This is a genomic window from Flavobacterium arsenatis (assembly GCF_031456785.1).
In the GTDB taxonomy this organism is placed as follows: domain Bacteria; phylum Bacteroidota; class Bacteroidia; order Flavobacteriales; family Flavobacteriaceae; genus Flavobacterium; species Flavobacterium arsenatis.
Genome location: NZ_JAVDVI010000004.1, coordinates 57,672 through 115,342, shown reverse-complemented (window position 1 = coordinate 115,342; position 57,671 = coordinate 57,672). Strand labels below are relative to the sequence as shown.

Here is a 57,671-nt window from a genome sequence, read left to right as displayed (position 1 = left end):
AACGTTGGAGAATTGTCCAATAAAGGTATCGAGTTGACTTTGAATGCAAACATCGTTCGTGGTGATAAATTTACTTGGGATGCCAACGTAGTTTTTGCTAAAAACAAGCAGAAAATCGAAAAGCTTTCGAACCAGATTTATGAAACGGATGAAATTTTCAGCGGATCATTACATGGTCTTTCAGGAATGTCCAACCAATTTTCTCAAATCATTGCCGAAGGATATCCTGTTGGAACATTCTGGGGTTATGAGAGTCTTGGCGTTGATGAAAGCGGAGAAATCATCCTAGGAACTGAGGAAAAAGCAATCGGAGACGTTCAGCCTGACTTTACAATCGGTTTGGGAATGAATTTCAACTACGGAAATTTTGATGCTGGATTTACAGGATACGGAAGTTTCGGTCAGGAAGTTTTGAATGCAACCGATATGATGTTGTATGATTCAAACAGGCTTCCGGCTTATAACGTTGCTGATGATTACTTGACAAGTGGCATCACTTCTGCTCCAAAATTCTCAAGCTATTGGATTGAAGATGCTTCTTTCTTCCGTTTGCAAACCGTAACTTTAGGCTATACAATGCCGTTTAAGAAAGCAGGTACTAAATTGAGATTGTACGTTTTAGGAGAAAACTTGGCCGTATTCACAAAATACAGCGGAGTTGACCCAGAGATTGACCTAACAGGATTATCAAATCCTGGAATCGACAGGTTCAACAACTATCCAAGACCAACAACAATTTCGTTTGGTTTGAATTTTACCTTGGCAAATTAAGAATTGAAAAATATAAAATTTAGAAAAATGAAAATCAAAATAATAGCTGCAATTGTAATAGCAAGTACACTGTTTACCTATTCTTGTACCGATTTGGATGAAGAATTATACGACAGGGTAGAAGACGGCGACTTTGGGCAAACTCCGGGGGAAATCCAAGCCCTTGTTGGTGGTGCTTATTCTTCGTTGAGAGGTTTTGGCGATGCCATTTCAAATTCCTATCCAACTTGTGAATATGTTTTCTTTTTGAATGAAGTCGCTTCGGATGAGGCTACAATTCCAACAAGAGGAACCGACTGGTTTGATGGAGGTCAATACCAAGACGCTCAACGTCATTTATGGAATTCAGACAACCGTATGATTTTGTCTTCTTGGCGTTATTGCTACACGGGAATTGCAAAAATCAACTCGATCATCTATCAAATTGACAAATCAGGATTATCCGATGAGGCAAAAGCTCCCATTTATGCGGAGTTGAAATCCATCCGTGCCTATTACTATTATACCCTTTTGGATATGTTTGGTAATGTGCCAATTGTAACCGATTTCGAAGATCAAGGCTTGCCATCGAATTCTTCCCGTCAGCAAGTTTATGATTTTGTAGAGTCCGAATTGTTGGAAGCAGTGCCACTTTTGCCAGCGAATAAAGTATATTCTAAATTCACGCAAAGTGTTGCCTATTCGTTATTGGCACGATTGTATCTGAATTCTGAAGCTTATGTTGGAGTGCCTCGTTGGACAGAATGTATCGAAATGTGCCAGAAAGTAACAGGATATACTTTGGCACCCGATTATTTTGCAAGTTTCTTGACGGAAAATCAAACTTCTCCAGAAATTATTTTGGCGATACCTTATGATTCAGCTGCAGGAACTGTCGGAAACTATTTGTCTTCTATGAGTTGCCATTATTTACACCGATTGACGATGTCGCCAACAGGAGATTATCAATGGAGTGGAAACGGAATTTGTGCTCAACCTGGAGTTTATTCTTCTTTTGAAGATACAGACAAGAGAAAAAAATCGATGTTAGCTGGCGACCAGATCAATATGGCGACAGGAAATGTAATCATTATGGACAGTGGAGAACCATTGACTTATACCGAAGAAATTGTAAACTTTACGGATGCAAAGCAAAACGAAGGAGTGAGATTGCACAAATATGAAATGAAAGCGGGAGAAAGATGGGAACGCGACCATGACTGGGTAGTGATCCGATATGCGGAAATCCTGATGATGCAGGCCGAATGTTATGTTCGTCTTGGTTCGCCAGGTCTTGCTACTCCTTTTGTAGAGCAAATTACGCTTCGTGCAGGAACTGAAATGCCAGCTACTATAGATTTGGAATTCATTGACAAAGAATTGCTTCGCGAATTCATCTTTGAAGGAAGAAGAAGAACCGATAACATCCGTTTCGGAACATTCTTCCAACCATGGTGGGAAAAAGGAACAACTCCTGCAACAAGAGCAATTTTCCCGATTCCGGCTTCGGTTTTGAGCACCAATAACAATTTGAACCAGAATCCTGGATATCCAAATTAGATGAAAGAGTCAGCCTTCAAACTTTTGGTTAGTTTTACGAAGGCTGGCTTTTTAAACCTCTTAAATTATTAAAATGAAAAAAAATAGCACAATGATACTCGCACTTCTAATGGGAATTTTCACCCTGATGAGTTGTGAAAACGACAATAAGGATTCCAAGTTGTCTGCACAAACCTTTGAGCCGGTAGCGGTTACAAAAACCAATGAAACGAAGATATATATGCATTATATGGCTTGGTTTGAAAGCAAGGAAAGCAGCGGAAACAACACTTGGGGCTATCATTGGACAATGGCCAACAAGAACCCGGACAATGTGAATGCAAACGGAAAAAGAGAAATTGCGGCACATTATTATCCGATGATTGGACCTTACCATTCAGGTGATAAAAATGTTTTGGAAAACCATTTATTGATGATGAAATATGCCGGAGTCGATGGTCTTTTGATAGATTGGTACGGAACCTATGACGTTAACGATTACAGAATGGTAAAGGAAAATACCGATGCCCTTGTGCAAATGCTCGACAAAGTTGGTTTGGAATATGCAATTGTATATGAAGATCGTTTCCTGACCAATATCGTAAATGCAGGATTGGCAACCACAACAGTGAGTGCTGCAAAGACCGACATGGCTTTCCTGCAATCCAATTATTTTGGCGACAGCAATTACATCAAAATCAATGATAAACCTTTGTTGCTGAATTTCGGACCTATCACCTTGCAAACTCCAGACGAATGGACAAATGTTTTCAGTTCCGTAAATCCAAAGCCAACTTTCTTGACTTTATGGTATGAATCTGCAGATGCAGGAGCCAACGCTTCGGGAGAATATTCGTGGGTATATCAGGATAATTCGCACCTTTCTAATTTCTATGCCAACTCACTCCCAAATCTAGGTGTAGGAATGGGAAGTGCCTATCCGGGTTTCCGTGATTTCTATGCAGAAGGTGGAGGCGGAGAAGCCATCGGGTGGACAATCGAACACAACAACGGGGCAACTTTAGATGAAACGCTTACTTTGGCAAAAAATGCAGGTGTTGGCCATTTGCAATTGATTACTTGGAACGATTTCGGAGAAGGAACAATGATCGAACCAACTTTGGAATTTGGTTATTCGTATGTTGAAAAGGTAAAAGCTTTTGCAGGAGTTCAATCAACTGTAAATGTTTTTCCCGAAATTAGCAAATTATACGATTTGAGAATTGAATACAAAGGAAATGGCGAAATTCAGGCAAAATTAGACCGTATTTTTGGCTATTTTGTTTCAATGCAACCACAAAAAGCAGTAGAGTTACTAAACGATTTCGAATAATTAAGAACAACAATAATGATTAAATTAAATAAAAGCCTTTTACTGGTTGTTTCGCTAATGATGGCGGTTTCAACCTATGCACAGAAAACTTACAAAGTAAAATCTCCCGGAAAAATGAACGAAGTAGTGTTCGGACTCACAAAAGCAGGCGAACCTCAATACAGCTTTTCATCCAACGGAAAATCGGTTATCAAACCGTCATTATTGGGTTTTGAATTTCAGGAAAACAAAAAGATGACCGATGGTTTCAAGGTTGTAAATACCGAAAACAAATCGGCTGATGAGGTTTGGGAACAGCCTTGGGGCGAATTCAAAAAAGTGAGGGACAACCACAACGAGCTTATCGTTCATTTGCAGGAAACTGCCGGAGAAAAGCGTCTGGTTGACATCATTTTTAGGGTTTTTGATGATGGATTGGGGTTTAGATATTCTTTTCCAAAACAACCGAATTTGGATAAGGTGAAGATTTCAAACGAAATCACACAGTTTATTTTTCCGTTTGATAACGAGGTGTGGTCGATTCCGGTTCACCGCGAAAACAGCTACTACGAAAGTTTCTACAGAAAAACGCCAATGAGCAAAACTGATACCATCAACACGCCTGCCACTTTCGAAACAAAGGACAAGCTGTTTGTGGCCATCCACGAGGCAAACTTGACGGATTTTGCTTCGATGACGTTGCTGAAAACAAAAGGAAATCAATATAAAAGTGATTTGGTGCCTTGGGCAGATGGTGTAAAAGTATATGCCCAAACTCCTTTTCAAACACCTTGGAGAACGATTATCGTTGGAACAAAACCGGGCGATTTGATGGCTTCAACCTTGATGTTGAATCTGAACGAACCAAACAAGATTAAAGATGTTTCTTGGATTGAACCTTCAAAATACATCGGAATCTGGTGGGGAATGCATTTGGAAAAGTACACTTGGGGACAAGGTCCAAAACACGGAGCTACAACCGAAAACACCAAGAAATACATCGATTTTGCTTCAGAAAACGGTTTGGATGGTGTTTTGGTAGAAGGTTGGAACATAGGTTGGGATGGCGACTGGACGGCCGATGGAACTTCTTTCAGCTTCCTAAAAGCCTATCCAGATTTTGATTTGGATGAAATTACAGCCTATGCAAAAAAGAAAAACGTTCGCCTCATCGGACATCATGAAACGGCTGGAGCTTCCAAGCATTACGAAAGTCAAATGGATGAAGCCTTTAAATTATACAATTCAAAAGGTGTCAATGCCGTAAAAACAGGTTATGTAAACAAATATTTGGACAAAAAGGAATGGCATGACAGCCAATATGGGGTTCGTCATTATAGAAAAGTCATCGAAACAGCTGCGAAATATCAAATCATGATTGACAACCACGAACCTGTAAAAGGAACGGGTTTGCAAAGAACCTATCCGAACTTGATGACGCAGGAAGGTGCGAGAGGTCAGGAATACAACGCTTGGTCAGCAGATGGAGGAAATACGCCAGAACATTTGAACGTTTTGCCGTTTACACGTATGCTTTCCGGACCGTTGGATTACACGCCTGGAAATTTCAACTTTGATTACAAATTGCCTCAAGGTGCAAAAGTGCAATCTACTTTGGCCGCTCAATTGGCTTTGTATGTAGTGCTTTTTAGTCCGTTGCAGATGGCTTCGGATTTGCCAGAAAATTATGTTGGCAAGCCAGAATTCAAGTTTATAAAAGAAGTGCCTTGCATCTGGTCCGATACAAAACCGCTTGAGGCAAAAATTGGCGAATTTACTGCAATAGCTCGCAAAGATTGGAACAGCGAAAATTGGTATTTAGGAGCCATCACCAACGATAAAGCCCGCGAAATGAAAGTAGCCTTGTCTTTCTTGAATAAAGGAATTTCTTATACCGCAGAAATTTATGCAGACGGTTCAGGAGCCGATTATAAAACAAATCCCTATCCTGTAGCAATGTCAACACAAACGGTTGACAGCTCTACGGTAATGGATCTCAAATTAGCTAGTGGAGGTGGGATAGCTGTGAAGTTCACACCAGTTAGAAAATAAGCTTTGAGTTAGTTAAAGAGGGCATGTCTCGTAATGATTTCATAAGGTCGTTGCGGGACATTGCTTTTTTATAAACAGATATACTATTTTAATTCTAATTTATTAGAAATCGATTTCGTAGATTTCATTTCTTTATTATCTTTGAAAAATGGAAGCTATCAAAATTATAGAATGTCCCCGTGACGCAATGCAAGGCATCAAGTCGTTTATTCCAACCGAAAGAAAGGTGGCTTATATTCAGTCTTTGTTGCGTGTTGGTTTTGATACGCTGGATTTTGGTAGTTTTGTTTCGCCAAAGGCTATTCCGCAAATGCAGGATACAGCCGAAGTTTTGGCACGATTGGATTTGTCTCAAACTAAAAGTAAATTATTAGCGATAATCGCAAATACACAAGGTGCCGAACTCGCTTCCAAACATAAGGAAATACAATATTTAGGATATCCTTTTTCTATTTCAGAGAATTTCCAGATGCGAAATACCCATAAAACAATTGCCGAATCATTAGTCACTTTACAGGAAATTCTCGATATTGCCGATAATAGCAATAAGGAGGTCGTAGCCTATCTTTCAATGGGTTTCGGGAATCCCTATGGCGATCCGTGGAATGTGGAAATAGTAGGCGAGTGGACTGAAAAATTATTCAATATGGGAGTGAAAATTCTCTCGCTTTCCGATACGGTTGGAAGTTCTACACCAGATGTTATTGATTATTTATTTTCAAATTTAATTCCGAAATATCCCGAAATCGAATTTGGAGCACATTTGCACACCACTCCCGAAAAATGGTTTGAAAAAGTGGAGGCGGCCTACAAAGCCGGTTGCCGAAGATTCGACGGTGCCATTCAAGGTTTTGGAGGTTGTCCGATGGCAAAAGATGATTTGACAGGAAACATGCCAACCGAAAAATTGTTGTCCTATTTTACAACCCAAAAAGAAAATACCAACACCAGTCCGATGAGTTTTGAAAGTGCTTACAACGAGGCCACTAAGTTATTCGGGGAATTTCATTAATCAACGTTTTTCCACCATTCTATAACTGTATAATCTTCTTTAAGATTTACTTTCTCTCCAATCATAGGAGTAATCAGAGGTACATTTTCAAGTGCAGCATATTCAGAAATCTTGATAATGGGTTCATCCCAATCGTGATTGGCCAAAGCGAATTTTCCCCAATGAACCGGCATCACTTTCTTAGCTTGTAACTCTTTTGCAGCAGGAATTATGTGTTCTGGTAATAAGTGGATGTATTTCCAATTTTTATCATATTGACCACATTCCATCACAGCCAAATCAAACGGACCAAATTTATCCCCGATTTCCTTGAAATGAAAATCATAGCCACTGTCGCCTCCCAAGAAAATGTTTTTGCTTGGTGTTTTTAAAACAAAAGACATCCACAACGATTGGTTTCTTTTGAATCCTCGACCCGAGAAATGCCTAGCAGGAGTGGTGCTTACTACAAAACCATCGGCAAGGTTTATTGTTTCATACCAATCTTTTTCAATTATAATGGAGGGATTAAAACCCCAAAGTTCAAGATGCTCAGCAACACCTAATCCGCAGATGATGGTTTTGATTTTCGGCTTTAATTTCAAGACCGTTTCATAATCCAAATGGTCCCAATGGTCATGGGATATAAATAGGTAATCTATTTCAGGAATGTCATCTGTGGTGTAAACATCGGAGCCTTTGAAACTTCTTGTGGTTGCTTTTATGGGAGATGCCGCACCGCTAAAAACCGGGTCGACGAGGATTTTCTTTCCATCTATCTGGAGGAAATAAGAAGAATGTCCGAACCAGACAATTACATCTTCATTAGCACTTAAAGAAAGCAAATCGGTTTTAGCAGAAGGAAGAATGCCTGAAGGTTTGTTACGCTTTTTTTTCTTGAAAATGAATTCAATCAATACGGAAAACATAGAAACACCTTCAGCTAAACTTGGGGTGTGGCTTAGATTTTGAAACTGTTTTTCTTTAAAATTCGGAGAATTAAGAATCCGAGTTGTTCTATTTGCTGATGGCTTTCGACCAAATTTTTTCTGATGCAAAAAGATATAAAATATAAGGGATAAGGCAACGAGGATAATTAAGAAAATCATTTTGAAATATTTAATTATCCAAAAGTAGGAATAATGGTTTTTGGTTGTATAATTAATCCAACTATATTTCGTATATTTGCACGCAATTTAACTACAACTACAAATTGCAATGATTGCACACAACTCAAAGATTATCGGTGAAGGTTTAACCTACGATGATGTACTCCTGGTTCCAAATTATTCAAACGTACTTCCTCGCGAAGTAAGTATCCAATCAAAATTTTCAAGAAATATAACGCTAAACGTCCCGATTGTATCTGCAGCTATGGATACGGTTACCGAAAGTGCTATGGCAATTGCTATGGCCCAAGAAGGCGGGATTGGTGTTTTGCATAAAAACATGACCATCGAGCAACAAGCTGCGAAGGTTAGAAAAGTAAAAAGAGCAGAGTCGGGAATGATTATCGACCCTGTGACTTTGCCTTTGACATCGACGGTTGCAGATGCTAAAAATGCGATGAAAGAATATGGCATTGGAGGTATTCCAATTGTTGATGAAAATAAAAAATTGAAAGGTATCGTAACGAATCGTGACTTGCGTTTCGAGAAAAACAATGCAAGACCTATTAGCGAAGTTATGACTTCTGAAAACCTTGTTACTGTTGCCGAAGGCACTTCCTTGGAGCAAGCCGAAGTGGTTTTGCAAGGTCATAAAATTGAAAAACTTCCTGTTGTAAATTCCGAAAATACTTTAGTCGGATTGATTACTTTCAGAGATATTACAAAACTAACCCAAAAACCAATCGCCAACAAAGATGTTTACGGTCGTTTGAGAGTTGCAGCAGCAATTGGTGTTACTGGTGATGCAGTTCATAGAGCTGAAGCACTTGTAAACGCTGGTGTGGATGCGATTATCATTGACACTGCTCATGGTCATACGGAAGGTGTTGTGAACGTATTGAAAGAAGTAAAAAGCAAGTTTCCTCAAATAGACGTCATCGTTGGAAACATCGCCACTCCAGAAGCTGCCAAATATTTGGTAGAAAATGGTGCAGATGGTGTAAAAGTTGGAATCGGACCAGGTTCTATCTGTACAACACGTATTGTTGCTGGTGTTGGTTTTCCTCAATTTTCAGCGGTTTTGGAAGTTGCGGCCGCGATAAAAGGAACTGGAGTTCCCGTAATTGCAGATGGCGGAATCCGCTACACAGGAGATATTCCTAAAGCGATTGCAGCAGGAGCGGATTGTGTAATGATGGGATCGTTATTGGCTGGTACGAAAGAATCTCCGGGTGAAACGATTATTTTTGAAGGAAGAAAATTCAAGTCTTATAGAGGGATGGGCTCTGTTGAAGCCATGCAGGAAGGTTCGAAAGACCGTTATTTCCAAGATGTTGAAGATGACATCAAGAAATTGGTTCCAGAAGGAATTGTGGGACGTGTTCCTTACAAAGGCGAGTTGAACGAAAGCATGCAACAATTCATCGGTGGACTTCGTGCCGGTATGGGTTATTGTGGTTCTAAAGACATTCCGACACTACAAGAAACAGGTCGTTTTGTTAGGATTACTTCAAGCGGTATTACAGAAAGCCATCCGCATAATGTGACGATTACTAAAGAAGCTCCAAATTATTCAAGATAATTTTTAGTTTTTATTCCATAAAAAAAATCCCAAATTTCAATCGAGATTTGGGATTTTTGTTTTGAGAAATATTGTTAATCCTTAAAGAAATTTGCAAGCAGTTTTTTGCTTCCAACGACCCACAGGATATCGAATTGTTCTAAAATAAGATGCGATTCAGGATTTAAAATACGCTTCCTGTTTCGTTCGATGCCCACTACAAGACCATGGGTTTTTTCACGGATTTGCGATTCGCGGATGCTTTTTCCGATGAATTCTTCGTTCTTGAGTTCGATTTGCTTTAGGACAATATCGGTTTCGGCCACCTTTTCAGGGATTTCAATTTCGTGTTTGTCCAGGTATACTTTGAACTCTTGGACTTGATTATCTGTTCCGATGACACAGATTTCATCTCCTGGGAATAGGCGTTCGTTTCTTCCAGGAATGTTGATCATCACTTCACCTCGTCGGATGAAAGCGATGTTGACACCCAATTGTTCACGCAATTGCAATTCTGCCAGTGTCTTTCCTGCAATGTTGGATTCTTTTGCAATTTCAAACGTAGTCATGTGTCCATCCCACGGAGTCAAATCCTGGCGGCTTCGTCCTGCCTTTACAATTTCTCGGGCATTAAGGTTGGATATGAAATGATTTTCAATCTTATGGTATTGTCCGTTGAGTTTCTTTGGGAATATAAAATAAACAGCAACTGCAACAACAAGGGCAATCAGGGCTATTTCCGGAGAGAAAAAGGTGTTAAGCATAAATCCTAGATAGAATAAAGTCAAGAGCATCCTTAGCAATACAATCATGATGATTGGGCCTCGGTATTTTCTTTCTTTCATGAGGACTTGTACTTGCTTTGCGGCAACACGTCTGAGCGAGAGTGCCCAGAAAAAAGGTGATAAGATAAACAATGTAATCAATGCCGCAATTGCATTTCCGAATGGTGAACTTTCCACCAAAGGCAAAATGTATTCTGAAGACAATAAAATGACGGCTACAATTATGACCGAATGGATTACAATCTGTGTCATATTGGCCCTTAAAACCATCTGCCAATCGCTGACGGATTTGATGGCCTCGGTGTTGGTGCTGTATTTGTCGATTGCCTTTACCCATTTTACAGGAAGGGTTCTCTCTAATTTATCTGAAAAAGTTGTTGAATATTTTATAAGAAAAGGCGTGGTAAAGGTTGTAATGGCGGAAACAGCAACAACAATTGGATACAGAAAGTTGCTGATGACACCTAGGGTCATGCCCAGTGTGGCGATGATAAAAGAGAATTCCCCAATTTGTGCCAAACTCATACCGGTTTGAACGGATTGTTTCAGCGGTTGTCCCGAAAGCAATGCTCCGATGGTTGAACTGAATGCCTTACCGAAAATGGTTACCAATGTTATGATTACGACAGGAACAGCATATTCTACCAGGGTATCAATGTTGATAAGCATTCCGACTGATACAAAGAATACGGCTCCAAATAGATCTTTTACGGGTTTTATCAGATGCTCAATTTTTTCAGCCTGTGTAGTTTCGGCAATGATAGACCCCATTATAAATGCTCCCAAGGCAGGAGAGAAGCCAACGTTTGCCGCCAAAATTACCATCAATAGACACAAGGCGATTGAGATGATAAGCAACATTTCGTCGGTCAATAAATTTTTTGCCTTCTTTAATAAGGTTGGAACGAAGAAAATTCCGCCGACGAACCAAAGTGTTAGAAAGAATACAAGTTTAAAGACCGATTGTATCAATTCCATTCCCGAAAACTGCTGGCTTACGGCAATTGTCGATAATAATACCATCATGATGATGGCTACGATGTCTTCGACAATAAGGGCTCCGAATACAATTCCTGCGAATTTTTTTCCTTTTACGCCAAGCTCATCAAAGGCTCGGAGAATGATGGTTGTAGAGGAAATGGAGAGTGTAGCTCCAAGAAATATACTGTCCATAGTATTCCAGCCCATCCAATGGCCGACGGAAAATCCTATGAAGACCATGCAAATGATCTGGGTTATTGCGGTTATGGAGGCGGTTCCGCCGACCTTCATCAGTTTCTTGAAACTGAATTCCAGACCTAAACTGAACAAGAGAAAGATTACACCGATTTCGGCCCAGACTTCGACACTTTTATGATCGGTAATCGATGGGAAAAAGTCGAAATTACTTCCTGCCAGAAATCCAGCGATAAGGTAACCCAGAACTAAAGGTTGTTTTATTTTTTTAAAGAGTAAGACGGCAACTCCTGCAGTCATAAGGATAAGACCCAAATCGGTGATAAGGGGTTGGAGGTGATGTGTAGTTTCAGCTACTAGGCTCATAAATTGTTTTTGTTTTTAGGTTTTTTTGAATTGTTGTAAGATATAAAATAAACCCGATTTTTAAAAACAACCGTTTATGAAACTGTTAACTTTAAGAAAAATTTATAAAAAAATCCCACCAGGATGATTTTTCAATATTCTGGCGGGATTGTATTTGTAAGAGAAATGTATTTATATTCCTAGATAATTGCTAGGCGATATTTTGAGTAATTCTGCTTTTATCTTATCCGAAACTTCTAATGTCTGGATAAAATTATGAATGGCAGTTTTATCGATTGTAGTATTTGTTCTGGTCAATCCCTTCAACGCTTCATACGGATTTGGATAGGCTTCCCTTCTCAAAATCGTTTGGATGGCTTCGGCCACAACAGCCCAGTTTCGTTCCAAATCTTCGGCAAATTTATCAGCGTTCAAAAGCAATTTGTTCAAACCTTTCAAAGTAGCTTCAAATGCAATCAAAGTATGTCCCATCGGAACACCAATATTTCTCAAAACCGTACTGTCGGTCAAATCGCGTTGCAATCTCGACAAAGGTAATTTGGCCGATAAATGTTCGAAAATCGCATTGGCAATTCCTAGATTTCCTTCTGAATTTTCAAAATCAATCGGGTTCACTTTATGCGGCATAGCCGAAGAACCAATTTCTCCTGCCTTGATTTTTTGCTTAAAGTAATCCATTGAAACATACGTCCAAATATCTCTGTCTAAATCAATTATGATGGTGTTGATTCTTTTTAAAGCATCAAAAAACGAAGCAAAATGGTCGTAATGTTCAATCTGTGTTGTTGGAAAAGAATGGTGCAAACCAAGATTTTCCTCTACAAATTTATTTCCAAATTTTCTCCAGTCAATTTGAGGATACGCCACGTGATGGGCATTATAATTTCCAGTTGCACCACCAAATTTAGCAGCGAATGGAATATTGAAAAGAAAACGCATCTGCTCTTCCAAACGTTCTACAAAAACCCCAATTTCCTTACCCAAACGAGTAGGAGAGGCCGGTTGTCCGTGGGTTCTGGCCAACATCGGAACGTCTTTCCAGTCAACGCTCAATTCCTTTAATTTGGCTACCAATTCAATCAACAATTTCAAATAAACATCTTGAAAAGCTTCCTTTGTCGAAAGCGGAATCGCTGTATTGTTGATGTCTTGAGAAGTCAATCCAAAATGGATAAACTCTTTATATTCCGATAATCCCAAATTATCAAAAGCCGTTTTGATGAAATATTCAACCGCCTTAACATCATGATTGGTAGTTTTTTCAATGTCTTTTATCGCTTGGGCATCAGCCGTTGAAAAGTTCTTATAGATGTCACGTAAGCTCTCAAACAAGTTCGGATTAACATCTTTCAATTGAGGCAAAGGCACTTCGCACAAAGCAATAAAATACTCAATTTCCACCAAAACGCGGTACTTAATCAACGCTTCTTCCGAAAAATACTGCGAAAGCGAAACGGTCTTACTTCTGTACCTTCCATCAATTGGCGATACGGCATTCAATTCATTTAAAATAGTCATTGTAGTTGTGTTTTGAAGTTCGCAAATATAAGGCTTTGAAGTCGATTTTGAAAAGGAATATCTTCTAAAAAAAGCATTCTTTTTCAGGAGCCAATCCCGCTATCCGTTCCTCTCGTCCCAAAAGACGAGACCACTACTATCGGGGCTAGCTTCGCTGTCGGAATCAGTAGTTTTATAATAAAGCTATTTGTGATTTTTTATTCTTTTAGATTTTTTAGAATTGAACCATTAAGAAATTAAGGTTCATTAAGATTTCTTTGCTAATACTTAATGAACCTTAATTTCTTAATGGTTTAAAAACCCAAAAGCCTTTCTTTTAAAATCAGCATCCCCTTCGAAGCCACATTAGCAAAAACTTCCAACGGATTTCTCAAATTCGGAATCGAAATTGGTTTTGGATCAATATAAAAAACAGGAACATTTGAATCTACATAATCAATCAATCCTGCAGCGGGATAAACTTGCAACGAAGTTCCAATAACCACAAAATAGTCGGCTTCTAGTGTAATTTTTACCGCTTCTTCCAAAGCTGGAACATCTTCGCCAAACCAAACAATATGTGGTCTCAACTGGAAACCATTTTCATCGACATCTGTAGAAAGTAGGTCATCTTTCCATTCAAATAATAGATTGTAATTATTTGTGCTTCTTGCTTTTAATAGTTCACCATGAAGATGCAAAACCTTCAAACTTCCGGCACGTTCGTGCAAATCATCAACGTTTTGCGTAATCACATAAACATCAAAATCAGATTCAAGTTCAGCCAATATTTTGTGGGCCAAATTAGGTTCAACCGTTTGCAGCTGTTTCCTTCTTTGGTTGTAAAAATCCAAAACCAATTCAGGATTTTTCTTCCAGCCTTCGGGAGTTGCAACATCCATCACATTATGGCCTTCCCAAAGTCCGTCCGAATCACGAAAGGTTTTAATGCCACTTTCGGCACTAATTCCAGCACCGGACAAAACAACTAGTTTCTTTTTCATCAGAATAAATTAAACTCAAATTTACTCAAAATAGTTTTGATACATTGGATTAAAGATTTAAAAAAAGTAGCCACAGATTCACAGATTTATTCTTAAAAATTTAATTTTAAAAATCTGTGAATCTGTTCTAACAAGTCTTTTTTATATAAACTTTGTCAGTTTTAATTTTAGTATTTTTGCAAAAATTAGAATTAAATGATTGATATTGATTACCTGGATTACCTCGAAGGATTTCTAACCGACAACCGAAAAGCAAAGTTCTTGAAAGTATTGGAAAACAGAACCAATCATTTTACCGTTGCTATTGAAGATGTATTTCAGTTGCACAATACAAGTGCCGTGATGCGAAGCTGTGAAGTTTTTGGAGTGCAACAACTCAATGTTATTGAGGAAAAATTCGGTAAAAGTATCGATAAGGAAATTGCCATGGGAGCCCAAAAATGGGTCGATGTCAACCGTTATGAAAGTATTTCCAATTGTGTGGAAAGCTTGAAAAACAAAGGCTATCAAATTATCGCGACAACACCTCACGAAAATGATTGCCTTATGGATGATTTTGACATTTCAAAACCTTCAGCCTTATTTTTCGGAACAGAAAGAGACGGACTTTCCGAAGAAGTGATGAAAAACGCCGATGGTTTCTTGAAAATTCCAATGGTTGGTTTTACAGAAAGCTTGAATATTTCGGTTTCGGCCGCCATTATCCTTCAAAACTTGATGAATAGGTTGCGAAATTCCGATTTCAATTGGCATCTTTCAGAAGACGAAATGTTGGAAAAGAGAATGCAATGGGCTAAAAGCTCCATCAAAGATATTAAGCGAATAGAGGCGAGGTATTTTTCTGAAAATCCTAAAATTTAAAAGATGATTTCGCTTTGAAAAGTCACATTCGTGATGTCTTGCTGGTTCAAAGTATAGCGATACAGTCCGTTTTGTCCAATTGCATATAATTCATCCCCATCAATAATTACATCAAAACAAGCCTTTGGTATTGCTTTAACCAATACGGGTTCGGTTGGATTTTCGATGTCAAATATTTTTATTTCATCGTCACAAATAATTAGAAAATTATGGTATAATCCTAAACCTTTTGGTGCAACTAAATTTCTTCTATGAATTAAAAGGGGTTGATTGGGATTTGTAGTGTCATAAATTTCGAGAATATTGATCATATTCCCACAATTATTATTTGAATGTAAAGTTATAAAAGAGTGAGTTTCATTAGCAACTACAGGGTCACAAGCTGTGAAGTGCTGAACAGAAGATAGCCTTACGGGATTTTCTGGATTGGTAACACTGTAAATGTACATACCGCTTCTTGAACCTATGTATAGATTTTCTCCAAACGAAAATAAAGTTTCAATATCAAAGCCTACATTGATCGTATTTACTTTTGAAGGCTCAGAAGTATTTATAAGGGAAAAAACATTTAGATTAGCATTATCTACAGTATAAAGGTAATTTCCTTTTAATGCAAAAATCGCTAATGATCCTCCTTTTCCATCTCCATTACTTATTGACTCGCTTGAACCATCATTTGAGCAACTTATAATTATAAAAAAAAGTACAATAAACTTTAATAATTTCATTTTCTTTTAATTTAAGGGAGTCCAACCTATGACGATCATATTTTCATTAACATTTGCTTCAAAACCTTGAGGAGAAACTTTTGTGGGAAAAACATTTCTGTTTCTATTGGATACAGAAATAGAATTATTAGTTTGGTTGTAAGTTAGTGTAACTAAATCGACAGCTTGATTGATGTAGATAATATTATTTCGAATTGCCAAGTCAGTAGCACCAGGTATTTTGATAAATCCAATTTTTACAGGGTCTTGTGGATTTGAGTAATTGTATACATGAAAGCCTTTGTTTACTTCGTTTATAAACATAAAATTATCTTTAATGTATATTTTTCCGGATTGAATTACATTTTGTGGAGGAAGAGCTTCTACAGAATTTTCCAACTCGGTCCTAGAAATAATTACTGGAGTGTAATTATTTGGGATTGGTACAAAATCATCATCCTGTCTTGGAGTCCAACAGCTGTTCAATACAACTGTGAATATTAAAAGTGAAAATAAGGTAAATAACAATTTTTTCATTTCCAAAAGTTTATTGTAAATATAGTACTTTTTGTAATGGAATTTTATTTTCTTTTCAAAATTTTATATTCCTCATGGCAAGCATTTATTGCATCCAAAAGCTGTAAGTCGTTAGAAGATTTTCTAAAATATTCAGTGTTGTTTGGCTATTTCTACAGCCTTTTCCAAAACTTCATCCCGATCTTGCCTTAAACCCTCAATTGTCGGATGAAATTCGACATCAATTTTCACACCTTTTCGTTGGGTTTCGGAACCATCGGGATATAATATTCCATTGCCGGATATTGAGGTAGGATAACCACCGATAAATTCAAAATATGCCACATCGCCATCTGCACCAGCTGTTTGGCTTCCTATGGTAACTACATTGTCTGCGGTTTGCAAAGCCATAACTGTAAATTCAGACCTGCTTATTGTTTCTCCGTTTACCAAGAGGATTACTTTTCCTTTATAATTATCTTTGTTCTTGGTTCCTGTTTCAAGGTTTTTTTTGTAGGAGAATTTTCCAGGATAATTAATATTTGGAGAGTAAATTCTTACAAAATCCTTTCTTTTAGAATTAATTTGTCTCGCTACAAGGTTATAAATAAAGTCAGGATAGTTTCTTAAATCAATAATAATTGCTTTTTTATTGCTAAACGCTTTAAATGTTTCGTTTATTTCCTGTCTTTTGAAATTTGCCATGTCAATATAGCCGATGCTTTCATCCAAAATCACTGACTTGGCATGCTGATTTCCGTAATTGAAATCCTTGAAAGCATACCTGTTAGCTTGTAGTTCTTTTAAAACATTATTTCTTTCGATAATAAGATTAACTGTAGTTTCTTTGCCACTTAAAATTTTATAGTATGCTCTTACTTGTTTGCCATCCGCGTTAGAGGCTGATACATATTTTAAATTTTGTTCCGTTTCTTGGACTACATCTAGTCCGTTGATTTTTAAAATTACATCGCCAAGCTTGAACCCATTGATTCTTGCAAGCGAATCATTATAAAAGCCACATACAACAGCTTTATTCTCAATATTTGCTAGCTTGATTGGTAGGCTATTGTAATGCTCATTTTTTAAATTGATGTAAGCGTGACTATCATCTAATTTAGCCACGAGTTCTTTCATCACTAATTGATAATCGGTTTGGTTAGAAGTATTTCTGAAATTAGGAATCATTTCTGTTAATACTGAATCCCATTTTTGGTCTGTAAGATATTTATAAGGGAAAAAATATTCAATGATGTTCCAATATTTGAATAATCCTAATAGTCGATAGTGTTCATTAGGGTATTCAGAATTTTCATAAACAGGTTCGTTGATTACTTTAATGTTTCCAACAGGTTGTTTTTCTAAATAAAAATGATCACCTAGAAGTCGGTTTTCTTCAATGTATTTTAGTTTTTTCGTAAGTGTTTCCTCGAAATATCTTGAATCCTGTGTCCACGATAAATCGAAATTTTTATCAAAAGAATTTACTTCTGATTTGCAATTCTTGCACTTTTCGATAATGCCCAAACTGTCAATCCATTTATTGTAAACAGCAGATAATTCTGATTTAGTAGTGGCTTTTAAAACTAAAGGAATTTGATTGATACAAAGGTCATCCCAGTTAAATTTTCCACTTGCAACCTCAGGATGATAGTATTTAAGGTAACCATATAATTTGCCAAGTGTTGCTAATTTTTCGGTTTCTGTAAGTTGTTGAGCTGTTGAATAATTAAAATTTAAGAAAAGCAAAATGAGAAAAAAACATATTTTCTTCATAATTAACAGCTATTTTTATTTGTAATTATTTCCTTTTCAAAATTTTATATTCCTCATAGCAAGCACTAATTGCATCTAAAATCTGCAAGTCGTTAGAAGATTTTATAAAGGATTCGGAGTAGTTGCAACGGGTCAAGATTTCGGCAATTTCATCTTTTGTAACACCTAATAAGGCGGAAATTGTTTCACGATCGAACTTGGTTTCCAAAAGATTCTTTACGGTATCGTCTTTCTTCATCTCCTTCAATCGCTTTAATTCCTTTGGTTTTTTTCCGAAGAAATTATAAAGCATATCGGCCGGATTAAAGATAGAACCCAAAACTCTTCCGAAAGCATTTGGTGAATATTCCCCAGCTTCATAACCTTCTTGGAGTCCAGAAATACTGTAGCGGTAATTTTCTTTTGTAGGTATTAATTTTGCATCGATCTCTAAATAACCAGTTAGAATATAGGGTCTCACAACAACTTCTTCCAAGGCATAAGCCCTTTCGGTAAGCTGGATGGTTGTAGTTTTATTCTTAATCCAGTCGTTGGTCACCTTTACCTTGATGGATTTGTATCCAAGAAGCGAAATATGCAAGGTGTCATTGGCAGTGGCCAGGATTTCAAATTTCCCTTTATCATCGGTTACAACACCTTTAACGCTGTTTACGTTGATGATGTTAACATTTGCAAGATTTTTAGATGAAGTGTCATCTTTAATTATTCCCGAAATGACACTCATTCCTTCTTGAGCGAATACAGAAGTAGAAAGGAATATAAAAAAGAAAACTGCAAAATATCTCATGTCGTGTTTTAAGACCCTAAAAGTAATAAAACAGTCGAAGATATTTTGCAGTTTGTTTATAATTATAAGAAAATTAACTAAAAAAAGTTAGTCTTTTCTTGGTCTTCTTGGTCTTGGGCTGTCGCCAAAGCTTTCAGAACGTCTTGGAGCTCTATCAGAACCTTCTCTTCTTGGAGCTCTATCTGAAAAACCTTCCTTTCTTGGGGCCGAACTTCTTCCGCCAAAACCACCTTCTCTTGGAGCGGAGTTTCTGTCGCTTCTAAATCCGCCACCACCAGAACCTTCACGTCTTGGAGCAAAACTTCCTTCTCTTCTTGGTCCAGAACTTCTTCCGCCACCAAAACCTCCAGAACCTCTTCCGTTGTGGTCACGTCTTCCGCCACCATCATTTTTAGAAATTTCAACATTGATACGACGTCCTTCTAACTGAACATTGTTCAAGATTTCCATTACTTTATCCGTATGTTCTGGATCAGTGTTAAAGAAAGAGAATCCTTCTTTTACATCCACTTTATAAACGTCGTCACGACCTAAATCAAGTGTTTCTTTCAAGAAATCTTTCAATGACATCCAGTCGAAATTATCACGTGAACCAATGTTTACGAAATAACGAACAGCACTTCCATTGCTTTCTCTCGCTTCGCCTCTGTCCTCACGAACACCAGCTGATTGAGAAGACAAATCTCTAGTTTTCTTGTAATAGTTAATGAATCTGTTGAATTCAACCGAAACCATTTTCTTGATCACTTCTTCTTTCGTCAAGTCCTTCATGACTTCAAAAATAGCAGGAAGATAGGTGTCGATATCGTGATCAACCTCTACATCTTTGATTTTGTTTGCCAAGTGAAGCAATTGGATTTCGCAGATTTCAATTCCAGATGGGATTGTTTTTTCTTCGAATTTTTGCTTGATGATTCTTTCGATAGAAGAAATTTTACGCAATTCGCTTTTTGTTACGATTACGATAGAAGTTCCTAATTTTCCAGCACGACCAGTACGACCTGAACGGTGGTTATAGGTTTCAATTTCATCAGGAAGTTGATAATTTACAACGTGTGTAATGTTATCAACATCAATTCCACGAGCGGCAACATCAGTAGCAACTAGCATTTGGATTTGTCTTCCACGGAACGATTTCATTACTGAATCTCTCTGTGCTTGCGACAAATCTCCGTGCAAAGCTGCAGCACTGTATCCGTCTTCGATCAATTTTTCGGCAACCTGTTGTGTATCTCTTTTCGTACGACAGAAAACAACCGAGAAGATGTCTGGATTAGCATCGGCCAATCTTTTCAAAGCTTCATAACGGTCACGAGCGTTAACCAAATAAAATTCGTGGGAAACTGTTGCAGAACCTGAGTTTTTAGTTCCAACGGTAATTTCTAATGGGTCGTGCATGAATTGTTTTGCAATTCTAGCAACTTCTTGTGGCATGGTAGCCGAGAATAACCAAGTGCTTTTTTCGTCTGGAGACGTAGATAGGATGTTCACGATGTCTTCATAGAATCCCATGTTCAACATTTCATCCGCTTCATCAAGAATACAATAGTTGATTTGTGATATGTTCACCAAACCTCTGTTGATCATGTCCTGCATTCTACCCGGAGTTGCCACGATAATTTGTGCTCCTCTTTTAATGTCTCTTGCCTGTTCTGTGATACTTGCACCACCATAGACTGCTACTACGTTAATACCTTTTTCGTATTTAGAGTAGTTTTTAATCTCGTTAGTGATCTGCAAACAAAGTTCGCGTGTTGGAGATAAAATTAATGCTTGTGTATTCCTGTTGTTGGCATCAATTTTCTGAATTAGCGGAAAACCAAAAGCTGCCGTTTTCCCTGTCCCTGTTTGAGCCAACGCCACCATATCTGTGTCTTTTTCCAATAATAGGGGAATCGCTTTCTCCTGTACTTCGGTCGGATTCTCAAATCCTAGATCTAAAATCGCCTTCAGTAACGATTCACTCAATCCTAATTGTTCAAATTTATTCATATAGTATTTTAAAATATTTTGCAAAAGTACAGCTAATATTTGTGATTAACTAATGTGTATTTGAGATTTGATGTTTTATTAGTGTTTGATTATCAGAATTTTATATTTATGAATTGGGATTTTTAGATTTAGGAATTCAAAAAAGCGTCTCGATTTTATAGAATCATGACAAAAAAAGTATTTTTTTAAATTGTATTTAAAAACGAAATTAAATCCTTAACCGCTTTGGCTCTGTGGCTTATGGCGGATTTTTCTTCTAAAGAAAATTCAGCAAAAGTTTTATTATAACCTTCTGGTTGAAAGACAGGATCATAACCAAAACCGTTAGTTCCTTTTCTTTCCTCGATGATTTCGCCTTTGGCAATTCCGGTGAAAAGATGTTGTTGCTTGTTTATGTTTAAAGCTATAACGGTCTTGAAATGGGCTTTTCGGTCGGTTTTATTTGATAATTCGAGAAGAAGTTTATCAATATTATCGTCGTTGTTTTTGTGATTTCCTGCATAACGTGCAGAAAAAACGCCAGGTTCCCCATTGAGTGTGTCAACTTCCAGTCCGCTATCGTCTGCAAAGCAATCATAACCGTAATTTTCGGTAACGTAATTCGCTTTCAAGATTGCATTTCCTTCAATTGTTTCGGCGGTTTCGGGAATGTCTTCCATGCATCCAATATCTTCCAAACTCAATATCTGAATTGTATCTGGAAGAATACTTTGAATTTCAATGATTTTATTTTTATTGTTGGAGGCAAAGACGAGTTTCATAATTATATTTAAATAAGTTTCGACTGTAAATGTAAGAAGTTTACAAATTCAGTTCAAACCAAATATAAATTATTAAAAATTTTGATTTTATGCTTCGTCTTTCGTGGCTTTAATCAAACCTATTCCAGAAATAAAGAAAAGCAATCCTAAAACGCCATAGATTACCAAGCTTTTTACATCTCTTGTTGTACCGCTTGTATTGGCGAAAACAATTGCAGCATAAATTAAGCTGATAATTCCTAAAATAGTTAGTAGGGTTCCGAATATTCTTTTAACGTTCATAATGATTTTGTTTTAGGGTATAAAATTCAGATTAAATTTTTGATGATAAATTATAGAATTCAAGAATTACATTGTATAATTAGAGCATGTATTTTCTACGATTATTTCGTTAAGAAACTATTGTAATATGAAGGCATTCATTAAAGTAAGGTTTTATCCCGAAAAAACACTTCTTCATCACAAGTTAACATAATCATATCACAATAAAGCTTCAAATTATATTTTAGCCACTATTTTTGTTCTAGATAATTTAAGATACGATTACCTTAAAATCTAAACATTTAAATATTATTTTGATGGAGTCAATTATATTTGTCGGAAGTCTGCTGTTGATTTCTTTTTTAGTGTACCTATTCTTTTTTCGAAATAATAAAGAATTAGATAAGAAAAGTTATTATCTCAAGAGATTCCTTAGAAATAAAGAACAGTCCCTAAAACATATTAATCAAGTTGAGGCTTTGGTGGTTGAAAACAATGGTTCAAAACAAGCATTTCCCGATAAGGACATGACATTTTTTGAATATCTTGAAAGTTTAAAATCCAAATATGAAAATGATTATTCTGAAATAACACATCAAATATTAAGGAAAAACAGACTTTCTCATGCACAAAAACAAGAATACACTAAAAAACTGCTTCAACAAAGCGAGGATTTATACCTAATGGAAGTGGATTTGGGAATTTTGAAAAAGACTTGGAAAAATTCGGTTTCTTAAAATTCATCTTCTACTGAAAAGTATTTTTTCTATATAAGAAGCAAGTACTATTCCTAAAGTGTAAGCTAAAATGTCGCTCCATAAAAATCCTTGGCCTAAAACATAATGTCCGAAAAGTGTATTCCGTAATTCGTTGATCCATTCTGCATCATAAAGTTGAAGTAATTCAATGCAATAGCAAATTGATAAGGCTATGATTGCAGATTTTAACTTTTTTAAATGAATAAAAAGAAAACGAATTCCAAAATATACCATCACGGCATAAAATACATCTCCGACAAAAAAAGGTACAAAGGCGATTTTTCTAGAAATTATTCCAATTATAACGACTGTTAAGGTTATTATGAAATAGGAAATTCTACTTTCTTTCATTGTTTTAGCTAAAACGCAACCTTACATAAACGTGTTTGATGTTCCTTTTGTCAGATTCCCTTTCGTCGATTTCTAAAATATCGGTAAGCGATTTCAGCATCGGGGTTAGTTTTGCAAAACCGTAATTTCTAGGATCAAATTCAGGTTTTTTCTTTACGATTAGGTTTCCGACATCTCCTAAAAAGGCCCAACCGGCATCATCAGCAATGTCCTCAATGGTCGATTCTATCAATTCAATGATAGGTTCATCAATTTTGTTCAACGGTTTTTGAGCTACTTTTTCGGTGATTTTTGCGGTTACTTTCTCGGCTACTTTCTTGTTTTCGATACCTGCGGGAGCTTTTGGAGTTTTTTTCTTTACAGCTCCATCCAAAACTTCAATAAAAATAAATCGGTCACAGGCACTGATGAAGGGTTTTGGTGTTTTTTGTTCGCCAATTCCAATGACTTTCATGCCCGATTCCCGCAATCTGATGGCCAAACGTGTAAAATCGCTATCGCTTGAAACGATGCAGAAACCATCTAGTTTTCCAGAGTATAATAAATCCATCGCATCAATAATCAAAGCCGAATCCGAGGAGTTTTTTCCCATCGTGTAGCTGTACTGCTGGATAGGAGTGATGGCGTGTTCCAGCAAAACGCCTTTCCAACCGTTGGCATTCGGACGGGTCCAATCGGCATAAATCCTTTTGGTGGTTGGAGTTCCATATTTTGCAATTTCCTCCATCATTCCCTTTACATTGCTGTAGGGAACGTTGTCGGCATCAATCAATACGGCTAATTTGAGTTCTTTGGCGATTTGTGACATTTGCTAGATTTAAGTTGGATAAAAGTAGGCAAAAAAAGATACGCCTCAAAAATTATTTAAAGCCAGCCGTTCTCAAATGCTTTTGCAATTAGTTCCGAGACATTTCCAGAATAGGTCTTCTTGAAGATGTTTTTTCGATGCGTATCTACGGTGTGTTTGCTGATGTTTAGCAGATTTGCAATAGAATAACTGTTATGTCCTTGAATGATAAGTCGTAAAATTTCTTTTTCACGTTTGCTTAAAATTTCTTTGATTTCATTAAAATTGGAATTGGTCGGAACATTGTAGTATGAGGGTTCTCCATCTAATCCTAAAAAAGACAATCCAGAGGGTTGATTATTGGTTTTCAAATGAGTTATGTCTGTTTGAACACCAATCACTCTGATAACAGCACCTAGTTCATCAGTCTGAATGGTCACGGTTTGCATTAATATCCATTTATAAATACCTTCCGTTGTCTTCATTCTATAATCATAGCTAACTTTATATTTCAGCACTTGTTCGGGAGTTAGTTTCCTGAAAAATTCGGTAACTTTTTGTTCGTTTGCCAAAAAACGAATTTGGTCCTCGGGATGCATGTTTTCAAAAATATACTGTGGTGAAAAATCTTCCGGATTTTCTACTTTCATTACCTTTTTTACATTTTCACTGATGTACTCAAATCCAGCTTTGGCAGGGTTAAAAATGTAATAATAGTAATCTCCTACTTGAAAGATATTCAGCAATTTCTTGTGAATTTCTAATTCAAATTTTACATCCATTTCTTTTTCTTGGTAACGAGAAATCTCGTTCCAAGTTTTTTTCATGTCGTCAAATTGAAGTTTTTCCATAGGGGATAATGGAGTTTAATAATCCAAAAATACTAATTATTTGTATCGTAAAAATACCTATAAATAGTTATTTTTTTGTGTTTTTGAATTTTAGAAATTTGTATAAAAATAAAATACTGCAACATGATAAAATAAAGCATGTTCTGTATTAAGTAATCTTAAACAACTCAAAATGACAATAAAATGAAAACAAAACAACTTAAAGTAATCATGATGCTACTTGTTTTAGTAGTAACCAATGATATTTTTTCGCAAACAGAAAGCTCATTTGTACGTAAACAACCCTTAGGCAATCAGTTCGTCGGGAGAAGTAATGCAGGTTTAATAGAATTTAATAATCACCTATACATTTATGGAGGTTTTACTGGAGCAAATATCCAAGACTTTGCAAAATATAATCTCTCCAATAATGATTTAACAAAATTGGAGCAAATGCCCACTTCGGGCACAAATAAAAAAGGCAAGTCAACTTTTAAAGTAGATAATTATATGTATCATTTTGATGTTTATGGTACTGGAGTTTCTAGATATAATTTGCAATCAGATGTTTGGGAATACAATATTGTTAGTATGCCTCCTGTGGCTTTCACAGCCGAGTCAGGTTTTGTCATTGGAGCTACTGTATATCTAACAACAAGCTACACGGGAAGTAATGCCTTTTGGGCATTCGATACCGAAAGTTTAACATGGGCACAAAAAGCAGATTATCCTGATGCAAGCGGAAAACGTGGAACTTTTGCTTTTACAGTTAACGGTAAAGGATATTATGGAGGAGGTAGAAATTATCAAACAGATGGCTGTACTACTAATTCACAACAACCTGGATGTTATTTTAATTATTTCTATGAATATGATCCAGAAACTAATGTTTGGGAACAAAAAGCTAATATGCCTCTTTCACTCGTTGGAGGTGTTGCTGTTGGAGTAGAAGGTAAAGGTTATGTAGGCTTAGGAACTAGAAATGATCCAGCATCACCTTACAATCAAGGAATAAATACGAACATTTGGTATGAATATAATCCGACAACTGATATTTGGACAGCCAAACAAAATTTCATGAATAGTGATTCTACTTCAGATTTTTATACGAGTATAAGTGAAGCCTCTATAACGGCTGTAGGTTCAGATATTTATGTATTTGGAGGGCATGTTCGATATTTTAGCTCTACTTATCTCAGTAATGATAATTTATATAAATATAACACATTGACAGATGAATGGACTTCAGTAGATGAAGAATTAGGTGGAAATCGTAAAGAAGCGATGGGGGTTTTTGTCAATGGAAAATTGTATGCAGGTGGAGGTCAAGATGGTGAGGAAACATCAGATTTTCATGAATACGACCCACAAAATGATTCTTGGCAACAAAAAGCTAGTTTTCCTATAAAATTTAGCAATGTTGGTGCAACAAGTATTGGAAATAAAGGCTATTTCATAGGTGGATACCAACGTGTAGGCCCTACAGGTAGTTCACTTTATACAAGTAAGTTTTTCGAATATGACGCTTCAAGCGATGTTTGGACAGAAAAAGAAAATTATCCGGGAGGCTCAAGAAGGTCTTTAGTGGTTGAAAATTACAACGATGAAGTTTATGCAGGTTTTGGCTTTAATGGAAGCGGAGGTTTTGTGCAAGGATTTTATAAATATAATCCAACTTCAGATACTTGGACACCTTTAGCTCTTCCTTCTTTTAATATTTCATATTCAAGTGGTTTTCACGCAAACAGTTTTGTGGCTGGCGATTATTTATATTTAATTGTAAACGGTGGTTCAGAAGGCATAAAAAAATACTCTTTTCAGAATAATGTATGGACAGATATTGCTATTGATTTGTACCAACATTTAAACAATCAATATGTTAATATGGCGTTTTCTTATGAAGGCAAAGGATATTTAGTTTTTAATGAAACATCAGATTCAATGAAAAAACTAATGGCGTTTAATACTGAAGACAACACCCTCTCATTTGTTTCGAAAATCCCTTTTTATGCTTCAAATCAGGTAATTGTAAAAGGTGATGATGGAGTTTTCTTTGCTTTCGGTGAGACGACTCTAGGAGATATAACAGGATACCAACATTCTAATCAATTATGGAAATGGATACCAAATCCTGAAATTTCAACCGAAACAGGAATTTATTTCGTTCAAAATAACACTTCTTCTTGCGGAATTACATTTTTGCAAGACCAGCATACTGTTGTAACCGATAATTCAGGTGATTTGTTTTTAAAATTGCAAGGAGGAACTCAAGGAAATGCAGTTTGCATCGAAGTGAATTCTATCAATGGCAATTATCGTGAACTTATTGGCGATTTTGGAGAAGGGACAACAACGGCTTTGTATGCAAACAAAAGTTTTTTGCAAAAATCAAGTCAGATTAATTCAGGAAATACAGTAAGATTATATTTTACAGATGAAGAATTAGAAGATTTTGTGACTTCTTTTAACACCACATATAACGAAACTAAAACCATTAACGATATAAAAATTATTAGTCATTATGATTCGAACAATGCTTTAAATGCAGATCACAATCCTTTAAATAATCTATTTTTTGCTACTAGTAATCCTACTCAAAGCTTATACAAAATTTTTAGCCCAACCATTGGTGATTATTCAAACGGAAAATATTTAGAAGCTCTTGCTAATACTGAAAATTCTTATTTATTAAAAGAAGTCTATGTGGTTTTGTTCTCCAATAATAATCTATCAGTAAATAATTTAAAATCTGATAAAATAAAAATCTATCCAAACCCTGTTTCAGACATGTTGTTCATCAAAATGGAAAATTTTGAATCTCTAACCCTTTTGGATTTATCGGGTAAACAATTATTAAAGCAAAACGAAAAAGCTGTTGATTTATCAGGTCTATCTTCCGGTATTTATGTCATCAACTTGGTTGATACAAATGGAAATAAATATATTGAGAAAGTCATAAAACAATAATCTCTTTTCGATAAATTTACAATGCAAACCAGTAGTAGAAAAATTTAGTACTGATTTGCATTTTTTTTTATCATCAAACTAAAAGACCGCCACAACTTGAGAAGCTTTTACATTATAAAATAAATTTTCCATTCCCATCCCATAATTATTTTTAAATCCTTATTTTTGCCACGTTTTTTAACACACAAAACAATGGTAAAAGATTTATTCGAAAGAATTCAAAACAATAAAGGTCCTTTAGGAAAATGGGCCTCACAAGCCGAAGGTTACTTTGTTTTTCCAAAACTAGAAGGAGAACTTGGACCAAGAATGCAATTTCAAGGAAAAAATATTTTAAACTGGAGTTTGAACGACTACTTGGGATTGGCAAATCACCCAGAAGTTCGTAAAGCCGATACAGAAGCTGCTGCTCAATATGGCGCGGCTTACCCAATGGGAGCCAGAATGATGTCCGGTCATACTTCGGCCCATGAACAATTAGAAAACGAATTGGCTGCTTTCGTAATGAAAGAATCTGCTTATTTATTAAATTTTGGCTACCAAGGAATAATGTCTTGTATTGACGCTTTGGTGACTAAAAATGACATTATTGTTTATGATGTTGATGCACATGCTTGTATTATCGATGGTGTTCGTTTGCACATGGGTAAACGTTTTACATACCGTCACAACGATTTGGAAAGCATGGAGAAAAATCTTCAACGTGCTACTAAAATGGCAATGGAAACGGGTGGTGGAATCCTTTTTATCACCGAAGGAGTTTTTGGAATGCGTGGTCAACAAGGAAAATTGAAAGAGATTGTGGCCATGAAAGAGAAATACAATTTCCGCTTATTGGTTGATGATGCTCACGGATTTGGAACATTAGGAAAAACGGGAGCTGGAGCAGGTGAGGAGCAAGGTTGTCAAGATGGAATTGATGTTTACTTTTCAACATTTGCAAAATCTATGGCAAGTATTGGAGCATTTCTGGCTGCCGATAAAGATATAATTGATTATTTGAAATACAATCTTCGTTCTCAGATGTTTGCAAAATCACTTCCGATGATTCAAACAATTGGTGCTTTGAAACGTTTAGAATTATTAAGAAATCATCCAGAGTTAAAAGATAAGCTTTGGGAAAACGTAAACGCTTTACAGTCTGGATTAAGAGATAGAAATTTTAATATTGGTGATACAAATACTTGTGTAACACCTGTTTATTTAGAAGGAAGCGTTCCGGAAGCAATGGTTATGGTAAACGATTTAAGAGAAAATTACGGTATTTTCTTATCCATTGTAATTTATCCGGTTATTCCAAAAGGAATTATCTTGTTGCGAATGATTCCTACAACTTCACATACTTTGTCTGATATTGATGAGACATTAACTGCATTTGAAGCCATTCGTGAGAAACTAGAAAATGGTACTTATAAGAAGATTGCCAATGCGACTAAAGTTGACTTAGATGCATAATTTTCAAGTTAAAACAATAACACAAAAACCATTCATTAATTTGAGTGGTTTTTTTGTATATTTATAATTCAAAATTCTAATAGGATGAAAAAGTCAGTTTTAGCATTTGCTGTAGTGCTTGTTATGATGGTTTCTTGTAAAAAAGAAGCCAAGGAAGAAGTGGTTATGCCAACCGTTCAGGACGAAATGCCGGTTGAAGAATCAGCTGTTATGGAATGTTATTCAGCTATCATAAAAAAAGATACGATTTCGTTGAATTTGACTGTAAAGGATAGCAGTCTTGAGCAAGGCGAACTGCATTATAATTTCTTCGAAAAAGATAAGAATCAAGGAACACTTACTGGAACATTTAAGGGAGATACACTTTTTGCAGACTACACTTTTATGTCCGAAGGCAAATCTTCTGTTCGAGAAGTGGTTTTCCTTAAAAAAGGCAACATCTTTATAGAAGGTTATGGAGATGTTGAAGAAAAAGATGGAAAAACTGTTTTCAAGGATAAAAAGAAATTATTTTTTGACAGCAAGATTGTTTTATCCAAAACGGATTGTAAGTAAAAACGGATTATATTTAAACATAAATTGCACTAATTTCTACAAATCTATTCGTGGAAATTAGTGCAATTTGTGTTTATTATTTATGAATTAAGAAGTAATTATTTTTTTAATTACCCTCAATTTGTGGGTGTGTCGATTGGTTTCTGAATTAAAAATTCCAAGATGATCCAATCTGTCGATCCTTACTTTTCCACTTGCGTGAATGATATAATTGTCGTCCATAATTATTCCAACGTGGATGATTTTTCCTTCTTCATTATCAAAAAAAGCCAAATCGCCAGGCTCGCTTTCTTCAATAAAACTTAAAGCTTCACCTTGTGTTGCCTGTTGTGAGGCATCTCTTAAAAGCTTGTGTCCGTTGAGTTTGTAAACCATCTGTGTAAATCCAGAACAATCAATGCCAAAAGGTGTTTTACCGCCCCATAAATAAGGAGCATTCATATACATAAAAGCTGTATTTACCAGATTTGATTTTGGTTTGATGCCACTAATCTTCATTCCTTCAAAATCAAAATTTTCCTTATTGATTTCAGTATGATTCAGAAATGACAAAGAGGAACCAAGTGGAATTGGCATCAACAGATTATTTGGGGCAGAAACATATTCTACCAAATCTGAATTCAAGATGATGGCATCTGTAGAAAGCTGATTGTATTCAGCTTCGGAAATAGGTTGGTATTGTTTGGTGTCTATCCAACCTTCATATTCATCAAATTGAAGTTTGATTTTTGTCCATTGCTTCTCCTGTTCCAATACTTTAAAATGTTCGCCAAATAAAACTTGGGAAACGATTTCGCTTCTATCGCTAGCTTCAGCTCTTAATGGGATGTTGGCCAGATTACAAATTCCGAACATTCAGTTTTCTTTAAAGTATAAATGATGAATTCTAAATTTTAAAATGAAATTAATCATTTAAAATCTAAAATTCACCATTCAAAGATATAAAAATTTTATGCTCTTTCGATAACAATTGCAGAAGCACCACCACCTCCGTTGCAAATTGCTGCGGCACCAATCTTGGCATTGTTTTGTTCCAATACATTAATCAGTGTAACAATGATTCTAACTCCCGAACATCCAAGAGGATGCCCTAAAGAAACAGCTCCACCATTAACGTTTACTTTAGCATTGTCAAGGCCTAAAATTTTTGAATTTGCTAATCCAACAACTGCGAAAGCTTCATTAAATTCAAAAAAGTCAACATCGCTGATGCTAATTCCAGCCTTGTCTAAAGCTTTAGGTAACGCTTTTGCAGGAGAAGTTGTGAACCATTTTGGCTCTTGTGCTGCATCTGCATAGCTTTTAATATAAGCCAAAGGTTTTAAGCCTAAAGCCAAAGCTTTTTCTTCGCTCATTAAAACTACAGCGGCAGCTCCATCATTAATTGTTGATGCATTTGCGGCAGTAACCGTTCCATCTTTTGTGAAAACTGGATTTAGAGCCGGAATCTTGTCTAGTTTTACATTTGTATATTCTTCGTCTTTGGTAACCATAATCGGATCGCCTTTTCTTTGCGGAACAGCAACCGGAACGATTTCATTGTCAAATTTTCCAGCATCCCATGCTTTTGCAGAACGCTCGTAGGATTGAATTGCAAAATTATCCTGTTCTTCTCTTGATATTTTATATTCGGTTGCACATAAATCGGCAGAAACTCCCATTGCATTATTGTCATAAGCATCTGTCAGTCCGTCTTTTTGCATGCCGTCAATCATCGAAGCTGGACCGAATTTATATCCATTTCTAAGGTGAACATAATGCGGGATCAAACTCATGTTTTCCATACCACCAGCAACTATAATTTCGGCATCTCCAGCCATAATAGCTTGAGCACCTTGCATTACGGCTTTCATTCCAGAAGCACAAACTTTATTGATAGTTGTTGCGATAACCGTGTTAGGTAAACCGGCCAAAAGAGCTGCCTGTCTTGCTGGAGCCTGACCAACACCTGCTTGAACAACATTCCCCATCAAAACTTCATCAACAGAATTTGGGTCTAAATTTATTTTTTCTAAAGCACCTTTTATAGCTACAGCACCTAATTGTGGAGCTGTAACAGTAGATAAAGCACCCATAAAACTTCCAATTGGCGTTCTTACTGCCGAAACGATTACAACTTTTTTATTCATAACAGGTTGATTGTTTGTTTAAGTTGCGAATTTAATCAATTTTTTAGTATTTATAAACGTGTTATTAAATTTACTTCAAAAAAAAGTTGATTTTTGTAGTAAATATAGATTTTAAGAGAATGCTATTGTAAAAAGCAGAAACATCTCTAGAAAACGTAATCTTTACAATAATTTTCATTAAAATTATTCAAAGACAATTGAATTCGGAAAGCTGCATATCAATATGCAAATAGTATTCTATTGATTGTGAGGAGTTTTATAGAGAATGAGAAAAAGTTGTAAAAAAAAACGTTTTTTTAGTTGTAAAATATAGAATGATACCCTACATTTGCAACCGCTTAAAAGATATACGTTCATTGAGCATTGGAGAGTTGCCTGAGTGGCCGAAAGGACATGTTTGCTAAACATGCGTATGGGAAACTGTACCAAGGGTTCGAATCCCTTACTCTCCGCTTTTTTGCATCTCGGGGTGTAGCGTAGCCCGGTTATCGCGCCTGCTTTGGGAGCAGGAGGCCGCAGGTTCGAATCCTGCCACCCCGACAAAACAAACTTTTTCCATTTAAGTTTTAAAAGAAAAATGGAGGCATAGCTCAGCTGGATAGAGCACCTGCCTTCTAAGCAGGCGGTCGAAGGTTCGAATCCTTCTGCCTTCACAAAAACCTCACTAGAAATAGTGAGGTTTTTTGTTTTACAAAGCTTTTATTTAAAAAAAAACTACTGGACTGCAGTAGTTTTAATTTGGATTACTTTTTGTCAATATAAGTTTTATTACCGTTTGAATTGATGTAGTACCTTCCACCTTTTGGTCCGGTATAAACCTTTTTTCCATTATAGGTTCCGGTTACTTTGTCTTTGTTGGCTGCATTTGCTTTTTTCTCTACCGCAGTTTCTTTTGCCACTTTTACATCTTTCTTGACGATTTCCTTTTTAGTTTGAGCATCCTTCTTTGCCTCTTTTGCCGTTTTGTCAGCTTCCGACTTGATTTCCTTTTTTGCTTTTGAAGCATCTTTTTTAATTTCGGCACTTTCTTGTTTTGCTTTCGATTTTACTTTTTTTACTTCTTGGGCATTTGTAAATACAGTAATAAACAACGCTATACAAATTACTAATAACTTTTTCATGATTTTTTAAATTTAATTGTTTTGTAAGAACTAAATTAGTGAAATAATTAATAGCATCAATCAAAATTATGAAATGCTATAACAATGCCTATTTATGAAATACATCTGCCTACTAGCTCTTGCACTATTATCTAACACATGCAAGAAAACTGAAACGATTGATTTTTCTCGAAATGATTCCACAAAAAAAGAATCAATTACAGAAAATATTCCGAACGATAAAAAAATAGAAAATGTAGTTTTAGAGGACACGGCATTTGTTAATCTAAAAGAATATAGCAAAGATTTTGTTTATGATATGAAATATGCAACCGAAGATAATTTCCTGAAGGCAAAAGTGTATGATTGTGCAGAATGCTACTTGCGACTAAAAACCGTTAGAGCACTCGTTGAAGCAAACAAAAGTTTTATGGAGCAAGGCTATCGAATTAAATTATATGATTGCTACAGGCCATTGGATATCCAAAAAAGGATGTGGAAAATAGTTTCGAACCCCAAATATGTTGCCGATCCAGCAAAAGGGTCAATTCACAATAGGGGTGGAGCCGTAGATATAACCTTGGTGGATTCTGATGGAAAGGAATTGGATATGGGAACCACTTTTGATCATTTCGGAATAGAGGCGAGCCATAACTATCAAAAACTGGATAAAAAGGTTATCCAAAACAGAAAAATATTAAAGGAAACGATGCAAAAACACAACTTCAAGATTTTTGAATCGGAGTGGTGGCATTATAATTTAAATAACGCTTCGACTGATAAATTATCGAATTTTAAATGGAAATGCGATTAGTTGTTTTCGATGCATTTTATATAATCGATAAAGTAATTTTCAGGATAATAGGTTTGGTTCATTAATTCGGATACAAGTTCTTTTTTGAAGATGTAATCCTGGACATCTGTCGCTGATTTGATGCGTATTAAAGAAACTGGAGACGATTTTAAATCTTCAAAAGAACCTTTCAAGAACATAAAATCACCGGTTAAAATTCTAGTATTCTTTTTTTCTTCTTCCACACGAACCATATTTCCGCAGGTTTCATTTTCGGTATGAACAAGCGTAATTATTTTTCCATTGACCAACTGAAGGTAAATTTTTGAATTGGCATCAAAACAAACAGCCTTAATAAAATCAGAACTCTTGTTTACCGTTTGAACTTTTAGATAGGGAGTTCCATCAACATTTACCAACGAAAAGAAAATATAAGTGGAGTTTCCCGCAAAGATGCGTTCGTGAACTAAATAGTCCTTCGTGGCTTTATAAGCTCCGATTGTATCCACAACATTAGTGCTGTAATCACAATCTTTTTGGGCGAAAGCCGTAAATTGAAAAAAGATAAAAAGGGTAAGTAATAGGGATTTCATTATTGATTTATTTTGGTGCAAATTAAAACTATTTTATCGTTATTCATATCAGTTGTAAAAAAACAATACTGATTTCCTCCGTCTTTTATTTTCCATTTTTTGCGAGTGGTTTCAACCGTTTCGGGAAAATTTCGGGTGGTGATATTGAATTTCTTGTTTTCAAAAATTTCCTTCATATTATTTTTATTGTAAGCAAACCTATCTTCAATTGCAAAAACTCTTCCAGGAAAGGCAATCAGTTCGCTTGAAGTGTAAAGATGTGAATGCTGATGGAGTTTATCCACCTTAAATTGATTGCAAATAGCATCAAAACCGCCCGATTTCATTATGGCACTATTCGGTTCGTAAAGATATTTCTTTGGTAAATCGTAAATAGGATCAGTATTTTCATCTAAAGCAAAATCGAAAATTTCAGTCTGTTTTGATAGATTAATGGTTTTAATAGAAATACTTCCATTATATGATTTATGAATTTCCCACAGTAATTCCTTTACTTCATTTTCAACTGCAACAATGTGTATTGTTTTTACATTTTTTAATTCTGATAATCCGGCCGAAATATCCAATATTGGAGCCGTTTTTATTAGGATTTTTTGAGAATAGGAAAAGTATAAATCAAGCAATTCAGGAACGTTTGGAAGGCAGTCTTTTAACATAAAAACCTTTCCTTTTGCATCATTTCTTCTGGATGGGTCAATATAAATCCAGTCGAATTTGGTGTTCAAGTTTTGTAAGACATCCAAGCTGTCGCCAGAAAGGCATTCGATATTTTCAATCTTTAATTTTTCAAAATTATGCTTTACAATTTCTGAAAGCTGTTCGTTAATTTCGCAATGAATAACTTTGTTTATCTGTTTTGAAAGATAATAATCATCAACGCCAAAACCGCCTGTCAAGTCAATCAGGCTTTCGCCAGAAACCAATGTCGATTTATAGAAAGCTGTTTTTTCTGAAGAAGTTTGCTCTACAGAAATTTTCGAAGGATAAATAATATTTTTAGTTGAAAACCAAGTGGGAAGCTTGTCTTTTGCTTTCGTTTTGGCAGAAATCTGATTTAAAATTTCCGTCCAATTGAATTCGGGAAACGGATTTTTTTGCAAAGCAAGTTTGGAAACATCTTTACCAATATTTTCATTGATAAATTCCTGTATTTCAGTATCTACTATCGAAAAATTCAAATCAGATATTTTTGGTAAGAATCTTTATTACTTTGTTTTCTGGAAAAAATTCTTTCCCTACAACTTTTAAAATTGTATAGATTGGAACGGCCAAGATCATTCCAAGAATTCCCGACATAAATCCTGCAATCAAGATTACCAGAAAAATTTCTAGCGGATGAGAATTGACACTGCTAGAAAAAATCAAAGGCTGGGAAACATTATTATCAATTACTTGAACGATCCAAAAACCTATTAAAATATAAATTGTAAGTGGTAGGATTTCCGTTTGAAAGTCGCTTCCTAGATTGCTAATCATTGTTAGAACCGCAGCCAAAACCGAACCAATCAAAGGACCGATATACGGGATAATATTTAAAATGGCACATAGGAATGCAATGATCAAAGCGTTTTCGATTCCAAAAATTAATAGAACAACCAGATACAAAACGAAGACAATCGATAATTGCAAAAGCAAACCAATAAAGTATCTCGAAAGCAAGATGTTGATTTTTTCTAGTGAATTTAGAATTTTATCCTCCTGACTGTCAGGTAGTATTTTTTTTGCACCAACAATAAACATCACTCTGTCCTTCAAAAAGAAAAAAGTAATGAATAAAACGGAAGCCAAACCCATTCCGAAACTACTGATAGTTCCAAGAATTGAATTCAAAAAGTTAGGGATAAAATTGAAATTTACCTTTGATGAAATATTAGCTTCCTTCAGCATTTGAGCTGAATCAATGTTATGATAGTCTAAAAAAGCAGTTATTTGGTTGGTAAGTTGAGTTATATTTTTTTCGATTTCTGTTGTATTCAAAAGCGAAAGACTTTGGCTTTGTGATGAAATAAGGGGAACAAACATCATGATAAACCCAGCAATTATCAAAATAAAAATAAAAAGGGTGGCGATTGTTCCAAAAAGATTATTGAATTTCAGCCGTCTTTTAAAGAAGTTTAAAATAGGATTTCCGATTAATGTAAGAATCAGAGCAACAACAAGATATATTATTACAACTTGTATTTGAAATAAAAAATAAAGAATCAATGCAACGATAACAATCGTGGCTAGGGCTCTTAAAATTCCATCTGAAATTGTTTTAGATGTTATCATATTTGAATTAATTATTGAAAATATAGTTGATGATATTGGCTCCCATTTTTAGTGCTTTTTGACGGACTTCAACAGGGTCGTTATTAACTTCTGGATCTTCCCAGCCGTCACCCAAATCAGTTTCATAAGTATATAAAAGGACTAATCTGTTTTCGATAAAAATCCCAAAAGCCTGTGGACGTTTTCCATCATGCTCATGAATTTTTGGAATTCCAGCAGGAAAAGAATACGGTTTTTGAAAAATGACATGATTGGCAGGGATTTCTACGAGTTCATTATTTGGAAATACTTTCTTGATTTCTTTACGGATGTATTGGTCCAAACCATAATTATCGTCAATATGCAAAAAACCGCCCGAAACCATATAATTTCTCAAATTCGTTACGTCATTATCATTGAAAACCACATTTCCATGGCCTGTCAAATGGACATAAGGATAGGAGAGTAAATCTGGGCTTCCAGGTTCTACAGTCGCTGGTTTTTGCTTGATTTTGGTATTGATATTCTGATTGCAAAACTTTATCAGATTTGGCAAAGAAGTCGGATTTGCATACCAATCGCCACCTCCGTTGTATTTTAGAAGTGCAATTTCCTGCGAAAATCCAAATGTGGAAACTAATAAAAATATGACAAAGTTTATTTTTTTCATTAAAAATAATGATTTTAGTTTTTGATGATTTTTGTGAATTGAATATTTTCTTCGGAATATATTTTTATAAGATAAACACCAGAACTAACATCCGATAAATCGACAAAAAGCTTGTTTGAAGAGTTGGTATTAGTAATTATTTTTTGTCCAAGTGAATTGTAGATTTCAATTAAAGAGATAGTGCTTTCAGCTTCTACATTCAAAGTGTTTTTTACTGGATTTGGATAAAATTTCACATTTTTCAGGGCATAGTTATTTATGCCTAAAGCAGAATAAACCGTTACAGCAAGCCTATTAGAAACTGGATTTGGATTTCGGGCCAAACTCTCACAACCAGCTTCGTTAGTTTGGGAAGCATAGTAGGTAACGTTTTCTTGCAAAGGCGTTGTGTTTGGAAGCAAATTCCCTTCAAATGCGTCGTCATACCATTGAATATTTTCACCAATCACCTCTAAATCTTGTAAAGTTTCACCAGGCATAAAACCTTGAGAAGCCAATCCTTGAGGTGCACTTGGTGGTTCTGAAGCAGAAATAGTAAATGAGAAAACATAATAGCATATTGAGTTAAAGTTCTCAATCCTCATATAAATTACTTCGTCCTCGACAAAAGTATAAGTTTCTGGAAATTGAATTTCACCACTTAACTCTTCAGCACCAGTTTGAGTTTGATGATAGGTAATAATGTAATCATCAGGATTCAAGCTATTTAGAACAGTTGAAGAATTTGTAGTCAAATCAACAGTAAATGGAGCATTTTCAGAGCAAATTACCAAATCAACAGGGTTTGAAAATCCTGGAGTTGGCTCAAAGTTGATGTCCAAACTCGAAGAAAAGTCAATCTGCGAACCATCACATTTATTGATACTCCTGGTAACGGTGATCGTATCGCCATCTTCAGGACAAATAGTAAGCGAATTTTGAGTTTCATTTGGCAGAGTAGCTCCATTCAAAGACCAAATAAAACTATTTGTCAAGGAACTTCCAGAAGGAGAAAATCGCCAAGCTTCGTTTGTAGTAATCCAGTTTCCTGTATTTCTACCTGTTGGTACAACAGCATTTGTACCTGCTTGATTTTGAATGCCTATTAATCCATTTCCAAAATTAGCACTTGTGCATGATGTTCTTTTTTTGACATAAACGTCAATTATATTCGTGGTTTCATAGAGAGCAATTTGATAAGTTTGAAGACCAGACGAACTACATTGATAAAGAGGTAGTTCATTATAATTAATTACAAAAACCCTATTCGGAGCTATTCCAGTTGTATAATAATTTATATTTTGAACAGTAAAATTTGAACTGGCTGTAATATCTGTATCTTGATATACTCCATAGATTGCATTCTTGATTGGGAAATTAACATTAGGAATTTGAGCAGTAAAAGCATAAGGACATTCTGTACTTGTCTGATTAAATGCCACAACTCCATTAGAACCAATTGCTGTATTTTGATATACATTACCATAGAAGCAAAATGAAAAGGGTAAAGATACAGGGGTAAATTGATCATCAAGACTTATATCAATCAAGGTTCCACCAGTAAAACTAAATAATGGATTGTAATTAATACTTGCAACACTGTATTGAGATGTGCTTTTCAAATCAAGATAATTTGTAGTAAGCTGAAAACAGTCGCCAGCATTACAAAGAGCTGTCGGAGTATCAATGTTTAAAAATATTAGATCTTGTTGAGCACTAGCACTAGAAACAACGAAAAACAGTAAAAAAAGTAGTGTTTTTTTCATAATTTAGATTTACTTAAATAATAATTTAATATAGTTTTAATTGTGTTATTCATTTACAAAAACAACACTATGGCAAGCCACAACAGCCGCTGTTTCAGTTCGTAATCTTGTATTTCCCAAAGATACAGGAATGTAATTGTTTTCTAATGCCATTTTTATTTCTTTATCAGAAAAATCGCCTTCAGGCCCAATTAGGATGGTGACATTTTCTTTTGGCTTTAAAACATCCTTCAACGATTTTTTATGGGTTTCCTCACAATGAGCAATCAAATTTAGGCCTTCATTTTTGATTTTTATAAAATCTTTAAACGAAATTGGTTCGTTTAATTTCGGAAGATAATATTGCAAGGATTGTTTCATTGCCGATTGGATGATCTTGTCGAAACGATCGGTTTTTATAAATTTTCTTTCCGAATGGTCACAGATTACAGGTGTAATTTCGGATATACCCATTTCGGTTGCTTTCTCCAAAAACCATTCATAGCGGTCGTTCATTTTTGTTGGAGCAACGGCCAAATGCAAATGATATTTCAAGGGTTCGCTTTTTTCAAATGAAACCATTTTAACCGAACATTTAGTATCCATTGCAATAACAATTTCAGTTTTAAATAAAAAACCTAAACCGTTGGTAACAAATAAAATATCACCTTGTTTTTTACGCATTACTTTCACAATGTGTTTGCTTTCTTCTTTGTCAAAAATAAAACTTTCAGTAGCTTCAGTAATCGTCGGATTGTAAAATAATTGCATAGTTTTTTAGAATTGTATTCTCGCTTTAGAAACTACCGTAGCGTCTTCGAAAGTTTCGGCTAGGAATTTTTGATACCCTACAATTCCAATCATTGCAGCGTTATCGGTTGTGTATTCAAATTTTGGAACAAAGGTTTTCCATCCGTATCTTTTTTCAGCTTCTTTCAAAGTCGTCCTGATGCCAGAATTTGCCGAAACACCTCCGCCAATTGCAATCTGTTTGATTCCGGTTTCCTTGACAGCCAATTTCAATTTATCCATCAAAATCTCAATAATCGTATGTTGGATTGATGCACAAATGTCATTGATGTTTTCTGATATAAAATCGGGATTTTCGGCTACTTTTTTTTGTATGAAATACAAGATGGCGGTTTTCAATCCGGAAAAACTGAAATCCAAACCGGGAACTTTTGGTTTTGTAAAAGCAAAAGCTTTTGGGTTTCCAAGTTGTGCATATTTATCCACCAAAGGACCTCCGGGATAAGGCAATCCAAGTATTTTTGCACTCTTGTCAAATGCCTCTCCAACAGCATCATCGGTAGTTTCCCCGATAATTTCCATATCAAAAAAATGATTCACTTTCACGATTTGAGTATGTCCGCCAGAAATCGTCAAGGCAAGAAAAGGAAAAGTGGGTTTGTCAAATCCTTCTTCATCGATGTAATGAGCTAAAATATGAGCATGCATATGGTTTACAGCAATCAACGGAATGTTTAAAGCCAAGGACAAAGACTTTGCAAACGAACTTCCCACCAAAAGCGACCCCATCAACCCTGGACCTTGGGTGAAGGCAATTGCCGAAAGTTCTTCTTTTGTTATGTTGGCTTTTTTTAGTGCGGCATTAATTACGGGAACAATATTTTGCTGATGGGCTCTTGAAGCAAGTTCAGGAACAACACCTCCAAATTCGTTGTGAATCAGCTGATTTGCCACGACATTCGAAAGTACTTTGTCATCTTTCAATACAGCAGCGGCGGTATCATCACAGGAACTTTCAATTGCTAATATAAAAACAGGCTTTTGAGGCATAATAAAGGGCACGAATTTTGAGTTATATTTGACAATTAGATGCAAAAATTCTCTAATTTTACATCGATTACAAAAATAGAGATTTTTATCGAAGCTTCTCCATTTCCCTACTCAAAATAAATTTTTTGGAAAAAGTAACAAAGGTATCAAGATTTAGAAGGATCAAGAAAATAGTATTTCGAGTTTTACTCGGATTGATATTGTTTTTGTTGCTTTCCGGTATCTTGCTTTCATTGCCTGTAGTTCAAACAAAAATCGGGAATTATGTTACCAATATGCTCAATGAAGATTATGGGACGGATATAAACGTAGAGCAGGTTGCCGTTTCTATTTTTGGAGGGGTAAAGTTGAAAACCGTAATGATCAGAGACCATCACAAGGATACTCTTATTTATGCCAACCGAATCAAAACCAATATTTTAGACATCAGTAAAATGATAGAGGGTGATTTGCTTTTTGGTGACATCCGACTAGACGGATTGGTTTTTAACCTTAAAAACTACAAAGGCGAAAAAGACACCAACCTCGATCGGTTTATTGATCTTTTTGATGATGGAAAACCATCGACTTCCAAGAAAAAATTTCTGCTTCAAGCGAAAAATGCTTATTTCACCAACAGCCGTTTTATGGTTATTGATGAAAATATCAAAGACCCAAAAAGCGTTGATTTCACCAAATTAAATGCTTCCTTAAACAATTTCAAGATATACGGTCCCGATGTTTCGGCCAAAATCAACAAAATGTCATTCAAGGACCATCGAGGTCTGTTTGTTGAAAATTTGAGTTCAAAATTCAGCTATTCCAAAACCAGTATTGTTCTGGAAGATTTGGATTTAACCACAAAAGAGTCCTTTTTTAAAGGAAAAGTGGTTTTAAAATACAATCGTGAAGATTTTAAAGATTTCAACAACCGTGTGGTTTTTGATGTAAAAATTGATGAATCTACACTTGCTACAAACGATATCCGATATTTTTATGACGAATTAGGAAAAAATCAGAAATTTGATTTGAAGGCAAAAATCGATGGAACGCTTAATGATCTTACTTTCAAAAATTTAAAGCTGGTTGATGAAAAAAATTCGCAAATTATTGGAAATGTAAATTTCAAAAACCTTTTAGGGAAAGGAGGACAGGAATTTTATATGAAAGGTGATTTTTATAAAGTAAGTTCCAATTATGACGATTTGGTTGCTTTATTGCCAAATGTTCTTGGGAATAAATTACCCACGTCGCTTGAGAATCTCGGACAGTTCAATTTGGTTGGAACGGCTGAAATTACAAAGAAAACCATCACGACCGATTTTTTCATGTCAACCGCTATCGGGAATATCAAATCGAATTTAGAAATGACCGATATCGATAATATTGATAATGCTTCCTATATTGGAAATGTAGAGTTGGACAATTTTAATATTGGAAAATTCCTTGACGAAAAAGAAATAGGAAAAGCAAGCCTGAATCTTGATGTGGATGGAAAAGGATTCACCAAGAAATATCTGAACACAGTTGTTAGCGGAAAGATTTCCAAGCTTAATTATAACAAATATACCTACACCAATATAAATGTTGACGGAAATTTCAAGAACCCTATTTTTAAGGGACGATTAAACATAAACGACCCAAATTTGTTGATGGATTTTGATGGTTTGGTGGATTTGAGCAAAAAAGATCTACGCTATGATTTTCATACCAAAATTGATTATGCCGATTTAAAGAAGTTGAATTTTATGAAAGATTCAATCTCGGTTTTCAGAGGCGATATCGTGATGAATATTTCTGGAAACAACATTGATGATCTTGAGGGAATTGTGAAAATTTCTCAAACTGCCTATAACAATCAAAAAGACAATTACATTTTTGATGATTTTACTCTCGAATCTTCTTTTGATGCCAATCGCGAACGAACCATCACCATAAATTCTCCGGATATTATCGAAGGAAAATTGGTTGGAAAATTCAAATTCAACCAGCTGTTCAAAATGGCTCAAAATGCAGCGGGAAGTTTATACGCCAATTATGAACCGCATAAAGTTTCAAAAGGACAATATCTCAAGTTCAATTTCAGTGTTTACAATAAGATCATTGAAATCTTCTACCCAGGAATTGAAATTGGTGCCAATACATTCATTCGGGGAAGCATCAATTCGGATAAAGACGAATTCAAACTGGTCTTCAATTCGCCTGGAATCAAAGCTTTTGATAATTATTTTGATAAGATAAAAATTGACATCGACAATAAAAACCCACTCTACAATGCTTATGTCGAGATGGATACCATCAGAACTAAATATTATAAATTTTCAGAATTCAGTTTTATAAATGTTACTTCAAACGACACTTTATTTGCCAGAACAGAATTTAAGGGCGGCAAAAAAGCAGATGATTTTTTTAATTTGAACTTTTATCATACAATTGATAAGGATAACAATAGCGTTGTTGGTTTGAAAAAATCCGAAGTGCAATTCAAAGATTATCTGTGGTTTTTAAATGAAGATGAAACCGATGATAACAAGGTTATTTTTGATAAGAAGCTGAAAAATTTTGCCATCGAGAATTTTGTAATGACCCATGAAAACCAAAAAATAGAGTTGATGGGGAAATTGCGGGATTCAACTTTCAAGGATTTACAATTGAATTTTGAAAACGTAAATCTCGGCAAGATTATACCATCCATTGACAGTCTTGAAGTGGCTGGTAATTTGAACGGGAAGATAGATTTCAAACAAAATAATAATGTTTACAGGCCAACCGCTTCGGTTCAGGTTGATAGTTTGCATGTTAATGATATTGAATTAGGAAATCTAAATGTTGATATTACAGGAAACGATTCTTTCAGTAAATTCACAATAGATTCGAGTTTGGAAAACAAAAATCTGAAGTCTTTCTTGGCAGAAGGAACTTTTTCGATAGAAAATAAGCAAACCATCATGGATTTGGATTTGAGGTTCGATCAATTTAATTTGGCCACTTTGAGTCCGCTCGGAGGAACCGTCATTTCCAATATTAGGGGATTTGTTTCGGGAACATCCAATATTTCAGGGAATATAAAAACGCCAGAAGTCAACGGAAGGCTTTTTCTCGACAAGGCGGGTTTGAGAATTCCGTATCTGAATGTTGATTATGCCTTCAAAGAAAGTTCGATTATTGATTTGGCAGAAAACCAATTTATCTTCCAGAATGCAATTTTGGTGGACACAAAGCATGACACTCGGGGAAGAATCAATGGAGTGATCAAGCATAAAAATTTCTCGAATTGGAATCTTGATTTAACCATTGATAGTGATCGATTACTTGCTTTAGATACAAAAGATTCCGAAGATGCAGCCTATTATGGTACAGCTTTTATTGATGGAACGGCTAAACTTTCAGGACCAACAGACGGACTTTTTATTGAAGTTGTGGCCGAATCTAAAAGCGGTACCCAGTTAAAGATTCCTATTAATAATGCAGAATCTGTAGGAAATAAAAGTTTTATGCACTTCTTGACGCCCGAAGAAAAATACAATCTTCAAAAAGGAATTTTGGGTCAAGTTCGAGATTATAAAGGTTTGGAATTGAAATTTGAATTGGATGTAACTCCCGAAGCTGAAATCGAGGTAATATTGGATCGAGAAACAGGCCACGGAATGAAGGCTAGAGGAAACGGAACACTCTTGCTGGAAATCAATACTATGGGAAAATTCAATATGATTGGAGATTATCAGGTTTATGAGGGTTCCTATAATTTCCGCTACCGAGGTTTGATTGACAAGCGTTTGGATGTGAAGAAATTCAGTACAATTGTTTGGGAAGGCGATCCGATGAGAGCCCGATTAAACTTGGAAGCGATTTATAAAACCACTGCAAATCCATCAGTATTATTGGATAATCCATCGGTAAACAGAAAAGTTCCTGTAGAAGTAGGAATCGGAATTACAGGAAGTTTGAGTAGTCCTGAACCTGATTTCAGCATCAATTTCCCAACCATAAGTTCTGTGCTGAAATCTGAAATCCAGACCAAGTTAGGGGACAAGGATATTCGTCAGACTCAAGCTTTAACGTTATTAAGTACGGGAGGATTCTTGAGCCAAGATGGTGTAAATCAAAGTGCAATTGCTCAAAACCTTTTTGAAACGGCTGGTGGTATTTTTGATGACATCTTTCAAAATCCAGACGATAAGGTAAAAGTTGGAATCGATATTGTTTCTGCAGATAGAACTCCAGGAAACGAAGCCGATGGTTCGGTTGGAGTAACGGTTTCAACCCAGGTTAATGAAAGGATTTCCATTAATGGTAAAGTTGGGGTTCCTGTTGGAGGAATTAACGAATCTGCAATTGTCGGTAATGTAGAAGTGCAATATCGAGTAAATGAAGATGGAAGTTTGAACCTTCGTGTTTTCAATAGAGAAAATGACATTAATTATATAGGAGAAGGAATTGGCTATACCCAAGGAATCGGTATTACTTATGAAGTCGATTTTGATACCTTCAAGGAATTGGTCAACAAAATTTTCAAGAACCATCAGTTGGACAAAGTTAAGATTGAGGATGATATTATCCCTGATTCTGAAATCGCTCCAGAGTATATGAGTTTCCCTGAAAAGAAGAAGAAAACCGAGCCTAAAAACAATGCTGAAGCAATACCTTCAAAAGAGGACTGATAATTCAATAATTCTTTATTTGATTAAATTTTGATTGCGAAACCAAATTATTCGTAATTTTTCTACTATTTTTTCTTTATAAATCCTCCATAATTAAAAACTTATCAACGAAAACGTTTGAAATGTTACTACTGTATTAAATTATTAATAACGTACTATCTTTAATTGGTTTTGTTTGTTAAATTAGCATTTTAATATTAAAAAAATGTCAAAAACAATAAAAAAGATCGGGGTTCTAACCTCTGGTGGTGATTCGCCGGGAATGAATGCCGCTATACGTTCTGTTGTAAGGACTTGTGCTTTTCACGGCATCGAATGTATAGGAATTTATAGAGGTTATCAAGGTATGATTGAAGGCGACTTCAAAGAAATGGGGCCTCGTTCTGTAAACAATATTGTAAACAAAGGCGGAACCATTCTAAAATCGGCCCGTTCAAAAGAATTCATGACGCCAGAAGGTCGAAAAAAAGCCCACGAAAACCTAGTAAAAGCGGGAGTTGATGCTCTAGTTGTCATAGGTGGAGACGGTAGTTTTACAGGTGCCGAAGTTTTCAATAATGAATACAATTACCCAGTAATGGGAATTCCGGGAACTATCGATAATGATATTTTTGGAACAAGCCACACTTTAGGATACGATACCGCTTTGAACACCGTTGTAGAGTGCATCGATAAGATTCGAGATACGGCAAGTTCACACAACCGTCTTTTCTTTGTAGAAGTTATGGGCCGCGATGCCGGACATATCGCTTTAAATGCCGGAATCGGAGCTGGAGCCGAAGAAATCCTTATTCCAGAAGAAGATTTAGGTTTAGACAGATTGTTGGAATCACTTCAAAAAAGTAAAGCTTCTGGAAAATCTTCAAGCATCGTTGTTGTTGCCGAAGGTGATAAGATGGGCAAGAATGTTTTTGAATTGAAAGATTACATCGAACAGCATCTGCCAGAATACGACATCCGTGTTTCCGTTCTGGGACACATGCAAAGAGGTGGAGCACCGTCTTGCTACGACAGGGTTTTGGCAAGTAGGTTAGGAGTGAAGGCAGTCGAATCTATATTGGAAGGAAAATCAAACTACATGGTCGGAATCCTTCAGGACGAAGTGACTTTAACGCCATTGGAACAAGCCATCAAAGGCCATTATCCAATCGACAGAGAATTATTGAGAGTATCAGATATAATGTCAACATAAAAATATTTAAGGTTGAATGTTTAAAAGTGAGGAAATTTAAACAACGAAGCTTAACACTAAACAAACAAATTAAATAATCGGCCTAAAGCCAGAAAGCAACAAAAAATGTCAAAAGTAAAATTAGGAATTAACGGATTTGGAAGAATTGGAAGAATCGTTTTCAGAGAAACTTTCAACAGAGATAACGTAGAAGTTGTAGCCATCAACGATTTATTAGATGTAGATCATTTGGCCTATTTATTAAAATACGATTCAGTTCACGGTCGTTTCAACGGAACTGTAGAAGTAAAAGAAGGAAAATTATATGTAAACGGAAGAAACATCCGTATCACAGCCGAAAGAAATCCAGCCGACTTAAAATGGAACGAAGTTGATGTTGATGTAGTTGCAGAATGTACAGGTATCTTCACAACTATCGAAACGGCAAACGAACACATCAAAGGTGGTGCGAAAAAAGTAATCATTTCAGCACCATCTGCAGATGCTCCAATGTTTGTAATGGGAGTAAACCATGAAGCAGCAAAAGCTACAGATTTAGTAGTTTCTAACGCATCTTGCACAACAAATTGCTTGGCTCCATTGGCAAAAGTAATCCACGATAATTTTGAAATTGTTGAAGGTTTGATGACCACCGTTCACGCAACAACATCAACACAAATGACAGCCGATGGTCCTTCGAAAAAAGACTGGAGAGGTGGTCGTGCCGCAAGCGTAAACATTATTCCATCATCAACCGGAGCTGCAAAAGCAGTTGGAAAAGTAATACCAGAATTAAACGGAAAATTAACAGGAATGTCATTCAGAGTTCCAACTGTTGACGTTTCTGTAGTAGATCTAACCGTAAAAGTAGCCAAAGAAACTTCTTACGAAGAAATAATGGCTGTTTTGAAGAAAGCATCAGAAACAGACATGAAGGGCATCATCGGATATACGGAAGATGCTGTGGTTTCTCAAGATTTCATTTCAGACACAAGAACTTCAATCGTTGATGCAACTGCAGGAATCGGTTTGAATTCAACGTTCTTCAAAATCGTATCTTGGTACGATAACGAATACGGATATTCAAGCAAACTAATTGATTTATCAGTTCACATTGCAGGTTTAAAATAATTTATATATTTACAAAATCCCGTTGGTGTTCTATTGACGGGATTTTTTTATTTAGGAGCGAATCGCTCGGGCATTTTTGGAATCGATATTCCCGCTTTCCGTTCCAATCTTTTCTTTTTTTAAAGAAAAAAAAGAAAAGGATTTCCTCTTCAATCGGGGCTAAACAAAAAACTAAAGTTATCAGAATAAATTAAAGCTACTAACTAATCAGCTTTAAATACAATTCATAATTTTTTTAATTAAAACTAACTAACCAAATTATAAATCAGGGCTTTTCATTAAGGATGTGATCCTAAATCTAAAATCCTAAATCTAACAATCTAAATGAAACTATTAGTAGATAGTGGTTCCACAAAAGCCGACTGGATTTCTATTGATGAATCTGGAAAAGTGCTTTTTACCACTCAAACCTTAGGATTAAATCCGGAAGTTCTTGGAAAAGATGAAGTTGTATCTCGTCTTAATGACAAATTTGATATTTTCCACAACAAGAAAAGCGTCACGCATCTCTATTTCTACGGAGCGGGTTGCGGAACCGAAAGAATGAAAAATTTCCTTGCCGATATTTTTAAGGAATATTTTCCAAATGCTGTAGTTTCAGTTCACGAGGATACCTATGCGGCTGTTTATGCTACGACTCCTAAAAATGAAAAAGCAATAGTTTGTATTTTAGGGACAGGTTCAAATTGCAGCTATTTTGATGGGAACGTCTTGCATCAAAAAGTGCAATCGCTGGGATATATCGCCATGGACGATTGTAGTGGTAACCAATTCGGACGTCATCTAATCCGTGGCTATTATTTCAACAAGATGCCTAAAGATTTGGCCGATCTTTTTGAAAAAGCCCATGATCTTGAAGCCGATGTCATCAAGCATCATTTGTATAAGGAAGCTAATCCAAATGCCTATTTGGCTACTTTTGCAAAGTTCCTAATTCAAAATAAAGAACATGAATTCTGCAAAAAAATCATCTATTCCTCTATGCAGGATTTTGTAGATTTTTATATTACCCAATATGAAAATTGCAGAGAAGTTCCGGTTCATTTCATAGGTTCAATTGCTTTTTATTTAAGAGAAGAACTCAAAGAAGTAATGGATAAAAACGGACTTGAATTAGGAAATGTCCTTCGTCGTCCTATCGACGGTTTGATTCAATATCATTCTTTAAACAAATAAATAATGGAAATTGCAATAATTGCTCATGACCGGATGAAGGCTGATATGGTGCAGTTTCTCAACAAAAACAAATCCATATTGATTGCAGAGAAAATTTCGCTCATTGCAACCGGAACAACCGGTTCTAAAGCAGAGAATGCTGGTTTCAGAGTACAGAAAATGCTTTCAGGCCCTTTGGGAGGCGATGCACAAATTGCTGCACGAGTAGCCGAAGGAAAAACCCAAATGGTGTTGTTTTTCAAGGATCCAAACTCAAGCCATGCCCATGAAGTAGATATCAATATGCTGATTAGGGTTTGCGATGTTCACAACGTTCCATTAGCAACCAACGAAGCAACAGCACAGTTGTTGTTGAATGCGATTGGAATGTAGTTTACAGTGTTCAGTCTCAGTTTTCAGTCGCAGTAAATAGTTGTGATTACATACACTAAAAAGACAGTAAAAAAAAGTCCAATTTCTAATTTGAAATTGGACTTTTATATTTTACGCCATATTGCAAACTGCGACTGAATACTAACCACTATCTAACAGCAATCACAGAAATTTCAACATTTACATTTTTTGGTAAGCAAGCCACTTGAACCGTTTCCCTAGCAGGAGCAGTTTTTTCATCAAAATAGCTTCCGTAAACCGAGTTGATTTTCCCGAAATCATTCATATCCATAATGAAAATTGTAGCCTTTACAACATTTTCAAAGGTCATTCCAGCTTCTTCAAGAACCGCTTTCATGTTTTCCATAACCTGCTTGGTTTCGGTTTCAATATCATCTAAAACCAATTCCATTGTTACAGGATCAAGAGCAATTTGCCCAGAAGTATAAAGTGTGTCACCTACCAAAACAGCTTGGTTGTATGGCCCGATTGGAGCAGGTGCTTTATCGGTATGGATTATTTTTTTCATATTATTTTAAATTTATTTCAATACTCAAAACTTGCATCTTCCATCTCCCATTTCCCTCGCGAAGCTTCGGGATTCCATTTCCCAACTTCTATCGAATCACCCTATCAGGCTGTGTTCTCTTTTCCCATTTAATATCACTTAACATTCCGGATTTAATTCCTATAAAGAATCCCCAATAGGCATTTTCACCAAATGGAGTCCAGTTGAAGTCCATTCTCCAACTCAACAAATCCCTTTCAAATCGAAGCTGGGTAAACGTTACGCCATTCTGAACAAAGTCGTAACCTGTAGAGATGCCAAATTTCCATTTCGGACTCAGATCCATATTTCCAGAGATCATGATTGAGTTTCCAGTAATTTCATTCTGTCGGGTTGCATTTCCATAAGTTAAGGAATAGGCAAAAGTTAAATCCCAGGGAAGCTTGGTTTTAAAGAACTCGCTTATAGCATCATCCTTGTCTTTGTCATCATCTCCAAACTGACTTCCTCTTCGGTCGCTAAAGTCGGTATTTGTTCCAAATAAATCATCTTCCCGGCCTCCATTCCGAGCACCTTGTTCGTTCTTGTTTTGAGCCTTGTCGTTTCCTTCACTGGTAAGCGAATAATTGATGGTAATATTGGCACTGGTCATCCTGAAAAGACTTCCTCCATTATCAATATTATACTTATTGATTCTTCTATTGGCGTTATTAAGAGCATAAGGATCTAAGGTTGCACCAAAATTCACATTCATCTTTTCCTTGAACAAAAGCGTTCCTCCGCTAACCCTAACAGGATTCCAAGGCAAAGAATCCGCAGCAATATTATAGCTCGTAGAAAAATTAAGGTTATTTAAAAGCATTACTTTTTTAGGTTCAGTTTTTGTAGAATCGCGATCCGTAACTTTTGCTTCAAAAGTGTTGTTTAAGCTAAAACCAATATTGTTAGAATAGTTTTGTCCCGGAACACCAAAAATCCCACCTTCAAATCGGGTATAATCTTTCCTTATTGTTCCGCTTGCATCAGTGTCATAGGTATCCCAATATTTATCAAAACTAGGTGTGTAGCTATGCGATACAGAAGGTCGCATCACGTGCCTGATGGCTTGCAATTTTTTATTTTCGCCAAAATTAAAAGTACCGTAGATGGTTGTTCCGACACTGCTTGAAAAAGAATAGGTCCTAAATGCATCAAAACCATTCACTTCTTTATCTACAACTTCACCTAAATCAGCATCAAAATTTCTGTCGATTGTTTTGGTATACCAGACTTCATTATAGTTCATTCCAGTAGAAACACTAAAATGCTTGAAAACCTTGAAATTGGTACTCAAAGGAATCGAATGCTGTAAGCCCACTTTAGCATCTCTGAACATTTCCGACTTAAAAAATAAAGAATCTGTTGTGGCGATTCTATTTTCGCCTCTTAGGTTGTATTGTAAATTGATATTCTTGAAAAATCCTTTTTTTGGAGCATCTTCGGCAGCAAAAGGGAAAATCCTGTCAACACTTAATTGGAGCGTTGGCAAGGTCATATTGATTTGCTGGGTTTGTGTGTTTTGTTGATGAGATGCCGTGAGCGACATGTTTACTGAAGGGACTGAATTAAATGTCTTAGAGTAAGAAATAGAGGAATTCATCGTGTTGTTAAGTCTAGAACCCACATTTACTTGATTCAATGAGTTCTGAAAATAAGTACTGCTTCCTAAATTCACAGAAGCAGAAAATCTTGAATTAGGACTAGATTTCGCATCTTGAGAATGGGACCATTGGATGTTGTATATATTTGATTTTGCATAATCAGGAAAACCACGTTCGCTGGTAATCTGGTTTTCAAAACGGATGTTCACATTTCCTCTAAATCGGTATCGTTTGGCATAACTTGATTCAAAACGAAGGGCATAACTTCCGTTGGTGTAATAATCTCCAAGGAAAGTCAGGTCATAATTATCGCTCAAGGCAAAATAATAACCACCATTCTGCAGGGAATATCCCTGACGTCTGGTGTCGGTAAAAGTTGGCATTATCACTCCTGACTGACTGGTTTCTGTCATCGGAAAAAAAGCAAAAGGAAGTCCGATTGGAGTAGGAACATCTGCAATTACCATATTGGTCAAACCCACCACCACTTTCTTTTTAGGTACAAATTTTGCCCTTCTCGCCAAGAAATAATATTCAGGATCGTCAATGTCTTCGGCAGTTGTAAACTTCACATTTTTCATAAAATACACCGAATCATTTTCCTTTTTAGCAATTTCGGCAATAAAATTAAGTTCACCTTGCTGACTTCTAGAATTCCAAATCAAAACTTTTTTAGTTTTAAAATTGAATCGGATAGAGTCGGGTTCTACAACATTTGAGCCTTGCTTGAAAACGGGTCTTTGGGTATAGGCTCCCGAGCTGTCCTTGATTCTTCCTGCATAAACTTCATCCTTGGCATAATCCATCACGATTATTCCGGATTTCAGTTCTACATCCAAATAATAGAGTTCGGCTTCGTTATATAAGGTAAGGAGTTTGTTTTTTTGGTCTACTTTTTCATAATCAACAGCCCTACGCTTCACAATTCCGTCAAGTGTCGATTTTTTAGGCTTCAAAGTATCTTTAGGAACTGTATCTTGAACTGCTTCAGTAATAAGTTCAAGTTCAGGAATTTCAGTTTTTGTGGTATCTTGTTGTTTTTCAGAGGGGATAGCAATAGTCTTTTTGGGTAACTCTTGGGAATAAATTTCTGATGTTCCCAATGTTAAAAAGATTACTGATAAAACGATATGAAATAAGTTTGTACGCAAAGGTTTAAATGCTATTTTTGTAAAAATATGGCTCAATTTTTGAAGTGTCAAACTTACTATAAATTTTCATCAAAATAAGTACTTTTCGAAATTATAACCATAAGGTTTTTATTAAAATTAACTTTTATAAGAATTATGAATTCCATACACAAACTTAAATCTTTCCTAGTATTACTTTTATTCACTATTTCTACAATAGCTTTCGGGCAATCAAGCAAGTTTAAAGTTGTTCTTGATGCGGGACATGGAGGTAAGGATTGGGGGGCTTCGCATCATGGTTTTGTTGAAAAGAGAATTGCTTTAAACGTAGTATTAGAATTGGGAAAGATATTGGAAAAAAGCTCGAATATTGAAGTTATATATACACGTAAAACAGATGTTTTTATTGAATTAACTGAACGTGCACATATAGCAAATAGGGTTGGAGCTAATTTGTTTATTTCAATTCACTGTAACGGAAACGCTAATTATGCAGCGTATGGTACCGAAACTTTCGTGATGGGGATGTCTAGAAGTGCAATGAACCTCGAAGTGGCAAAAAAAGAAAACCAGGTAATTGAATTAGAAGCGGATTATAAATTGAAATACAAAGGTTTTGATCCAAATTCCCCTGAAACCACGCTTGGATTAAATTTGCTCAAGGAACAATATCTAGATCAAAGTATTAGCATTGCAGGAAAAATTCAAGAAGGTTTTAGAACAGGGCTGAAACGCAAAAGCAGAGGTGTCAAGCAAGCACCAATATGGGTTTTGGATGCGACAGTTATGCCAGGAGTTTTGGTTGAGTTAGGTTTTTTGTCGAATAAGGAAGAAGGAGCTTATATCAACTCTGAAAAAGGGCAAGATGAGTTGGCTAGATCCATAGCAAATGCAATATTCAGTTATAAGAAGGAATATTTTGGTTCGGGAGAAAATGAACAAGTAGCAGAAAAATATGTTCCAAAAAGCGAACCTGAAGAAAAAGAAGTGGTAACAAAGGAAGCTGATGTTAAAAAAGAAGAGCCAAAGGAAACCGCAAAAACAGATGCACAAGGTGTAGTTTTTAAAGTTCAAATTTCTGCAAGTGGAAAAAAACTCGATTTGACACCAGCCAATTTCAAGGGTTTGAGTGATTTATCAGTTGCAACTGATAATGGAACTTTATTCAAATATATGTATGGCAATACATCAGATTATAGCGTTGCAAAACAAAATTTAGCAGAAGCGAAAGCAAAAGGATTCGATTCTGCCTATATAATTGCATTTAAAGACGGAAAAAAAGTAAATTTGCAAGATGTTATTAAAAACTAAAATAAAATTTAGTTTCTGATAATTTATTTTAAATTTGATAAAAAACGCTATACATTGAAAATTACAAGAGAGATTAAAACAGCTATATTGGTAATTGCTTCCATATTACTATTCATTTGGGGATACAGTTTTTTAAGAGGAAGCGACTTGCTTTCCGATTACAGAACTTTTTATGTGGAATTTGACAATGTTGAAGGTCTCGCACCATCAGCTCCCGTTACCATCAGCGGGCTTGCGGTTGGAAAGGTAACGGCAATCACTCTTCATCACGAAACTGCAAAGCTGACAGTTGAAATACAAATCAAAAGCGATTTTCCCATTTCAAAATCAAGTGTTGTAAACCTATATGAACCTGGTTTTATTGGAGGAAAACAACTTCAAATCATTCCAAACCTTGAAGATCAAACACCTGCTGAAAGTGGTGATAAACTTAAAAGCGGAATTGTTCCAGGTTTGCTAACGGGATTGGGAGATAAATTAGCACCAGTTCAACAAAAAGTAGAATTGGTGTTAGTAAGTGCCGATTCTCTTATCAGTAACTTGAATGATGTTTTGGATACTAAAACAAAAAACAATCTAAAAGCCAGTATCGAAAATCTTAATGCTACAATGGCAAGTTTCAGTAAAACTTCAAAAAGTTTAAGTGAAATTATGGATCACAATAAAGGTAAAATTGACGGCGTTGTAACCAATTTCGAAAAAATATCCTCTAATTTTTCTAAAGTTTCCGATACTATTGCTAAAGCAAAAATTGGTGAAGCAATCAATAATCTAGAGAAAACACTTGATGGAGTAAATAAAATCGTAAAAGATTTGGAAACAGGAAAAGGGACGATGGGTAAGCTACTCAAGGATGATGCAATGTATAATAATTTTACCAAGACTTCAAAAGAATTGGAATTGTTGCTTCAGGATTTGAGACTTAATCCAACGAGATATATAAATGTTTCCGTTTTCGGAAAGAAAAACAAGCCTTACGTGGCACCAAAAGTTACAGATACGATAAAGTAAAAATCAGTATATGAATTATTTAGATAATATATTTTTTGCTATCATCCTGATTTTAGGAATAGGGTATTTTACTTTAAATGTAAAAAAAATACTTCGTAATATTAAGTTAGGAAGAGATGTGAATCGTTCTGACAATCCTTCTGAACGATGGAAAAATATGGCAATGATTGCTCTTGGTCAATCTAAAATGGTTAAAAGACCTATTGCTGGAATTCTTCATATTATAGTTTATCTAGGATTTGTAATCATCAATATAGAAGTTGTTGAAATCATCATCGACGGACTTTTCGGAACCCATAGAGTATTAAGTTTTATGGGAACTTTCTATGACATTCTAATTGGTTCATTTGAAATTCTAGCCGCTTTGGTTTTAGTTTCAGTTATCATATTCCTTGTCAGAAGAAATATCATCAAGCTAAAAAGATTCATACATTCTGATTTGAAAGGATGGCCAAAAAGCGATGCCAATTATATTTTGTATTTCGAAGTGGTCTTGATGACATTATTTCTACTGATGAATGCAGCAGATTATCATTTGCAAAATGTAAGCGGTGGTTTTATGGATTTTCATCCTGCAGGATCTTTTCCTATAAGCCAATACATTTCAACTTTGTTCGATGGAGTGTCAAACGGAACAGTTTACATAATAGAAAGAACAGCTTGGTGGTTGCACATTGTTGGGATTTTAATTTTCCTTAATTATTTATATTTCTCGAAGCACTTGCATATTTTGCTTGCCTTCCCAAATACGTATTTTGCTGATTTGAATCCAAAAGGGCAATTTGATAACCTGGAATCGGTTACAAACGAAGTAAAATTGATGATGGACCCAAATGCAGATCCTTTTGCGGCAGCTCCAGCAGATGCGGTTCCAGCAAAATTTGGTGCCAATGATGTCCAGGATTTAAACTGGGTTCAGTTGATGAATGCCTATACTTGTACAGAATGTGGACGTTGCACATCAGCCTGTCCAGCAAATATCACAGGAAAAAAATTGTCTCCACGAAAAATTATGATGGATACAAGAGACCGTTTGGTTGAAGTAGGAAATAATATTGATGCCAACAAAGGTGTTTTTGTTCCAGATAATAAGACACTCTTAAACGATTACATCACGCCAGAAGAACTTTGGGCTTGCACATCTTGCAACGCTTGTGTCGAAGAATGTCCAGTAAATATTAGTCCGCTTTCTATCATTATGGATATGAGACGCTATTTGGTGATGGAGCAAAGTGCGGCACCAATGTCATTGAATGCCATGATGACAAATGTTGAAAATAACGGAGCACCTTGGCAGTACAGCCAACAAGACCGTTTGAACTGGAAAAACGAAAATTAATACGTATATAAAAATTCTCTTATAAGTGAGGTTAAGGGTGTTTTTAATTTCAAATCAAAAATAAATTAGAAACAAAACGAAAATGAAAACTGAAGATTTAGACAAGCAATTGGTTACAGCCACTGAAAACGGACACACTATCAGTCCTGTACTACCTGAAGGAGTAAAAAATTATTTAATAGATATCGATGGTACTGTTTGTGATGATATTCCAAACGAAGAACCAGAGAGAATGCTGACGGCAGAATTGTATCCAGATGCATTAATCACGTTAAACAAATGGTATGATGAAGGTCATATTATCTTCTTTTTCACCTCAAGAACTGAAGCTCACAGAGAATATACCGAAATTTGGTTGAAGAAACACGGTTTTAAATACCACGGAATCCTTTTCGGAAAACCACGTGGCGGAAACTACCATTGGATTGATAATCATTTGGTTAAAGCAACTCGTTACAGGGGAAAGTTTACCGATTTAGTAGATAAAGAAGTTACGATTCAAGTTTTTGATGACGAACACCACGGATAATTTTAGCTTTCAGATGCACTCTGAAATCTAAATTCTAAATTCTAAAATTATATGTCAGAGATTTTAAATGTGCCAACAATGGCCGAAATGCTTGCCGAAGGAAAACAGCCAGAAGTTTTGTTCTGGGTAGGTTGTGCAGGAAGTTTTGACGACAGGGCAAAAAAGATAACCAAAGCATTTGTAAAGATTTTAAATCGTTCGAATGTGTCATTTGCAGTTCTTGGAACCGAAGAAAGCTGTACTGGCGATCCGGCAAAAAGAGCTGGAAACGAGTTTTTGTTTCAAATGCAAGCGATGATGAACATAGAAGTTCTGAATGCTTATGAAGCAAAGAAGATTGTTACGGCCTGTCCACATTGTTTCAACACATTGAAAAATGAATATCCTGAATTAGGCGGAAAATACGAAGTTGTTCATCATACACAATTTTTAAAGTCGTTATTGGATGATGGAAGATTAACCATCGAAGGTGGTCAATTCAAAGGAAAAAGAATCACGTTTCACGACCCTTGCTATCTTGGAAGAGCCAATAATGTATATGAAGCCCCAAGAGAATTAATCCAAAAATTAGATGCTGAATTGGTTGAAATGAAGCGTTCAAAAGCCAACGGTTTATGCTGTGGTGCTGGTGGAGCTCAAATGTTCAAGGATGCCGAACCTGGAAACAAAGAAGTCTTTATCGAAAGAACCGAAGATGCTTTGGAAACACAACCTCAGGTAATTGCCGCAGGCTGTCCGTTTTGCAATACCATGCTAACCGACGGTGTAAAAAACAAAGAAAAAGAAGGCGAAATCAAAGTTATGGATGTAGCCGAATTAATAGCTAATGCACAAGATTTGTAATTTCAAAAATCTGAAATCTAAAATCATAAATCTAAAATAAAATGTACGTTCCATTCGAAAATTTACCAGAAGAATCAAAAATCTGGATTTACCAATCCAACAGAAAATTTTCTGATGAAGAATTTGTAGCAATTGAAAAAGAGGTGCAGGTTTTTATAGAAAATTGGGCCGCTCACGGAACCAGCCTCGAAGCTTCCTTTCAACTAAAATATAATCGTTTCATCATTTTGGCTGTAAATCAGGAAGTTCAAACGGCTACAGGGTGTTCGATAGATTCGTCGGTTGCTTTTATCCAAAGTTTGGAA

49 protein-coding genes and 3 tRNA genes (2 of these 52 cut by a window edge) are annotated in these 57,671 nt (G+C 35.8%); 26 read left to right on the top strand and 26 right to left on the bottom strand.

Annotated features, from left to right (window positions below):
• The 5 genes from J2X31_RS05855 to J2X31_RS05835 all read left to right on the top strand — a co-directional run.
• A protein-coding gene (locus tag J2X31_RS05855; protein WP_310025186.1) for a SusC/RagA family TonB-linked outer membrane protein crosses the window boundary here: on the top strand, nt 1–771 show its 3' portion. It extends 2,157 nt beyond the left edge of the window; 771 of the gene's 2,928 nt are visible here — the last part of the coding sequence; its start codon lies off the left edge, out of view; its stop codon occupies nt 769–771.
• Between the two features lie 27 nt (nt 772–798).
• Complete coding sequence (locus tag J2X31_RS05850; protein ID WP_310025185.1) at nt 799–2,310, top strand: RagB/SusD family nutrient uptake outer membrane protein; 1,512 nt, start codon at nt 799–801, stop codon at nt 2,308–2,310.
• A 73-nt stretch (nt 2,311–2,383) separates the two neighbouring features.
• Nucleotides 2,384–3,622 carry a glycoside hydrolase family 99 protein gene (locus tag J2X31_RS05845; protein ID WP_310025184.1) on the top strand — a complete coding sequence of 413 codons (1,239 nt, stop codon included), beginning with the start codon at nt 2,384–2,386 and terminating at the stop codon, nt 3,620–3,622.
• A gap of 15 nt (nt 3,623–3,637) precedes the next feature.
• Nucleotides 3,638–5,653, top strand: coding sequence for a glycoside hydrolase family 97 protein (locus J2X31_RS05840; protein ID WP_310025183.1), 2,016 nt, complete (start codon nt 3,638–3,640; stop codon nt 5,651–5,653).
• A 148-nt stretch (nt 5,654–5,801) separates the two neighbouring features.
• Nucleotides 5,802–6,665, top strand: a complete 864-nt coding sequence (locus tag J2X31_RS05835; protein WP_310025182.1) for a hydroxymethylglutaryl-CoA lyase — start codon at nt 5,802–5,804, stop codon at nt 6,663–6,665.
• Here the strand turns inward: J2X31_RS05835 and J2X31_RS05830 are convergent.
• Nucleotides 6,662–7,753, bottom strand: a complete 1,092-nt coding sequence (locus J2X31_RS05830; RefSeq protein ID WP_310025181.1) for an MBL fold metallo-hydrolase — start codon at nt 7,751–7,753, stop codon at nt 6,662–6,664. The two genes, J2X31_RS05835 and J2X31_RS05830, sit on opposite strands and share 4 nt — an antisense overlap.
• Before the next feature lie 109 nt (nt 7,754–7,862).
• Here J2X31_RS05830 and guaB point away from each other — a divergent pair, with 109 nt between their 5' ends.
• A complete protein-coding gene (gene guaB, locus J2X31_RS05825; RefSeq protein ID WP_310025180.1) occupies nt 7,863–9,335 on the top strand; it encodes an IMP dehydrogenase in 1,473 nt (490 codons plus the stop codon).
• 74 nt (nt 9,336–9,409) lie between these two features.
• On the opposite strand, the gene J2X31_RS05820 is transcribed toward guaB, so the two are convergent.
• The 3 genes from J2X31_RS05820 to J2X31_RS05810 form a co-directional block, all read right to left on the bottom strand.
• Entirely contained in the window at nt 9,410–11,641 is a 2,232-nt protein-coding gene (locus J2X31_RS05820) for a cation:proton antiporter domain-containing protein (protein ID WP_310025179.1), read from the bottom strand.
• A 171-nt stretch (nt 11,642–11,812) separates the two neighbouring features.
• Complete coding sequence (gene purB / locus J2X31_RS05815) at nt 11,813–13,159, bottom strand: adenylosuccinate lyase (protein ID WP_310025177.1); 1,347 nt, start codon at nt 13,157–13,159, stop codon at nt 11,813–11,815.
• A 293-nt stretch (nt 13,160–13,452) separates the two neighbouring features.
• Nucleotides 13,453–14,142 (bottom strand): SIR2 family NAD-dependent protein deacylase, encoded by a 690-nt coding sequence (locus J2X31_RS05810; protein ID WP_310025176.1) that lies wholly within the window; start codon nt 14,140–14,142, stop codon nt 13,453–13,455.
• 195 nt (nt 14,143–14,337) lie between these two features.
• Here J2X31_RS05810 and J2X31_RS05805 point away from each other — a divergent pair, with 195 nt between their 5' ends.
• Entirely contained in the window at nt 14,338–15,003 is a 666-nt protein-coding gene (locus tag J2X31_RS05805) for a TrmH family RNA methyltransferase (RefSeq protein WP_310025173.1), read from the top strand.
• Here J2X31_RS05805 and J2X31_RS05800 read toward each other — a convergent pair.
• From J2X31_RS05800 to J2X31_RS05770, 7 genes are all read right to left on the bottom strand, one after another.
• Nucleotides 15,000–15,731, bottom strand: a complete 732-nt coding sequence (locus J2X31_RS05800; RefSeq protein WP_310025171.1) for an LVIVD repeat-containing protein — start codon at nt 15,729–15,731, stop codon at nt 15,000–15,002. The two genes, J2X31_RS05805 and J2X31_RS05800, sit on opposite strands and share 4 nt — an antisense overlap.
• A gap of 6 nt (nt 15,732–15,737) precedes the next feature.
• Nucleotides 15,738–16,247: a hypothetical protein gene (locus tag J2X31_RS05795; RefSeq protein ID WP_310025169.1), complete on the bottom strand. Its 510-nt coding sequence runs from the start codon at nt 16,245–16,247 to the stop codon at nt 15,738–15,740.
• Between the two features lie 132 nt (nt 16,248–16,379).
• A complete protein-coding gene (locus J2X31_RS05790) occupies nt 16,380–18,002 on the bottom strand; it encodes a S41 family peptidase (RefSeq protein WP_310025168.1) in 1,623 nt (540 codons plus the stop codon).
• 25 nt (nt 18,003–18,027) lie between these two features.
• Entirely contained in the window at nt 18,028–18,789 is a 762-nt protein-coding gene (locus J2X31_RS05785) for a carboxypeptidase-like regulatory domain-containing protein (RefSeq protein ID WP_310025167.1), read from the bottom strand.
• Between the two features lie 87 nt (nt 18,790–18,876).
• A complete protein-coding gene (locus J2X31_RS05780) occupies nt 18,877–20,781 on the bottom strand; it encodes a DEAD/DEAH box helicase (protein WP_310025166.1) in 1,905 nt (634 codons plus the stop codon).
• Nucleotides 20,782–20,966: 185 nt separating this feature from the next.
• Nucleotides 20,967–21,542: a non-canonical purine NTP diphosphatase gene (locus J2X31_RS05775; protein WP_310025165.1), complete on the bottom strand. Its 576-nt coding sequence runs from the start codon at nt 21,540–21,542 to the stop codon at nt 20,967–20,969.
• An 87-nt stretch (nt 21,543–21,629) separates the two neighbouring features.
• The gene (locus J2X31_RS05770; RefSeq protein ID WP_310025164.1) at nt 21,630–21,824 is read right to left on the bottom strand and encodes a hypothetical protein; all 195 of its coding nucleotides are present in this window, start codon (nt 21,822–21,824) and stop codon (nt 21,630–21,632) included.
• 296 nt (nt 21,825–22,120) lie between these two features.
• Here J2X31_RS05770 and J2X31_RS05765 point away from each other — a divergent pair, with 296 nt between their 5' ends.
• A complete protein-coding gene (locus tag J2X31_RS05765) occupies nt 22,121–22,540 on the top strand; it encodes a hypothetical protein (protein ID WP_310025163.1) in 420 nt (139 codons plus the stop codon).
• Between the two features lie 3 nt (nt 22,541–22,543).
• Here J2X31_RS05765 and J2X31_RS05760 read toward each other — a convergent pair whose 3' ends face one another.
• The 3 genes from J2X31_RS05760 to J2X31_RS05750 are packed head-to-tail and all read right to left on the bottom strand — an operon-like array spanning nt 22,544 to nt 24,550.
• The gene (locus J2X31_RS05760; RefSeq protein ID WP_310025161.1) at nt 22,544–22,912 is read right to left on the bottom strand and encodes a ribosomal maturation YjgA family protein; all 369 of its coding nucleotides are present in this window, start codon (nt 22,910–22,912) and stop codon (nt 22,544–22,546) included.
• 4 nt (nt 22,913–22,916) lie between these two features.
• Nucleotides 22,917–23,720, bottom strand: a complete 804-nt coding sequence (locus J2X31_RS05755; protein WP_310025160.1) for an NYN domain-containing protein — start codon at nt 23,718–23,720, stop codon at nt 22,917–22,919.
• 56 nt (nt 23,721–23,776) lie between these two features.
• Nucleotides 23,777–24,550, bottom strand: a complete 774-nt coding sequence (locus tag J2X31_RS05750) for a LuxR C-terminal-related transcriptional regulator (protein ID WP_310025159.1) — start codon at nt 24,548–24,550, stop codon at nt 23,777–23,779.
• Between the two features lie 183 nt (nt 24,551–24,733).
• Between J2X31_RS05750 and J2X31_RS05745 the strand changes: the two genes are divergently transcribed.
• The 3 genes from J2X31_RS05745 to J2X31_RS05735 all read left to right on the top strand — a co-directional run bounded on the left by J2X31_RS05745 (nt 24,734) and on the right by J2X31_RS05735 (nt 29,506).
• Nucleotides 24,734–27,496: a T9SS type A sorting domain-containing protein gene (locus J2X31_RS05745; protein ID WP_310025158.1), complete on the top strand. Its 2,763-nt coding sequence runs from the start codon at nt 24,734–24,736 to the stop codon at nt 27,494–27,496.
• Between the two features lie 192 nt (nt 27,497–27,688).
• Nucleotides 27,689–28,951 carry a cysteate-C-fatty acyltransferase gene (gene capB / locus J2X31_RS05740; protein ID WP_310025157.1) on the top strand — a complete coding sequence of 421 codons (1,263 nt, stop codon included), beginning with the start codon at nt 27,689–27,691 and terminating at the stop codon, nt 28,949–28,951.
• An 84-nt stretch (nt 28,952–29,035) separates the two neighbouring features.
• Complete coding sequence (locus tag J2X31_RS05735; RefSeq protein ID WP_310025156.1) at nt 29,036–29,506, top strand: hypothetical protein; 471 nt, start codon at nt 29,036–29,038, stop codon at nt 29,504–29,506.
• A gap of 87 nt (nt 29,507–29,593) precedes the next feature.
• Here the strand turns inward: J2X31_RS05735 and J2X31_RS05730 are convergent, their stop codons facing one another.
• Together J2X31_RS05730 and J2X31_RS05725 are read right to left on the bottom strand one after the other, a co-directional pair.
• Nucleotides 29,594–30,361 (bottom strand): C40 family peptidase, encoded by a 768-nt coding sequence (locus J2X31_RS05730; RefSeq protein ID WP_310025155.1) that lies wholly within the window; start codon nt 30,359–30,361, stop codon nt 29,594–29,596.
• 95 nt (nt 30,362–30,456) lie between these two features.
• Nucleotides 30,457–31,635, bottom strand: a complete 1,179-nt coding sequence (locus J2X31_RS05725) for an acetyl-CoA C-acyltransferase (RefSeq protein WP_310025153.1) — start codon at nt 31,633–31,635, stop codon at nt 30,457–30,459.
• 365 nt (nt 31,636–32,000) lie between these two features.
• Here J2X31_RS05725 and J2X31_RS05720 point away from each other — a divergent pair.
• From J2X31_RS05720 to J2X31_RS05710, 3 genes are all read left to right on the top strand, one after another.
• A tRNA-Ser gene (locus tag J2X31_RS05720) sits at nt 32,001–32,087 on the top strand.
• 13 nt (nt 32,088–32,100) lie between these two features.
• A tRNA-Pro gene (locus tag J2X31_RS05715) sits at nt 32,101–32,175 on the top strand.
• Between the two features lie 39 nt (nt 32,176–32,214).
• Nucleotides 32,215–32,288 (top strand) — tRNA-Arg (locus tag J2X31_RS05710).
• A 90-nt stretch (nt 32,289–32,378) separates the two neighbouring features.
• On the opposite strand, the gene J2X31_RS05705 is transcribed toward J2X31_RS05710, so the two are convergent.
• Entirely contained in the window at nt 32,379–32,756 is a 378-nt protein-coding gene (locus J2X31_RS05705) for a hypothetical protein (protein ID WP_310025151.1), read from the bottom strand.
• Nucleotides 32,757–32,850: 94 nt separating this feature from the next.
• Here J2X31_RS05705 and J2X31_RS05700 point away from each other — a divergent pair, with 94 nt between their 5' ends.
• Nucleotides 32,851–33,549: a M15 family metallopeptidase gene (locus J2X31_RS05700; protein ID WP_310025150.1), complete on the top strand. Its 699-nt coding sequence runs from the start codon at nt 32,851–32,853 to the stop codon at nt 33,547–33,549.
• Here J2X31_RS05700 and J2X31_RS05695 read toward each other — a convergent pair.
• Genes J2X31_RS05695 through tsaD form a run of 7 tightly spaced genes read right to left on the bottom strand, consistent with a single transcriptional unit; the run spans nt 33,546 to nt 40,565 of the window.
• Nucleotides 33,546–34,121 (bottom strand): hypothetical protein, encoded by a 576-nt coding sequence (locus J2X31_RS05695; protein ID WP_310025149.1) that lies wholly within the window; start codon nt 34,119–34,121, stop codon nt 33,546–33,548. The two genes, J2X31_RS05700 and J2X31_RS05695, sit on opposite strands and share 4 nt — an antisense overlap.
• On the bottom strand, nt 34,121–35,299 hold the full coding sequence (locus J2X31_RS05690; RefSeq protein WP_310025146.1) for a THUMP-like domain-containing protein: 1,179 nt from the start codon (nt 35,297–35,299) through the stop codon (nt 34,121–34,123). Before J2X31_RS05690 ends, J2X31_RS05695 begins: the two co-directional genes overlap by 1 nt.
• Nucleotide 35,300: 1 nt before the next feature.
• Nucleotides 35,301–36,392 (bottom strand): AI-2E family transporter, encoded by a 1,092-nt coding sequence (locus J2X31_RS05685; protein WP_310025145.1) that lies wholly within the window; start codon nt 36,390–36,392, stop codon nt 35,301–35,303.
• Nucleotides 36,393–36,399: 7 nt separating this feature from the next.
• Nucleotides 36,400–37,041, bottom strand: coding sequence for a DUF4159 domain-containing protein (locus J2X31_RS05680; protein ID WP_310025144.1), 642 nt, complete (start codon nt 37,039–37,041; stop codon nt 36,400–36,402).
• Nucleotides 37,042–37,055: 14 nt separating this feature from the next.
• Nucleotides 37,056–38,786: a T9SS type A sorting domain-containing protein gene (locus J2X31_RS05675; RefSeq protein ID WP_310025142.1), complete on the bottom strand. Its 1,731-nt coding sequence runs from the start codon at nt 38,784–38,786 to the stop codon at nt 37,056–37,058.
• Nucleotides 38,787–38,831: 45 nt separating this feature from the next.
• Nucleotides 38,832–39,536: a 16S rRNA (uracil(1498)-N(3))-methyltransferase gene (locus tag J2X31_RS05670; RefSeq protein ID WP_310025141.1), complete on the bottom strand. Its 705-nt coding sequence runs from the start codon at nt 39,534–39,536 to the stop codon at nt 38,832–38,834.
• 6 nt (nt 39,537–39,542) lie between these two features.
• Nucleotides 39,543–40,565 (bottom strand): tRNA (adenosine(37)-N6)-threonylcarbamoyltransferase complex transferase subunit TsaD, encoded by a 1,023-nt coding sequence (tsaD, locus tag J2X31_RS05665; RefSeq protein ID WP_310025140.1) that lies wholly within the window; start codon nt 40,563–40,565, stop codon nt 39,543–39,545.
• 125 nt (nt 40,566–40,690) lie between these two features.
• Between tsaD and J2X31_RS05660 the strand changes: the two genes are divergently transcribed.
• The 5 genes from J2X31_RS05660 (at nt 40,691) to J2X31_RS05640 (ending at nt 49,055) form a co-directional block, all read left to right on the top strand.
• Nucleotides 40,691–45,205, top strand: a complete 4,515-nt coding sequence (locus tag J2X31_RS05660) for a translocation/assembly module TamB domain-containing protein (protein WP_310025139.1) — start codon at nt 40,691–40,693, stop codon at nt 45,203–45,205.
• 205 nt (nt 45,206–45,410) lie between these two features.
• Nucleotides 45,411–46,397 (top strand): 6-phosphofructokinase, encoded by a 987-nt coding sequence (pfkA, locus tag J2X31_RS05655; protein ID WP_310025138.1) that lies wholly within the window; start codon nt 45,411–45,413, stop codon nt 46,395–46,397.
• Between the two features lie 105 nt (nt 46,398–46,502).
• Complete coding sequence (gene gap / locus J2X31_RS05650) at nt 46,503–47,507, top strand: type I glyceraldehyde-3-phosphate dehydrogenase (RefSeq protein WP_310025137.1); 1,005 nt, start codon at nt 46,503–46,505, stop codon at nt 47,505–47,507.
• Between the two features lie 324 nt (nt 47,508–47,831).
• Nucleotides 47,832–48,683 carry a BadF/BadG/BcrA/BcrD ATPase family protein gene (locus tag J2X31_RS05645; RefSeq protein WP_310025135.1) on the top strand — a complete coding sequence of 284 codons (852 nt, stop codon included), beginning with the start codon at nt 47,832–47,834 and terminating at the stop codon, nt 48,681–48,683.
• 3 nt (nt 48,684–48,686) lie between these two features.
• Nucleotides 48,687–49,055: a methylglyoxal synthase gene (locus J2X31_RS05640; RefSeq protein ID WP_310025133.1), complete on the top strand. Its 369-nt coding sequence runs from the start codon at nt 48,687–48,689 to the stop codon at nt 49,053–49,055.
• A gap of 148 nt (nt 49,056–49,203) precedes the next feature.
• Here the strand turns inward: J2X31_RS05640 and J2X31_RS05635 are convergent, their stop codons facing one another.
• Nucleotides 49,204–49,584, bottom strand: coding sequence for a RidA family protein (locus J2X31_RS05635; RefSeq protein WP_310025131.1), 381 nt, complete (start codon nt 49,582–49,584; stop codon nt 49,204–49,206).
• Nucleotides 49,585–49,672: 88 nt separating this feature from the next.
• Nucleotides 49,673–52,405 carry a putative LPS assembly protein LptD gene (locus tag J2X31_RS05630; protein ID WP_310025130.1) on the bottom strand — a complete coding sequence of 911 codons (2,733 nt, stop codon included), beginning with the start codon at nt 52,403–52,405 and terminating at the stop codon, nt 49,673–49,675.
• An 84-nt stretch (nt 52,406–52,489) separates the two neighbouring features.
• Between J2X31_RS05630 and J2X31_RS05625 the strand changes: the two genes are divergently transcribed.
• From J2X31_RS05625 to J2X31_RS05600, 6 genes are all read left to right on the top strand, one after another.
• Entirely contained in the window at nt 52,490–53,644 is a 1,155-nt protein-coding gene (locus J2X31_RS05625) for an N-acetylmuramoyl-L-alanine amidase family protein (RefSeq protein WP_310025128.1), read from the top strand.
• 54 nt (nt 53,645–53,698) lie between these two features.
• On the top strand, nt 53,699–54,655 hold the full coding sequence (locus J2X31_RS05620; RefSeq protein ID WP_310025126.1) for an MlaD family protein: 957 nt from the start codon (nt 53,699–53,701) through the stop codon (nt 54,653–54,655).
• 10 nt (nt 54,656–54,665) lie between these two features.
• Nucleotides 54,666–55,994: a 4Fe-4S dicluster domain-containing protein gene (locus J2X31_RS05615; protein ID WP_310025125.1), complete on the top strand. Its 1,329-nt coding sequence runs from the start codon at nt 54,666–54,668 to the stop codon at nt 55,992–55,994.
• Nucleotides 55,995–56,076: 82 nt separating this feature from the next.
• A complete protein-coding gene (locus J2X31_RS05610; RefSeq protein ID WP_310025123.1) occupies nt 56,077–56,523 on the top strand; it encodes an LNS2 domain-containing protein in 447 nt (148 codons plus the stop codon).
• Nucleotides 56,524–56,574: 51 nt separating this feature from the next.
• Nucleotides 56,575–57,366 carry a (Fe-S)-binding protein gene (locus J2X31_RS05605; protein ID WP_310025121.1) on the top strand — a complete coding sequence of 264 codons (792 nt, stop codon included), beginning with the start codon at nt 56,575–56,577 and terminating at the stop codon, nt 57,364–57,366.
• 41 nt (nt 57,367–57,407) lie between these two features.
• Nucleotides 57,408–57,671 carry the 5' portion of an ABC transporter ATPase gene (locus J2X31_RS05600; protein ID WP_310025120.1) on the top strand. 219 nt of this gene lie beyond the right edge of the window, so 264 of the gene's 483 nt are visible here — the first part of the coding sequence; the start codon lies at nt 57,408–57,410; its stop codon lies beyond the right edge, outside the window.

Excerpts from the sequence above, each read along its gene's own strand:
- J2X31_RS05850 (WP_310025185.1), top strand. The coding sequence starts at position 799 with ATGAAAATCAAAATAATAGCTGCAATTGTAATAGCAAGTACACTGTTT.
- J2X31_RS05845 (WP_310025184.1), top strand. The coding sequence starts at position 2,384 with ATGAAAAAAAATAGCACAATGATACTCGCACTTCTAATGGGAATTTTC.
- J2X31_RS05840 (WP_310025183.1), top strand. The coding sequence starts at position 3,638 with ATGATTAAATTAAATAAAAGCCTTTTACTGGTTGTTTCGCTAATGATG.
- J2X31_RS05835 (WP_310025182.1), top strand. The coding sequence starts at position 5,802 with ATGGAAGCTATCAAAATTATAGAATGTCCCCGTGACGCAATGCAAGGC.
- J2X31_RS05830 (WP_310025181.1), bottom strand. The coding sequence starts at position 7,753 with ATGATTTTCTTAATTATCCTCGTTGCCTTATCCCTTATATTTTATATC.
- guaB (WP_310025180.1), top strand. The coding sequence starts at position 7,863 with ATGATTGCACACAACTCAAAGATTATCGGTGAAGGTTTAACCTACGAT.
- J2X31_RS05820 (WP_310025179.1), bottom strand. The coding sequence starts at position 11,641 with ATGAGCCTAGTAGCTGAAACTACACATCACCTCCAACCCCTTATCACC.
- purB (WP_310025177.1), bottom strand. The coding sequence starts at position 13,159 with ATGACTATTTTAAATGAATTGAATGCCGTATCGCCAATTGATGGAAGG.
- J2X31_RS05810 (WP_310025176.1), bottom strand. The coding sequence starts at position 14,142 with ATGAAAAAGAAACTAGTTGTTTTGTCCGGTGCTGGAATTAGTGCCGAA.
- J2X31_RS05805 (WP_310025173.1), top strand. The coding sequence starts at position 14,338 with ATGATTGATATTGATTACCTGGATTACCTCGAAGGATTTCTAACCGAC.
- J2X31_RS05800 (WP_310025171.1), bottom strand. The coding sequence starts at position 15,731 with ATGAAATTATTAAAGTTTATTGTACTTTTTTTTATAATTATAAGTTGC.
- J2X31_RS05795 (WP_310025169.1), bottom strand. The coding sequence starts at position 16,247 with ATGAAAAAATTGTTATTTACCTTATTTTCACTTTTAATATTCACAGTT.
- J2X31_RS05790 (WP_310025168.1), bottom strand. The coding sequence starts at position 18,002 with ATGAAGAAAATATGTTTTTTTCTCATTTTGCTTTTCTTAAATTTTAAT.
- J2X31_RS05785 (WP_310025167.1), bottom strand. The coding sequence starts at position 18,789 with ATGAGATATTTTGCAGTTTTCTTTTTTATATTCCTTTCTACTTCTGTA.
- J2X31_RS05780 (WP_310025166.1), bottom strand. The coding sequence starts at position 20,781 with ATGAATAAATTTGAACAATTAGGATTGAGTGAATCGTTACTGAAGGCG.
- J2X31_RS05775 (WP_310025165.1), bottom strand. The coding sequence starts at position 21,542 with ATGAAACTCGTCTTTGCCTCCAACAATAAAAATAAAATCATTGAAATT.
- J2X31_RS05770 (WP_310025164.1), bottom strand. The coding sequence starts at position 21,824 with ATGAACGTTAAAAGAATATTCGGAACCCTACTAACTATTTTAGGAATT.
- J2X31_RS05765 (WP_310025163.1), top strand. The coding sequence starts at position 22,121 with ATGGAGTCAATTATATTTGTCGGAAGTCTGCTGTTGATTTCTTTTTTA.
- J2X31_RS05760 (WP_310025161.1), bottom strand. The coding sequence starts at position 22,912 with ATGAAAGAAAGTAGAATTTCCTATTTCATAATAACCTTAACAGTCGTT.
- J2X31_RS05755 (WP_310025160.1), bottom strand. The coding sequence starts at position 23,720 with ATGTCACAAATCGCCAAAGAACTCAAATTAGCCGTATTGATTGATGCC.
- J2X31_RS05750 (WP_310025159.1), bottom strand. The coding sequence starts at position 24,550 with ATGGAAAAACTTCAATTTGACGACATGAAAAAAACTTGGAACGAGATT.
- J2X31_RS05745 (WP_310025158.1), top strand. The coding sequence starts at position 24,734 with ATGAAAACAAAACAACTTAAAGTAATCATGATGCTACTTGTTTTAGTA.
- capB (WP_310025157.1), top strand. The coding sequence starts at position 27,689 with ATGGTAAAAGATTTATTCGAAAGAATTCAAAACAATAAAGGTCCTTTA.
- J2X31_RS05735 (WP_310025156.1), top strand. The coding sequence starts at position 29,036 with ATGAAAAAGTCAGTTTTAGCATTTGCTGTAGTGCTTGTTATGATGGTT.
- J2X31_RS05730 (WP_310025155.1), bottom strand. The coding sequence starts at position 30,361 with ATGTTCGGAATTTGTAATCTGGCCAACATCCCATTAAGAGCTGAAGCT.
- J2X31_RS05725 (WP_310025153.1), bottom strand. The coding sequence starts at position 31,635 with ATGAATAAAAAAGTTGTAATCGTTTCGGCAGTAAGAACGCCAATTGGA.
- J2X31_RS05705 (WP_310025151.1), bottom strand. The coding sequence starts at position 32,756 with ATGAAAAAGTTATTAGTAATTTGTATAGCGTTGTTTATTACTGTATTT.
- J2X31_RS05700 (WP_310025150.1), top strand. The coding sequence starts at position 32,851 with ATGAAATACATCTGCCTACTAGCTCTTGCACTATTATCTAACACATGC.
- J2X31_RS05695 (WP_310025149.1), bottom strand. The coding sequence starts at position 34,121 with ATGAAATCCCTATTACTTACCCTTTTTATCTTTTTTCAATTTACGGCT.
- J2X31_RS05685 (WP_310025145.1), bottom strand. The coding sequence starts at position 36,392 with ATGATAACATCTAAAACAATTTCAGATGGAATTTTAAGAGCCCTAGCC.
- J2X31_RS05680 (WP_310025144.1), bottom strand. The coding sequence starts at position 37,041 with ATGAAAAAAATAAACTTTGTCATATTTTTATTAGTTTCCACATTTGGA.
- J2X31_RS05675 (WP_310025142.1), bottom strand. The coding sequence starts at position 38,786 with ATGAAAAAAACACTACTTTTTTTACTGTTTTTCGTTGTTTCTAGTGCT.
- J2X31_RS05670 (WP_310025141.1), bottom strand. The coding sequence starts at position 39,536 with ATGCAATTATTTTACAATCCGACGATTACTGAAGCTACTGAAAGTTTT.
- tsaD (WP_310025140.1), bottom strand. The coding sequence starts at position 40,565 with ATGCCTCAAAAGCCTGTTTTTATATTAGCAATTGAAAGTTCCTGTGAT.
- pfkA (WP_310025138.1), top strand. The coding sequence starts at position 45,411 with ATGTCAAAAACAATAAAAAAGATCGGGGTTCTAACCTCTGGTGGTGAT.
- gap (WP_310025137.1), top strand. The coding sequence starts at position 46,503 with ATGTCAAAAGTAAAATTAGGAATTAACGGATTTGGAAGAATTGGAAGA.
- J2X31_RS05645 (WP_310025135.1), top strand. The coding sequence starts at position 47,832 with ATGAAACTATTAGTAGATAGTGGTTCCACAAAAGCCGACTGGATTTCT.
- J2X31_RS05640 (WP_310025133.1), top strand. The coding sequence starts at position 48,687 with ATGGAAATTGCAATAATTGCTCATGACCGGATGAAGGCTGATATGGTG.
- J2X31_RS05635 (WP_310025131.1), bottom strand. The coding sequence starts at position 49,584 with ATGAAAAAAATAATCCATACCGATAAAGCACCTGCTCCAATCGGGCCA.
- J2X31_RS05625 (WP_310025128.1), top strand. The coding sequence starts at position 52,490 with ATGAATTCCATACACAAACTTAAATCTTTCCTAGTATTACTTTTATTC.
- J2X31_RS05615 (WP_310025125.1), top strand. The coding sequence starts at position 54,666 with ATGAATTATTTAGATAATATATTTTTTGCTATCATCCTGATTTTAGGA.
- J2X31_RS05610 (WP_310025123.1), top strand. The coding sequence starts at position 56,077 with ATGAAAACTGAAGATTTAGACAAGCAATTGGTTACAGCCACTGAAAAC.
- J2X31_RS05605 (WP_310025121.1), top strand. The coding sequence starts at position 56,575 with ATGTCAGAGATTTTAAATGTGCCAACAATGGCCGAAATGCTTGCCGAA.